The sequence below is a fragment of the Actinoplanes campanulatus genome, from assembly GCF_014647795.1.
Taxonomy (GTDB): Bacteria; Actinomycetota; Actinomycetes; order Mycobacteriales; family Micromonosporaceae; genus Actinoplanes; species Actinoplanes campanulatus.
This window is the reverse complement of record NZ_BMPW01000021.1, coordinates 1-53771: the sequence shown is the minus strand read 5'-3', so window position 1 is coordinate 53771 and position 53771 is coordinate 1. Positions and strand designations below refer to the sequence as shown.

The window sequence follows — 53771 nt, the reverse complement described above, 5'->3', positions numbered from 1 at the left end:
GCAGTGCAATCAGGCGATCAATACGCCAGAGACCGGGCACCCAGCGGCCGCCGCGCCGGTTTCGCGCACGGGACCGTTCCCATCCGCGGGACAATCGTCCCGGAAATGGGACTTACCGTGGCAGCGTGGCCATGCCCCTAGACCCCGCCGTCGCTCGCGTACGCTTCGCCGCGTTCGTCACCCGCGCCCTCGAGCAGGCGCGCGCCAACGGCATGACGGATACGAAGATCTCCGAGATCAGTGGGGTCGGGTCGTCTACCTTCCACCGGTGGCGCCGCGGTGAAGGCCGTGACCTCCCCCAGCTCGAGCGGGTCCGTCGCTTCTGCACGGCCGTCGGGGCCAGCATCGATGACGCGATGGCCGCGCTCGGCATGACGGACGCCGCCCCCACGCCCACGCCCGGACCGCCGCTCCCCCGCGACGTCCAGATCATCATGCGCCGGCTCGCAGACCCGACCACTCCCGAAGTCGAGAAGGACTTCATCCGCAAGTCCCTGCAAATGCTCGCCGGCCGTGTTGCCGCCGATGAGCGAGCAGAGCAGAGGACGCGCAACGCAGGCTAGGAGCAGCGATGCCCCGCAATCGGTACCCGACTATCAGGAAAGGCGCCGATGGGCTCTGGCACGCCTGGATCACCGTCGGCACCAAGCCCAACGGCCGCCCCGACCAGCGGCACATCAAGCGCGAGACCAAGACCTTGGTCGAGGACCGCATCGACGAGCTACTCGACCAGGTCCGCGGCGGCGCCGTCGTCAAGCCGGGCCGGCCGGACAGTGTCGCCCAGTGGCTCGACACCTACCTCACTACGGTCGCCCCGCGGCGGTGCGACCCGGGGACCGTCAAGGACTACCGGTCGAAGATCGACCATTGGGTGCTGCCGGTGATCGGCTCGACCCGGCTCGACCGGCTCCAGCCGCACCAGCTCGAGGAGGTCTACCTCGGCATGCAGCGGGCCGGCCGGGCCGACTCCACTCAGCTCAAGGTGCACCGCATCCTGTCGCGCGCCCTCGAGGTGGCCCTGCGACGGCGCCTGGTGACCCGTAACGTCGCGAAGCTCATCGACGCGCCCACGACGGAGCAGATCGAACAGGCCGCCCTGACGCGGGAGGACGCTGTCGCGGTGCTCGACGCCGCAGCCGGTCGGCGTAACGCCACCCGGTGGTCGCTGGCCCTGGCGTTGGGCCTGCGTCAGGGTGAGGCGCTCGGGTTGCGCTGGTCCCATGTCGACCTGGACCGCGGTGAGATCCGCGTGTTCTGGCAGTTGCGACGCAGAGCTTTCGACCACGGTTGCGACGGGGCGTGCGGCCGGCGGCGGGGCGGGAACTGCCCACAGCGGTCCATGACGCTGCGGTCCGCGGAGTCGACGGTGCTCGACCTGTCGAAGCCGCCGGACAGCGACCGCCGCACCGGGCTGGTGCTCAAGAGCCCGAAGGGCAAGAGCAAGCGGACCGTGCCGATCCCGGACCAGCTGATCGAGCAACTGCGGCGGCATCAGACGGAGCAGGGCATCGAGCGGATCCTGGCCGACGACGCGTGGCAGGACCACGGGTTCGTGTTCGCGCGTCTCGACGGACAGCCGATCGATCCCGGACCGGACCACCGGGAGTGGAAGGCGCTCCTGTCGGCGGCCGGCGTGCCGGAGAGCCGGCTTCACGACGCCCGGCACACGGCGGGAACGATGATGGCCGCGCTCGGTGTGCCCCTCCAGGTGGTGCAGGAGGTGCTCGGGCACTCCGACCTTCGGACGGCCCGGCGGTATGTGCACGTGGCCAGCGAGATGGCCCGCGCGGCTACGGAGCGCATCGGCGGGGCACTGTTCCGGGAGGTAGTACACCCTGACCTACACCCTTGATCTTGCCGGAACGAAAACGAGAGGGCCCGCTACCTGGGCAAACACCCTGGTAGCGGGCCCTCTCGGTACCCTGAGCCGCCTGTCGGAATCGAACCGACGACCTACGCATTACGAGTGCGTCGCTCTAGCCGACTGAGCTAAGGCGGCAACGGTTAGTCATCCTACTGCATAGACGGACACCCGCTCATCGGGGGAGGATCGTTCGGTGGCCATCGTTCCCCGACAGCATCCTGCCCGGCCCGAGACGAATGTGCCGAACCGGCCACGCAGCCTCGACCCACAGGAGCTCGGCTTCACCCGGAAAGGGCCGATCGGCTGGCTGGCGCCGTTGCTCCTGCTCAGCACCGGGTTGCGGGCGGTGCTGCACCTGTTCTTCGGGGCGTACCTGGACAAGCGTGAACTCCAGAACGCGCTGGACGGCGACGTCTTCGACCACTCCACCACGGCGACCGGCGAGCTGTGGCTGGACTACGTGGCCGACCTGGGGGACGGGTTCGACGCGACGTACTCGGTGGCGTACCTGTTGTCGCAGGAGGAGCTGGAGGTCGACGGCGAGCGGCTGCCCCGCGGCCGGCTGCTGCTGATGGGCGGCGACCAGGTGTACCCGCTGGCCAGCGGCGACGGCTACGAGAACCGGATGAAGGGCCCGTACCGTGCGGCTCTTCCGGAGGCGCCGGCCGGTGCGCCGCGGCCGACCCTGTTCGCGCTGCCCGGCAACCACGACTGGTACGACGGGCTCACCGCCTTCCTGCGCCTGTTCGCCCGGCGTAAGGACGGGCACATCGGCGGCTGGCGTACCGAGCAGCGCCGGTCGTACTTCGCGGTGAAGCTGCCCGCCGACTGGTGGCTGTTCGCGGTGGACGAGCAGTTCGGGGCGTACATCGACGACCCGCAGCTGCTGTACTTCGAGAAGGCCGCCGAGCAGGTCGGCCCGGACGACCGGGTCATCATCATGACGCCGTCGCCGACGTGGGTGAAGGCGAAGGACAACCCGCACGCGTACGACGCCGTCGACTACTTCATCCGGACCATCGTGGCGCCGACACAGGCCCAGGTGCGGGTGCTGGTGTCCGGGGACCTGCACCACTACGCGCGCTTCTCCGGGGAGGACCGGGAGCTGATCACCTGCGGGGGCGGTGGGGCGTACACGCTGGGCACCCAGAACCTGCCGGACCACATCATGGTGCCGCCGAAGGAGACGTTGACCCGCAGCCGGAGCCGCAGCCTCCGGTACGACCTGCGCGGCACCTTCCCGGACGCGCCGACCTCACGGCGGATGGGCTGGGGCGTCTTCCACCGGATCCCGTGGCGCAACGCCAATTTCGCCAACCTGCTCGGCGTCATCCACACGCTGACCATGCTGGCCATGGCGGGCGCGGCCAGTCAGGGCGGCAACATCCAGCGGCTGTTCAGCATCCCGCTGGTGCTCATGCTCGTACTGATCATGGCCGGAACCATCGCCTTCGCGAAACCGGACGGCCATGCCCGGCACTGGGTCCTCGGGGTGGCACACGGTCTGACCCAGATCGCCCTGGCGATCGGCGGCACGTGGGTGTGGTTGCAGCTCCCGTTCCGCGACTGGCCATGGCCGGGCCCACTGGCGGTGGCCGCCTTCGTCTACGGCCCGCTGATCGCGATCCTGTCCAGTCAGGTGGTGGCGCTCTACCTGCTGATCGCCGCCCGTTTCAACGTCAATCTCAACGAGCTCTTCGCCGGCCAGGGCATCGAGGACGCCAAAAGCTTCCTGCGCATGCACATCACGCTCGACGGCTCACTCACCATCCACCCGATCGGCGTCGACCGGATCTGTCACGAGTGGGTGGCCGACCCTGACGGCGATCCGCACGAGTCCTGGCTGCGCCCGGCCACACCGTTGACCGCGCACCGCATCGAGCCTCCGATCAGGATCAACTGAAAACCCATCAAGGGGTACGCGCGAACACCGCCCCCGCCGAATCCGGCCCGTCCCGCCGGTTCCACGCGAGCCTCTGCCCATCCACGCCCGGTGCCGCGCCCGCCGGGCGGAGCTGCCCACTCACCCTCGCCGGCAGGAACTTCTCCTACTCGGCGTTGTAGTGGGCGTCGTGGGCCTGGCGGGGAGCGCAGACCGAGGCGCGGCTGCAGGAGCAGCGGGAGCCGTCGGCGTCCATGCGGACCACGACCGCGTCCTTGGGGACGCTGTGGGCCACCACCCGGCCGTCGCCCTCGGGCGTGGTGACGCGGGATCCGACGGCCGGGGCCGAGGCCTGGAACTTCTGGTACAGAGGGTGTTCTTACTTGTTCGTAGCCCACTCTAAACGTAGACTCGACTCATGACAACTCCCCTCCTTATCGGTCAGCGATGACGCCGCCGCAGATTAAGTCCAAGGCTCGGCTTCGGGCGATGCGCATCGGCCAGCCGGGCATGCAGGCGGCCATCCCTCGCGTGATCATCTACCTGCGGATGAGCCTCGACAAGACCGGCGAGGGCGCTGGCCTCGAACGGCAGGAGCAAGCATGTCGGGCACTCTGCCTGGCTCGCGGCTGGGAGGTAGTCGCCGTCGTCGAGGACACGGTCTCGGCCACCGATTGGCGGCTCGCCGACCGGGCCGGCTGGTCGCAGGTGGTCACGGCGATCGAGGCCGGCGAAGCCGATCTGGTGGTTGCCTGGCACCTCGACCGAGTAACCCGCGACATGCGCGACCTCGAAGCACTGATCGAGCTTGCCATTGACAAGGGCATCGGTCTGGCCACCGCGACCGGCGACATCGACCTCACGACCGACGTGGGCCGCATGGTGGCCCGCATCCTGGCCGCCGTTGCGACCGCCGAGGGTGAACGGAAAGCCGAGCGACAGATTCTGGCCAGCGATCAGCGGGTCGCCCGGGGTAAGCCCAACTGGATTCGCCGCCCGTTCGGATTTAACAAGGATGGCACGCACGTTCCCGACGAGGCTGCCGCGATCAAGCAGGCGTACTACGACTTAGTCAAGGGCAAGGCGCTCACGGCCATCGCCGCGGACTGGAACGAGAAGGGATTCCGCACGAGCGCACCCAGCGAGGAGGAGGCCCGGCCACGGGCACCTCGTCAGCGCGCCTATAACCCTACCGGCCTGTGGGGCAACGTCGCAGTGAGGCTCCTACTACGCAACCCGCGCAACATGGGCATGATCACCCTCTACGGGGAGATCATGGGCAAGGGTTCGTGGAAGCCGATCATCGACGAGGCGACCTTCCTCAAGGTTGACAAGCTTCTCGCGGACCGGCAGCGGCCCGAGTCCCTCAAGGGCAAGCTGGCCAACCTGCTTTCGGGCATCGCGGAATGCGGCGTGTGCGGCGGCCCGGTACAGGCGACCAAGCGAAACGATGAGCCGCTCTACACCTGCAAGGGCAACAAGTGGAAACCGGAGGAAGGCCGGGGCCACACGTCCCTCCCGCTCGACTATGCGGAGGGCCTGGTTCTGCGCCGGCTAGTAGAGCAGATGAAGCGAACGAATCGGGTGTCGTTCCATCCGATGCCGACTGGGGTTGACGTGAGTCCGCTGGAGGCGCGCGAGCGAGCGATTGACAAGCGGCTCAACGAGCTAATCGTGGAAGAGGTGACTGGCAAGATCACTCGCCAGCAGTTGCATGCGGGTACCGCAGAGCTGCGTCACGAACTGGCTGGCATTCAGATGGAGATCGCCAGGGCGGGCAGCTTCGGGCCGGTGAAGACCATCGACATCGAGGCGGCTTACGAGGAGTTCGGCGCCCTGGACTTGGGCGAGCAGCGTGGCATCCTCAGCGATGCGTTCCAGTTCATTCGGCTCATTCAGCGCGGACGGGGGCGGCCACGGGCCGGCGAGCCGATCTGGAAACCCGAGCACCTTGAAACTGAGTTCACGCCCGAGTGGCAACGAGTGTTCGAGCCGAAAGCCTGATGGCGGGGCGGCGTACCCTGGCCAGGTGGATGACCTGTATGCGGTTGAGATCCCGCTCGATCCGGCAACCGCGCGATGGGTGGCCGAGAAGGCGCAAGCCCTGACTCAGGGCAATGAGGGCCGGTACATCGGCAAGCTCCTGCAACTCCTGCGTGAGCAGGAGGAGGAGCGCCGGGCCCTCGGGCTGCTCGACGGCGAGCCGTTGCCGCCGCATGCGTGGGGCGTCCTGCAGAGGGAGAACATCGAGCGGGCTAAGAGCGCCGCTTCACTGGATACTCGTCTATGGTGACGGGCTCCCGCTCGGGAGGGTCGCTGACGAGGGGCGGGTCCTCTACCTGCAGATCCAGCCAGATGAGCTGGAAGCCAGCAAGCTCGAAGACCCGCACCGCCTCGATCTCGATCAGGAGCACGCCCTCAGGCTAGGGCCCGTTCAGCCGACGCTCTCGATTTCCGCCAGGAACAGGGGCAGTGCAGTGATGTTCATGGGATTCACCCAGGCGGGCTTGGAGCGCTTGCTTCCGGACCACCCGCTGGCGCGCTCGGTGAGCACCTGAACGGTGATGACCTCGTACGGCTCCTCGTAGCGAACCATCGGCCGGGGCGGGGTCAGCCAGTCCGCGATGAAGTCGGCATCCTCGCCGGGCTCGGCCTCGCGGGCGCGACGTCCTATCCTCTGCTCGACCTTGATCTGCTTGACCTCGCCGACGGCCATCTGCTGTCCCCGGCCTGCCCCGATGCAGTAGATGACCCGCTCGCCGACCCGAAACCGGTTGCCGAGCCAGTCGACCGCGGAGACCGGTGCGCCGTTCTCGTCGTACTCAGGGCTGCTGGGTTTGCTCACAGGCTGGCCGCCTGAGTGATGCCGGCAGCCTCGGCCTGGTCGAGGATCTCTGCCTCCTGGCGGGCGAGTTCGTGTTCGGCGTAGGTGATCGTGTCGTACTGCTCGATGTGGTAGAACCGGCCGCCTCGCTGGCGAACGACCCGCTCCAGCTCCGCCCAGAACCGTTCGCTGTGCTTGGTGTCCGTGGTGAATGCGTTCGGGGTGACGTATACGTGGCGGAACCGCCGACCGAGCAGCCTCTCGGCCGCGTTCGTGCTGTAGACCTGGTTGTCGCGGAACTGCGGGAAGTCGGTGGCTTCCCTGATCCAGGCGACAACGAGGATGTCGTCGGGGTGGGCCGGCTCGACGTAGCCGACGAGGGCGGCTTCGGTCTTGCCGTTTACCGGCTGGTCGATGACGGCGATTTCGATATCGGTCACTGGTAGGTCTCCGTCACGTCGATGGGAGCGGCTGCGATGAGGTGGATGCGGAGGGAGTCGATGCGGCCGGGGTCGACGTTGTTGCGGAACCAGGCCAGCGCGAGCTTGAGGGCCCGCTCACCCTCGTAGTAGCGGGGCTTGAGGGCGCGGCCCTCGACCGTGATGTTGAGCCGGAATATCGGAACCAGCATGCGGCCAGGTGTCGAGTAAACACTCACGGCGCAACGCGCCCGTGCTTGTTGAACGCGCGCCACGTGACAGGCATGAGGTCGGCGAAGTATTCCTCGACCTGCTGGGCGGCCCGATCGATTTCCCACAGCGGGTGCGTCGGGAAGTATCGCTCGGCGGTCGCCGTGGATCGAAGGCTCAGGAAGTTGAGCAGCGACCGAGCGTTGATCGTCCAGAAAAACGACGTGAACACGTTGACTGGGAGAACCTGCCGAGCAACTTCGCGGGCAGCCCCGGAGGCCAGGAGTGCCTCGTACCGGCGATACGATTCCGTCGAATTTTGCATGATCGTGCTGGCGACGACCTCGTGCAGTTCGTCGCCGCCGTCAACCAGCTCGTAGCTCGTTGCCTTGCCGATCTGCATGGTGGGGCGCGCACGCGGCGGCACGTAGAACCGGGGTGCGAGCACCTTGTAGCGGGCGCTTTCCTCGTTGAACGAGGAGATCCGGTGTGTACGCCACTCGCGGATGACAAAGATCGGCGTCTCAATGAAGAACCGCAACGTGCAGTGCTCGAATGGCGTGCCGTGCCGATCGCGCATCAGGAAGCTGATGAAGCGGTCCGGGTCGGTTGCGGCGATACCCTGACGGCGCGCCTCGTCGATCAGGTTGACGCCTTGCGTGCTGACGCGGGCGGCCCTAATCACGTCGAGGTCGTCGGACATGTGGTTGTCCAGCTCCACGGTGGAGTGCGTACGGAACTCGATGGTCACTAGAAGGACTCCGGGTCGGTATCGACGGTGTCGGGGGTCATCGGGACAGGCTCGGGTTGGTGCTTCTTCTTCACCCACGGAAGCCGGACGGCGGTGTAGCCGCGGGCGATGCTGGCGTTGCGGTAGCCGGACTCGATCACGCCGCAATCGGCCAGGGCATCGAGCAGCCGCTGATACTTCTCCCAGGTCATCGGCTTGTCGATGATTAGGTGGTTGTGCCCCTCGGTGCTGGAGGGGATTACCTGGACCGGCAGGTCGATGTCGAGCACGGGCTTGTGCAGTGGGCCGACAGCGGCCTCGACCGCCGGGTCGAGCGCCACCTTGGAGGTCATCACGTTGGCGTCATCGAGGGTGACGCCTTCGGTGGTGGGGCGGCTGTACTCCTCGCCGGTGTTGTGGTTGAAGTCGACGCGGCCATAGAGCTGACCGGCAAGCGGGGCCTGGAACGAGACGTTCACGCGTACCGCCGGGGAGACAGGAGTTGCTCGCGCAGACGGCTAATGGCGGCGGCCGGGGTGATCCGGTCGATGCCGGAATCGATCGGGGCGAGCAGGTCGCGCAGGCCGCCGATGCCGGCCTCGTAGCGGTCGACGGCCTTCTTGTACTCGTTGCGCTGGTGCTTGGACTTCTCGACCGCGCTGAGGATGCCCTTGGCCTCGCCTGCGGTCATGGGCTGCTTCTCGTCAACCCGCTGGCCGAAGAGGCGGGCGATCTTGAGCAGGGCTTCGCGCTCGATGGGGGCCTTGGGCGGGACCGGCTGGTCCTCGATTTCGGCCAGCTCGGACTCCAGGTCGCGGACCTTGCGCTCCAGCTCGGCGATGCGGTTGCGCAGGGTAAGGCGTTCTGCGCGCTCGGCCGTATGCAGTGCGCTGATCGTGTCGCGGGACTTCTTTAGGGCGATCACGCCGTCGAGGGCGCGGCGCATGTTGCTCGGGGACCAGCGGTCGCCGCCGAGCGGGTTGGTGGACAGCTCGACGCCCAGCTCCCGCGCGACCGCGCCGACGATGACTCGGGCGGCGGCGCCGCGCTCGTTCTCCTGGTGGACGGCGTTCTCGGCCATGCCCTGGACTGCGCACAGGGCGGCCTTGGTGTTGTCGAGCTGCTTCATCAGCAGGTTCATCTCGGTAGTCATGCGCGGACGTTCCTCCTGCTCATCCCGGTCAGGTGCCAGAGGCCGGCCGGGCATTCGTAGTGACGGTTCTCGACTCGCATTCCGCGGCGGGTGCCGGCCTTGTCGGCGGCGCGGCTACGGTGGGTCCGGGCCCTTCCGAGGGCCTTGCTGGCGTCGTGTTCGCAGGTGAACCCGCGCTTCTCGCACGTGTCGCACCAGGTGTGACTGACGGTCTTCATGGCTGCTGATCACTCGCTACTTTCGGAACTTGTCGCAGGGGCAGACTTCGAGCCCGCATCGGCCGCGGGCAGAACCGTCCATGAGGTGGGCCCATCCGGCATGTCCACAGTCGGGGTGCTGGCAGAAATCCTTGGCCCCCTTGCGGGAGCTGACGTTGCCGAGCAGGCGGCCGGTGCTGTTGAGGGTGACGACGGAGAACTCCCCGCCGAGCCCGCCGAGCTTCTCGCCCGTGCTGGTGGCGTCGATGACGCTGGCGAATGGGCCCCAGTTGAGGCCGAGCTGCCCCTTGCTGAATCGGTGAGAGAGGGCAACCCAGTCGCGCATGGCCATCAGGTCGGCCATGTCTTTGAGCAGGGCTTTCGCCATCTGCTCGGGGGTGTCGTAGTCGCCGGATTCGAGGATGCCGACTACGCGCTTGACCTCTTCGGCCCGGGGGGTGAATCGCACTCACTGACTCCCAGGACTAGACTTCACACCTTGGCAACGCTGACGGGCTCCAGGTAGCGCGCGGCGACCGGCCAGCCGGTGGGGCGGGAGGACCAGGGGGACGCGTTGTCGAACACGACCATCCAGGTCGGTTCCAGGGCGCCAGGCTGCGGGCCGATGACCGTGCCGAAGCTGCCCGTCTTCACGCCGAAGATTTCACCGTTCACGATGAGGCGTACCCGCTGGTTGACGGTGATCTCGGGGCCGGCCTCCAGCGGGGCGACCTCGTCCGGCTTGAGCGGCATGACCAGGCCGTTGCCGTCTCGGACGTGCAGCATCTCGCCGTAGATCCGCTCGACCACGCAGACGGCTCCGGGGGTGATGGCGAGCGCGTAGTCGGCGGTGAGCACCTTGATCAGGTCGCCGAGCTTGTAGCCGTCCAGGTCGGCGAGGGACAGCTCGTCGTAGTTGGTGACGACGGCCGGCAAGTAGCAGGAGACGGCCGGGTCGAACATGCGGGCCTGGAGCACCTCGGACCACCATCCGCCGTTGCGCTCGCGGGTCCAGTGGTCGCCGTCCTTGTCGCGGATAACGGTTCCGACCGGTAGGGCGGCGAGTTGTTCGATGGCGGCGATCTCGCGGGTCAGCAGGTTGGTGCTCACTGGCTCTCCTCGGTGTGCGTCGTGCTTGCGAGGACAAGACTACACACCGATGCCGCCCGTGTTAAGTCTTAACTAGGTGCTGGGGGCCACATTCTTGCGAGGGTCCTGGCGGTCGTCGTACAGGGCCCGCATCTCCTCGCTCGCGCCCCACTCCAACATGGCGAACGCGTGCCAGGCCACGGCCACAAGGTGCGGCTGCCCGGTCTCCGCGTCCATGTCCTCGCCAGCCCAGAACGCCCAAGCGTGGCGCTGCATCGCGGCGAACGAGGAGGACCAGGGGTAGCCCTTGCGCCAGTTGTCGACCTCGCCGGCCCCGCTCGGGTACTTCTCGGGGCCGATGCCGTACCTCTCGGCCAGCAGGCGCAGCGGGCCAGATGGGATCAGGTCGTAGCGGGCTCGCTTAACGTCCTTGGCGCCGCCCGTCTCGCTGACGGGGCGCGTTACCTGCGGTTTGTCCGGGGTCACTCGGCGGCTCCTTGTCTCGTTTCCATCTGGCTTCCAACTCCGCCCGAATCTCGGCGGCCCGCTCGATAGGGAACACTCCCGGGCGCGGGCCGAACGCGCCGGGCCTACGTTCTGGCTGCTTCTCGCTGGTCATGTCCTCGACGCTACGCCGTGGCGGGGCCGGTCAGAATGGCCTCCCACATCACCGGGCTACGCAGCCGCTGGCCGGCGCCCACCTTTGCGCGCACCGCGTCGCGGGGCACGATGCGCCGGTTGAACCGGGAGGCGCGGTCGACCTGGCCGGGCTGGCGGCCGTGGTCCGCGGCGAGGAACTTGACGTACACCCACTCACCGGTGATCAGCTCGACCCGGCAGCGGCTGAGTGTGTCGTCATCGTTCACCCAGTAGGCCAGGTCGCCCGCCTCGACGATCCAGCGCCGTTGGTCGGTTATGAACGTCGCCATGCTGTCAGTCTCCGTCGTTAAGCGCCGCCTTGGGCGCGGAATTCCGTCTATGCCGCTGACTCGCGGTCGAGCACTGATACCCAGGTGGGGGACACGTCGAGCAACGCGGCGACATCGCGCACGGTCAGCTTCATGCTCCTCAGCCTGGCCACGGCTTGCCGGGTCTGCTGGTCGGCCTGTCGCTGAGCCTCGGCCGCAGCGTCCTTGGCCGCTTTCACGCCGGCCACCACGTTCGCGACCTGCCCGGACGGGGTGATGGTCACCGCGAAGCTGTCCGCCGGTACGTCGAGCAGGAGAGAGAGCATGTCCCGCACCATCGGCTCAACGTCGGCTAGCTTGCGCGCCTGCGTGTACGCCATGTCCACGCCGGGGACCTCGACGAACCACCAGTCCCCGGACCTTCTCACCCGCGCCTCGTAGGTCTTCACCGCTCGAAGCTCCCTCGTGCTCATTTGTCCACCCCTCGCAGGATCGCTCGCGCTGTCATCTCGTTGATCTCGGCGTGCCGGGGGATAACCACATTGCGCCCGTTGTACCGGTACACGCTGTGACTTCCTCCCTCTCGCACGAACTCGAACGCCGCACCCTGCTCCTTGGCCTTGCGCTCCAGGGAGGCTATCAGTTCTCGCCGCTTCACATGTTTAGTCTATTCTACTGGACGGATCTTGTAAAGTTGAGTGCACAGCCTCAGTGCACAACGTCGATCAGCGGGACGGTCTCAACCTTGCGGGTGCGCGGCTTGGGCTTCCTGAACGCATGCCGCACCTTCTCGCGGCACCACTGCCAGTGCTTGACGTGCATCTCGTGGTGGCGCTCGTTGGGCTCGCGGGCCTCCCAATCCTCGACGTCCCGCACAGTCCGCTTGAACGCCAGCTCGACGCCTTGGGTGCCGTGCCTGGCCAGAACCATCTTGACCGTCTCCCGGACCACGTAGATCCGGTTGTGGTCACGCGAGTGGTACGGCATCTGGTCGATACGGGACGCCCAATGCGTCGCCAGGTACAGCGCCTTCGCGTAGTCGTCGGGCTCCAGGCGGTGCTCGACCTTGCAGGGCATGAGCGACCGGGCCAGCTCGGACAGGTGGCGGATCATCGGGTCATGTCTCCTCTGTCGATGGTGCGGGGAAGTGGCGTGATCACTAGGCGGGTTGAGCAACCGCCTCCCCCAGAGCCTCGGCGACGACCTTGAGCACTGGCTCCCACGAGTCGACGGCGTGCCCGGCCGCCAGGACTACGTTCACGGTTCGGCTCCTCGATGGCGTGGTCACTTGGAAGGCGGCCCCCAGCGACTGGCGGGCGGTATTCAAGGCCACGCGCACCTCCGTGCCGAGCGCCCGCGTGGGGCTACCGATCCGCAGGTCGAACGTGAAGCCGTCGACCTCGCCCCGACCGGCCACGCTCACCGTGTTCAGTCGCGCCACCGGCTCCGGGGTCGACGCCTTGCGCTGGTCCGGCACCGTCGACTTCTTCGGGCCGGGCATCGCAGGCTTCGGCGGGACGGTCATCTTCCCCGCCTTCGGCTTGGGGGCCGCCTTCGGTTTCGCGGCCGGCTTGGACCTGGTCGAGACTTCGGCCTTGGACGCCTCGGCCAGGTGGCGTGTTGCGAACCACGTCACCTGGCTCAGGATCTGACTTTCGGCCAGCTCGCGATCGAAGTCCTTGCAGGAGCACTTCCAGTGGTACAGCGGGACGTAGGTCAGGGCTCCGGCGTCGTCGTAGCCGGATACGGCCAGGCTCTGAGTCATGACCAGCTTGTGACCCGGGATCGGCTCGAACTTCGGCAGAACCTCGCGGGCAGGCTTCGCGGGCGTCGGCTCGGTCCCGGCAGCCTGCTGCGTCTCCACGAGGTGGCCGTGGCTCATCAGGTGCCGGGCAGCCTGCCGGGCGGCCTGGCCTGCGTAGTACACGGTCTCGCGCTCCTGCGCCTTCGCGCCGCATTCGCACCGCCAGGTATGCCCGTCTGCCCAGTCGTTGAACTGGATCCCGCCGAAGACTTCGACCCGGTGCCCCGGCTCAATACGGAGCTTCCAAATCCTGTTCTCGCCAGCGGGCAGACCGCAACTGGCGTCGTCTGCGATTTCAGCGAAAGCCTCAGTCTCCGTGACATACACGGGCACGGGGTAGCACCCGGCGATCACCGCTTCGGGGTCGAGGTCATGGCGCAGCTTTGCCCACACCTCAGTCACGACGGTGACCGGCTCGGGTTCCGACTCGGCCGACATGACCTCCAGACCGGGCAGGGCCTCCGGCTCGACCGGCTCGACCGGCTCGACCGGCGCGGCTGGCGCGGCTGGGGCCCGCTGGCCCATTTGCCGGATGTACCGCGCGGTGTCGAATTCGATTCCGATACCGGCCGCCCACGCTCCAGCCTCAGTGGTCACGTACTGGCCGGATTCTTCGGCCTCGATCCACTCGGCGACAATGCACGCCGCGATGGTGGAGTCGCGCGGTCGGGTCAGCTTGGCGCTCTCGTGTCCGGCGTACCGCAGGATCGCGTTTCGCTGCGCCGGGGTCGGCTTCCTGGCGATCGTTCCCATGGCGGATCCCTTCATCATGACTAAACACCTACTCCTTGCGAGTGCGCTCTTCCGCGCACACCTCGCGCCACTGCTCGATAACCTGGCCACGCAGGATCGTCAGGCCGGAAACCATGTCGTCGAGCGTGTCGATCAAGTGGCTCAGCGCGTCTGATCGGTTCTCCGGGTACTCGCCCGCCTCCCTGGCGCGCAGTGTCGCGTTCTCGCCAGGCTTGCGGTCCGGCGGCGACACGTACACCGTGCCCGACACATCCCAGATGCCCTGGAGCGTCGCCGCGCCAGCACGGACCGCGCGCAGGACTTTCAGGATGTGGCGACGACTCGCGGCACGCGGGCTACCGGAACGGCTCACCGGGTCACGCCCACGGCGTCAGCGATCACGAGCAGGTCATCGGCCGTACGGTGGTCGAGCCAGACGACGCTGTACGCCAAACCCAGGTCATGCGTGCAGTCACCGTCAAGGCGCGACGGACCGTAGACGGTACCCTCACGGTCGCGCTCCACCATGAGATCAATCTCCAGCGCGGCCGGAGCGCATGACTGCGGACCTTCCGGGTCTTCCGGATTGTTCGGCATCCATGCCAGTTCGCCGCGCTCCAGCTCGGCACGCAAGTACTCCCACGCCTCACGGGCAGTGTCGAATACCGGCGGCTCGTCATCCATCGGCAGGTAGCCAGGGATGTTCACGTAGGCAGTAAATGACATTGCATTCCCTCTCTGCGGGCATTCTTACGTGCCCCGGGCAGGGATCGAACCTGCATTCGCACGCCTGTTGTGCGCCCGGGGCCAACATCAGTTGTCGAGCAGCAAATCGGTCATGTCATCGGGCTCCGGCAGGTAGTGCGCGCCAAGCGCATCGCGCGTGTCGGCACTAGACAGGCTCAGCGCGTCCGTAAGGATGGCCTTCCACCACTCATCCATCGGCGCTTCTTCCAGCCATTCCGAGAGCAGGTTCGCGACCGCGATTCCAACCACGCGCACGCAGTCGGAATAGTCGGCACCGTGCGCATAGGCCGCCCGGTATGCATCCTGGCTCGGCGGGACTGATCCCATGTCGTTAACGATTGCCTCCTGCGCGGCTTCCGTGATCGCGTAGTAGCGCGCGAAGTCATTGTTGTCAGCGATAAGTGTCACGGCGTCAATGAGACTCATTGGGGTTTCCTCTCAGCATTGCCCACGGAATGCAGGCAGGGGGGTGAAGGCGAATTCGGATCAGTACTGCGGAAGGTCTTTCCAGCCGTCCACATCTTTGCCGCCGTCCGTGACGAAACGGTGTTCCAGGTAAGCGAGCATCGCCGTGCGAATCGCAAGGTCCGATTCGGTAGGGTCGCCATGCGGAGAATCCATCCACCAGCCAAAGAGGGATTCGTCCATGTAATCCACTGGCGTTGCGAATTGATCCTCAGCGTGGTTGAAGTCGTATGGGAAGGCAAAGTTTCCTGTGCTGTCAAACCAGCAGGAAGCCCAGTTCCACGTGTAGGCGTGCGCGAACTGGCGCGCGGCGCGATCGGAAATGATGGCGTCATTCGCGTTAGCCTCGCGAGCCTCAGCCAGCGACCAGCTACTCACGTGCGCATTTCCCATTAGGCCGTTCCGTTCTCTCGGTATTGCGGAGTGCCGTACCGGGCCATGACACCCGTGCCCGCCTACGCGGGAGTACGGCCGTGAATCATTCGCGCGACATCTGAGCGGAGTAGTTCAGGAACGTTTGGCCAGACATGCCCGTGCCGTACCGGCTGGCGCAGTTCGGGCAGAGGTAGTAGCCATCGGCCGGAACGCTGTCGATGAACACGCGCGCCGGAATGGTGCGGAACCGTGCCGTGTCCATGTGGCAAATGAGGCACAGCTCGCCGCGCTCACCGCTCTTCGCATAGAACGCCAGCGTTTCCACCAGGGTCCATGCCGCACGATGAGCCTCTTCGCAGGTCCACAGGTACGCGTTCCGGTCCTGGGGCAGGCCCGTCTCGTCGGCCTTCCGCGCAGCTCTACTGATCTTGAGATCCCAGAGGTCCCGTAGGTCAACAATCAAACGCAATTCAGGGGTCATGGTAAGACTCCATTTCGTGAGGGAGGAATTGCAGGGGGAAGTGCCTCGGATCTCAGTCCGTGAGTGGCAGGCCATCATCGGGCACGGAATGCCAATCCGCGCGACGGTATGACCCGTTTCCGGGTCCACCGTTTCGGCCGTGAAATCAGACCAGCGCGGGTCGTCCGAGCGATTTCCGCTTGAGGTTGCGAAGCGAGATCAGTAGGAACTTCTCGGCCGAGTCACCCCAGATCACATCGTTACCGGAACACTCCGGGTAGAAGTCGTCCTCGCTCACCGCCTGCCAGAAACCCTGTTCGATTTCCTCGCGAGTGAATTCGTCCGCCACTTCCTGCCACCACTCCGGAAGGTCGGAGTACAGATCGGCGAACAGGTAGCCGCTGAATGACTCGTGAGCAGCCTCGTATTCAAGCTCACTCAAGTCGGACTCGTCGTAAACCGGGTACTGCTCTTTCAGGCCGATGACCGTGTTGATCAGGCGATCCGAAACCGAGTGCAGGAAGAACCCGAGTCCGTCGCACCCGGTGTATCCGACACGAAAGAACGCCATGCCGTAATCGCGCTCCAAGCTGCGGAAGTTGCTGATCTCCCAGAATGAGACCTGTCCCGCCCAATCCTCAGAGATCGCGCCGTCCACCTCGACAAACGGGCGCTCCGTCTCGTCGTAAGCGAACGGGTGAGCGTAAGCGGAGTGAATCCGGCCCTTCTCGTAAACGTCGGCCGGATCGGCGTAGCGCACGCTGAAACCAGCGCGCTTCAAATCGTCGATACGCTCTGCAAGCTTGACGTTCATGCCCTGCCTTTCGGGTGCTGAGTAAACACTAGGCTCGCTCGGTTCGCTGCGCTGCCGAACCGATGGGAAGAACGCTAGTCCAGGACAAGACTAAACACAAGTCCGGGGTGGAACTTTCTTGTTTTCCCTGCTCAGAACGCCTGTCAGGCGCTGGGACGCGAGGCCTGCGCGCCCATGGGCACGGCTACCAGGCAGAGGCGTTCGCCCCGCCCGTGAACGTCACGCTGCGGTCCGCTCGCGCCTCCGCACGTGTAGCCGTGACCCTCGCATGCGTGCGCGCGCCTGCGTGCCTCTCAGGTCCACGGGTGCCCATGCAGCGGCGAGGTGCCCTAGTCGCATGACACAGCCGGCATCTCACTGGCCTAGTCACTAGGACAGTAGTCATCTGACAGCTTGCCGTATCCCAGCGTGACTCACCCGTTACCGGGGGTATGACCCCCTGCGAGCTGGGACGCTCACCGGCCGTGGCTAGCACCTGAGATTCTGCCACGGTTCCAAAGTCGCCCAAGACGCGACGAAGCGCCGCCACCCGATGGGCAACGGCGCTGGTCAGACAGTGTTCCGGCGGCGAGCTAGTCCTCGTACATGGCTGCCCGGTTCGCCTCCTGAAATTCCTCCTGGCTGAGGTCGCCGGCAAGGTGCATGCCCAGGGTTGTGTAGGTGACGTGAGCGACTTCCAGGCGCTGCATCACCGATCAGCCCGTGATGGTCTCTCATGTTCTTACCTGGCTGCCCGACCTACGCGGCCACGGTACCAAGGCCGATCCGTCCTGTAAGTGAACGAGGCCAGGACGATTGCGGTGTATGGCCGGTTGGTCTCATCGAAGGAAGCGGCTCCCATAGGACATGACTATACACGACCGGGGCCTTCGGCCCCACGAGCGGGTTAGCCGGCTAGCAAGGGATTCCGCTGCCTTCTCTTCGCCGATGCATGGGGCCTCCGGCCCCTGTGGGTTTCCTTCGCCGCTGGGCGATCACATGGCTGGTTCTCTTGGAAGGGTTCAAGAGCATGGTTTGGGTGCACTCCACTGCACCCCGGTTACGAACTAGAGTTCACCCCGGTCAGGAACTACAGTGCACCCCGGTTGCCGGACCGGGGTGAATCCCACTGCACCCCTGTGGATAAACCGGGGTGAACTGCGCTGCACCCCGCCTGAGCTGCGAAAACAAGCCGGGGTGAACTGGAGTGCACCTCGGTCTGCCGCCGACGCAATCCCGGGGTCGTGACCTGAACCACAGCCAACCTCCGTTAGCCCGAGCTGAACCCGTACTACTAGTGAAGGGGTTAACCAGTAAGCCTGCTGACCAGCTAGCCAACTACCGAGCTAGCCCAGTAGAGAGCTAGGAAGTTAGAGAGCTTGGATCTGACGAGCCAACCCGCTGACCCGGTTGGAAGTTGGAGAGATGAAGAGCTTGGATCTAACCCGCTAGCCGGTTAACCCCAGCAGACCAGGTCTCGGGTCTACGCCTACGGGCAAACGTAGCCGAGACCTACAGCAAGACAGTACTGGTGGTGACTCGTGGGCAACGGCAGATGGCAAGGTAGTGATCGCCGGCAGCGACTCCCCCAGAACTGGCCATCCATTCAGCGACGCATTCTCAAGAACGCTGAATTCCGGTGCACCGTGAGAACCGAGGGGAAACGGTGCACCGAGCAGGCGACGGAAGTCGACCACATTCGTGCTGGTGACGATCATCGAGATTCCAACCTGAGAGCTATCTGCGGATGGCATCACCAGCAGAAATCATCCCGTGAAGGCGGGGAGGCGTACGCCGCGAACCGGCGACGCCAGGCCGCCAAGTTCAAGCGCACAGAGGCACACCCCGGCCTGCTGTAGCGCTGCGGCGAGGGTCGAGGGCTCTCCCCTTGCTGCTTGTGCCCCAGCTCGCCCCTCTCCGAGCTGGGGCCTTCAACGTTTCCGGAGGTGCCGTGAGCCTGCATACGGTTCCGCTTACACGCACTCAGGCCAACGACCTGATTGCCCGCCGGCACCGGCACCACAAGCCTGTTCACGGGCTCCGGTTCGCGATCGGCCTGGTCGACGAGGTCGGCCAGCTCCGCGGCGCAGCGGTTGTTGGCCGACCGGTGGCACGCATGACCGACCCGTACCGGGTTGCGGAGGTGACCCGCCTCGTCACTGATGGGGTGCCGAACGGCTGCTCAATGCTCTACCAGGCGGCAGCCAGGGCCGCGAAGGCTATGGGCTACGAGCGCATTCAGACCTTCATCCTCTTGAGCGAGCCAGGCACCTCACTTCGGGCTTCCGGTTGGGAGATGGATCGAACCACGAAGCCTGAGGGGTGGTCGAGGCCGAGCCGCATTCGAGAAGACGAGCACCCCACCGAGGCCAAGATGCGCTGGTATCGGCAGCTCAACACGCCACGCCTGTAGGAGGTGATCGCCTTGCCAGGTCCCGTACCGAACCGCGAGGCGGACCTCGCCCGGCCCCGTGAGCGCAAGGGTGCCGACCAGCAGTCGGTGACCCGCGGAACCGCTCGGCCGGCGAAAGCCCCGAACGCTGATCGGTCCTGGCACCCGATCGCCCAGCGACTCTGGGATGCCGCGAAGGAGTCCGGCCAGTCGGACTTCTATCAGGCGTCCGACTGGGCACTGCTGTACTCGCTGTGCGAAGACCTCAGTGTTTACAAGAAGTCCACGAAACGGTCCGGCCAGATGCTCCAGACCATTTACTCCGCATTCGAGCGCCTACTGATCGCCGAAGGCGACCGGCGCCGAGTGCGCATCGAACTGCACGAACCCGAGGACGAGACCGCCACGCCAGCCAGCGTGACCGTCATGAACGAGTACAGGGCGGCCCTCGGCATCGCGAACTAACCGAGGGGGTGAGGCATGGCTGCGGCCACCCTGACCCCCGAGGAGATTGAAGCACTGGAGCCCGACTTCTACGGGCCGACCTGGCAGCGCAACGACGACGGCTCCTGGCACCTGCCTCGCTGGACGCTCGGATGGCAGATCGCCGCCTGGTGCGCCGAGTACCTGCGTGCCGAGGACGGCGGGCCCTGGCGGTTCACGCCGGAGCAACTGCGCTTCATCTTGTGGTGGTACGCGGTCGACGAGAGCGGCCGGTTCGTCTACCGCAAGGGAGTTCTGCAGCGGCTCAAGGGCTGGGGTAAGGACCCGATCGTTGCGGTCATGTGCCTGGTCGAGCTGGCCGGGCCGAGCCGGTTCTCGCACTTTGAGCTGGATCAGGCGTTCGGCGTGCCGCACCCGCAAGCCTGGGTTCAGGTCGCCGCGGTTTCGCGTGACCAGACCCGCAACACCATGACGCTGTTCCCCTCGCTGATGAGCGACAGGTTCATCGAGACCTACGGCATCAAGGCGGGCGCCGAGCTGATCCGTGCGAACGGTGGCCGGCAGCGCCTCGAAGCGGTGACCAGCTCCTATCGGGCGCTGGAAGGTGGCCGCTCGACGTTCGTCGTCCTGAACGAGACGCACCACTGGATCGCCGGGAACAACGGCCACCAGATGTACGACACGATCGACGGCAACACGACCAAAAAGGACTCCCGGTATTTGGCGATCACCAACGCCTTCTTGCCTGGTGAGGACTCGGTTGCCGAGAAGATGCGCCTGGCCTGGGAGAAGATTCGCGAGGGTAAGGCAATCGATGTCGGCTTCCTCTACGACTCGATCGAGGCGCACCCGAAGACCCCGTTGACGCCTGAGGCGTTGCGGATCGTCCTGCCGAAGATTCGCGGCGACGCGGTCTGGCTCCGGGTCGAGACGATCATCCAGTCGGTTCTCGACCTGACGATCGCGGCCAGCCGGTCGCGTCGGATGTGGCTCAACCAGATCGTCGCCGAAGAGGACGCGCTCTTCTCGTCGGCCCAGTGGGTTCCGCTGGAGATCGAAGGCGCGATCCTCAAGCCTGGCGACGAGATCACGCTCGGGTTCGACGGCGGTAAAACCGATGATGCCACCGCCCTTGTGGCTCTCCGGCGGTCGGACAACTGCGCGTTCGTGCTTGGCCTGTTCGAGAAGCCGGACGGTCCGGCCGGCGAAGGCTGGCGGGTCAGTCAGGCGGCGGTCGACTCGGTAGTGCATGACGCGTTCCGCCTGTTCAAGGTGCTCGGGTTCTACGCCGACGTGGCGTTGTGGGAGTCCTACATCACTGCGTGGACGGAGACGTACGGCGAGGGCCTGAGCGTCAAGGCGGGTGCCGGAGGCGCGATTGCCTGGGACATGCGGACCAGCTTGAAGCGCTCAACCATGGCGCATGAGCGCCTGATGCAATCCGTGTTCGACGGCAAGATCCACCATGACGGTGACCTGGCGCTGCGGCGCCACGTGCTCAACGCACATCGCCGTGTCAACAACTACGGCATCAGCTTCGGCAAGGCCGGCGGGCGCGAGTCGCCCCGCAAGGTCGACGCCTACGCGGCCCTGATGCTCGCCCACGAGGCGATGCACGACTTCCGTACCCGCGGCAAGCGCGTCAAGGAGCGCTCAGGTCGCGGCTATTTCCTCTGAGCGAGGTGTTTACTCTTGTCCGTTACGACGGCTGACTCTGCCCTCGCCCAGGCTAAGGAGCTGCTCCGGATCATCCACAAGGATCGTCCCCGGTTGCAGCGAATCGACCGGTACGAGCGTGGCGATCACGATGACCCGTACATGCCGCCCCATGCGAGCGACGAGTACCGGCTGCTCGCGAAGCGGTCGGTGTCGAACTGGATGGGCGTACTCATCTCGACGCCGGTCCAGGCGATGTACGTCGACAACTTCCGGCGCGGCCAGGCTGCCGTGCGTGGCAGCGACGGGGCGGCGCTTCCGGAGTGGACGCACTGGCAGAACAGCCGGCTCGACGCCCGGCAGACCTCGGTGCACCGGGGCGCGGTGAAGTTTGGGCACTCCTTCACGATCACCGAGAAGACCGACAAGGGCACCCGCACCAAGGGTCTGAGCGCCCTGAACACCTCGGCCCTCTGGGAAGATCCGGCCAACGATGACGCCCCGGTGGTCGCGCTGACGATCACCCAGGAGGCGGCCGAAGGCAGCCGCGGCAAGGCCCGCATGTGGGACGGCGCTCTCGAGTACGAGGTGACGTTCGGCGCGCTGCTCGACGACGACAGCCTGACGGTCACGGAAGTCGGGAAGCACGGCAACAGCGAATGCCCGGTGACCCGGTTCGCCGCGCACATCGATCTCGAAGGCCGCACGGTCGGCGTGGTCGAGCCGCTGATCCCACTGCAAGACCGCATCAATCAAACCATTATGGACTTGCTGGTCGCACAGTCCTATACCGCCCATGTGGTGCGTTATACGACCGGTATGGCGCCGCCGCTCAAGATGGTGCCAGTCAAGGACGAGTCCGGCGAGGTCGTCGACTGGCAGCCCGAGCGCGGCCCGGACGGACGGCCGATCCCAGCGAACATCAACGTCAACTCGTCGCGGTTCCTGTTCGCCGAGGACCCGGACGTGCGGTTCGGCAGCCTCGAAGGCGGCCCGTTGTCGGGGTTCATCGAGTCGATCGACATGAGCATTCGCCACCTGGCCGCGATCGGCCAGATGCCCCCGCACCACCTGCTGGGGCAGATCGCGAACCTGTCAGCGGAGGCCCTCCTGGCTGCAGAGACGGCGTTGAGCCGCAAGGTCGAAGAGTTCCGCAAGCTCATGGGCGAAGCCTGGGAACGCGTGTTCCGCCTGGCCGCCGAGCTTGAGGGTGTCGAGGCTTCCGCCCTGGACTACTCCGGCGAGGTCATCTGGCGCGACATGGAGATGCGTTCACTCGCTCAGTCCGCCGATGGTCTCGGCAAGCTTCGCGAGCAGCTCGCCATCCCGGTCAAGGGCCTCTGGGCCCGGGTGCCCGGCGTGACCAAGAACGAGCTGGACCAATGGTCAGCGCTGGCCGAACAGGAGAATGCCGACCTGCAGCTCGTCGACGCGCTGCTCCGGTCGACCGGTGAGGACCCGGCCGATGGCCGCGAGTCGCGCTGACGAGGCCGAGCGCGCGGCGGTCGCCTACAACATCGCCCTGAACAAGATCGGCGCGACGACGGTCCAGGAAGCGATCAAGCTGTGGGGCCGCATGCCGACCGCGCAGACGCGGGCGGTGTCCGCGGCCTGGTTGAACCAGGCGCTCAAGCTGATCAGCACACAACGCGGGCGCTCCCGCGAGCTGGCGCTCGCCTACTACCGGCTGGTCCGCGCGCTGCGGACCGGTAAGACGGTGGCCGACCCGTACCACCCCATTCCTTCCCACGTCACGCTGGCCGACCTGCGGCGTGAGTTCGCCACCCTGGCCGGCCAGGAAGACGACGACCAGGGTGGCGGGGACACGCGGGTTGAGGTGGAGAAGCTTCCGGGCCTGGGTAGCGCGATGGACCGCATTGAGCGGGCATCCGTGGCCGAGGCCCGGGACTCTTTGATCAACCTCGGGCCTCGCAACTACGTCGACAAGATTAAGGCCGTCGACACGAGCAAGCCGGCCGTCGGGGTCGACGCTGCCCGCGAGACCGCACACAAGGAAGCCGGTAATCGGCAGGCCGCATCCGCGGCTCGACTCGCCATGAACGGTGCCAGGAGCACCGTGTGGGTGGCGCACGAGCAGGACGGCCGAGCCATCGGCTACGTGCGGCTGAGCAGGACCGGAACCCCGTGCGGGTTCTGCGCGATGTTGATCAGCCGGGGCGCCGCGTACAAGAGCGAACGCGCGGCCACGTATGCGGACGGCGACCTGTTTCACGACAACTGCATGTGCTACGCCGAGCCCGTCTTCTCCAAGGACCAGTTCGGCAGTGGCGACCTGTACGCCCTCAACCGGCAGTACAGCGAGCAGTGGCCCGAGGTCACCAAGGGCCTGAGCGGCAGAGCCGCACTCAGCGCATGGCGGCGCTTCATCCGCCAAGAACAGAAAGCCTCTGCCCAGGCGGCGAGGTCAGCCAGCGTCCAGGAGGCGTAACCCCGTGCCACCCGAAGAGACCCCCACCCCCACCACTGAGACCGAGTCGACCGAGACTGCCGAGACGCCCGTCGAGTCCCCGGAGGACACCGCCGGAGAGACCGCAGGCGAGACGAAGTCCCAGGAAGACGAGCTTCCCGAGTGGGCGCGCAAGGCGCTGACCAAGGCCAACGCGGAGGCAGCGAACTACCGCACCCGCGCGAAGGAGGCCGAGGCCAAGCTCGCCGGCGCGAAGACTCCGGAAGAGCTGGAAGCCGTGGTGAAGGAGATCACCGCCCGCGCCGAGAAGGCCGAGCGGTTCCTGCTGGTCTCCGATGTGGCGCGCAAGCACGACCTGCCGGACGAGCTGGCAGAGGTTCTCAAGGGCGAGACCCGCGAGGACCTGGAGGCGCACGCCAAGAAGCTCGCCAAGTTCGCGACCCCCGTAAAGCCGCGGGTGCTGCGCGGCGGCCTGGACCCGGTCGACGACGACGGTTCGCCGAACGACCCGCGCGAGCTGGCCCGCAAGTACGGCGGACGCCGCTAACCGAACCCCCTCGAATCCCTGAGCCCCGCGCCTGATGGCCGGGGCTTTCTTCATGCCCGGAGGCATAAGTGGCTGAGCATCTCCTCGTCAAGCCGGAAAAGCTGATCGCTACGGCGGTCGGCATGCTGGAGCAGGAGCTGGTCGTTCCTTCCCTGTTCACCAAGCACAGCATCGACCAGTACAAGGGCGCCGACAACGACACCGTGTCCGTGCCGGTCGAGGGCGTGCTGCCGTTCCACGAGTACGCGTGGCGCAACGACCGGTCGGCTCCGATCGTGTTCGACGAGTACAAGGAGACCAAGGTCGCCACGACCTTCGGTGGCAACGTGTACTCGGCCGTGCAGCTCACGGACGAGCAGTACGACATGGACCTGAACGGCTGGGCGAAGCTGCTCAAGCCGCAGGTGAAGGCCGTGGCCCGGGGCCTGTCGCGGCGCGCTGTGGCCCGGCTGACCGGTGCGGCGTACAACGTCGTCATCGGTAATGCCGAGCGGAACCTGCGCGGTGCGATCACCGAGGCGCGGCGCGTGCTGAACAAGTTCAACGTGCCGGATGGCTCCCGCTACCTGCTCGTCGGTACCGACTTCGAGAGCGCGCTGCTCAATGACGAGAAGCTGAACCTGGCGAGCAACGTTGGCGACAGTGACGCGCAGTCCGCGCTGCGGTCGGCGAGCCTGGCCCCGCGCATGGGCTTCAACATCGTGGTCTCCCAGGAGATCCCGAGCGACGCCGCGTTCGCGTTCGCGTCGAGCGCGTTCATCTTCCTCAACGCGGCCCCGGCCGTTCCGCAGTCCGTGCCGTTCGGTGCCACCCAGGGCTTCGAGGGCGTGTCCCTGCGCTGGGTGCGCGACTACGACCCGCTCTACATGCGGGACCGGTCGGTCGTGAACACCTACGCCGGCTTCCAGGATGTCAAGGACACCCTGGTCGGCTGGGATGCGGTGCTGGAGAAGGAGGTCGTGTCGACCTCGCAGCACTTCGTGCGCGGCATCAAGCTCACCCTCGACGGCGCGAGCAACTACCCGCCGGCCGCGAGCGAGCTGGCCACCATCACCGGCATCTCCGACGCCTCGGTGTGGACCCCGACCGGCCGCTTCGCTGAGGGCAACGCGGCGAACGCCTGATCCATCTGAACGGGCAGGGTGTTTAGTCATAACCGCCCTGCCCGTTTCGAGGCAGTGAGGAGAACCCCATGGATCCCTACGCCACCATGGAAGAACTGGTGGCCCGCCTCGACTGGGAGATGGACGAGGACGAGGAGCGCATCGCCGCCTCTGCACTCGAAGATGCTTCCGACGAAGCCCGCCACCACGGCCGGGACTGGGACGCGGAGACCGCTCCTCGCCTGGTGAAGACGCTCGTCCTCAAGGCGGTCATCCGCTATCTGCGCAACCCTGACGGCTACGTCAGTTCGCGGGCTGGCGACGAGACGCTGACCTGGTCGGACCGCGGCGCGACCTCGGGCACCCTGCAGTTCACCCGCGACGAGATCGCCCTGCTCAAGGATCTGGCCGGGCGCCGGTCCGGCATCATCTCCGCCCAGGTGTCGGCTTGGGGTACGAGCCTGCACCGCAATCGCAGGCTCGGCAACTGCGAGCCCCCCGGCTACGTGCCCAGCTCCGAGGGCGCGCATTTCCCGCTGTTCCCGTCCGAGGCGGACAACTGGTGAGCTTCCAGCGACGACGGCACGGGCAGCCCGCGACCGTCTATCAGTCCAGGACGGTCACCGACAGCCGCGGCAACGACGTCAAGATCGTCGACCTGGACGCGCCGATCGAGGTGCGCGCGGTGTTCATCCCGCAGCGATCCAGCAAGGCGGAGGTGCCCGGCCAGGCGCAGATCAACGTGTATCGGATGATCGTGCGCCCCGATCTGCCGGGCGTGGACCTGTGGTCCCGCGTCACCTGGAACGGCCGGGACTGGGATGTGGTCACCCCGCCGTCACACCGGCACGGCACCCGCCGAACCCGGCACTGGTCGATCGACATTCGGGAGCGGCCCTGATGGCGCACCTGTTCAAGAGGATCAAGGGGATGAAGTGGGAGCGAGCCATCGCCGCCCACGTCGACGTGCAGGACGATCTCGGCCGCCGGGCCTTCGCGATGAAGGCGACCGGTGACCGGATTCTGCAGGAGACCCCGTCCGCCAAGCAGCGGGCCGCGGGCCTGACCACCGAAGGCCACTCGGAAATCCGGGTGGAGATGGGTGACGAGACCGACTGGTATGTAGTGCTGTCCGACGACCGCGGCGACAAGGCCGCGGCTGCGATCGAGTACGGCCGGGCCGGCTACATCGACCCGGACACGGGTGAACGATACGGCGGCACCGAGGGCCTGAACGTGCTGCACCGGGCGACCGGCGGCAAGCTCGCGAAGCGCGGCAAGGTCAAGCTTCCGGTCACGCGCAAGCGCCGTAAGCGGCGCGGATGGTTCGTGACCTGATGGCTGGACTTCCCCCCGCTGTGCGGGCCCTCGTGGAGATGAGCCCGGTTGAGGATTTCGTTCAGGCTGTACTCGCCGAGGCGCTTCCGGGTGTCAACGTGCAGACCCTGATTCAGCCGGCCCAGGCGTTCCCGCTGGTTTTGATTCGCCGCTACCCGCAGGTCGGTGACTGGTCCGGCGACACCCGCTTTGTCGATGTCGCGGACATGATCATCCACACGTTCGCCGAGGATCCGGACGGCGACGAGGATGCCGCCCTGCTGGCCGAGGCCGTGCGGGTGGTGCTGCGTGACGCCTGGCTGCTCAACCGCATCGTTCCCGGTCGCGGCCACCTGGTCCGGTACGAGATGACCTCCGCCCCGCGACGGGCCACCGACTGGGCTACGGCCACCGGGCCGGTGCAATACGCGGACCTGCCGTCCGGCGTCTGGCGCTACGAGACCCTCTTCCGGCTCGCGGTTCGCAAGCCGAAGACCAAGCCCTTCTCCTGACCCCTTCCACGTCACCCCGCCCTATGCCGGCGGGGCTTTCGGCGTGCCCTCGAAAGGACCCCCTCAGTGCTGAACGACGCCGCGACCCTCGTCATCGGCTCCGGCAACTACTTCACCGCGCCGACCGGAACCACCCTGCCGGCCATGCTCACGGCGGTCACCACGCCGTGGGAGAACGTCGGCCACACCAGCCTGGAGGACATCTTCTCGGTGACCTCCGAGGGCGGCGAGGCCACCACGGTCGGCACGCTGCAGGCCAAGGCCCTGCGGACCACGTACTCCACGCGGACCGAGACCATCGCGATCACCCTGCAGCAGTTCGACAAGCCCGCGCTCAAGCTCTACTACGGCTCCAACTCGGTCGAGCTGCCCAACGGCCTGATCGGTGTGCCGGAATCCCCGGTGCCGACCACCTGCGCCTTCCTGGCCGTCTTCATCGACGGCGAGAACGTCTTCGCGATCTACGCACCGAAGGCCGAGATCTACCGCAACGACGACCTGGCGGCCTCGGACACCGAGAGCCTCGCCGGTTTGCCGCTGGGGGTCAAGCCTCTGGCGCACTCCACCAACGAGTGGACGTACGCGGTCACTCCGCTGGATGCCGTCGAGCCCTGATCCCTCGAACCCCCGAGCGCGTGAGCTGCGGACCCTCACGCGCTCGGGTTTCCACCTGGTCCGCGCCCCGTCTTCATCCCTTTCACCCGGAGGTCCGCACCCCGTGTCCACGTTCACGCTCGACTCCATCCGCGAAGCCGCCGAAGCCAAGTACGGCTCGACCGATATCGAACTCCCGAACGGCTCGGAGGTTCGGCTGGTCAACGTCCTCAAGCTCAAGAAGGACAAGCGCGCTGCCCTGATCGCCCTGCAGGACGGCATGCGTGAGGACGGCGCCGACCAGGAGGAGATGATCAACGAAGCGTTCCGGCTCGTCGCCGCCACGCCGGCCCAGGCCGAGGCGCTCATCGAGGCGATCGAGGGCGATCTGACCGTGGCCGCCGAGCTGTTCCAGCGCTACGTCAAGGGCACTCAGGTGGGGGAAGCCTCGGGCTCGCAGGGCTGATCGACCAATACGGCGAGGGGGTCTACCGGGACCTGCGTCTCTTCTACGGGATCGACCTGATCTCCGTAATCAACGGAGACGGTCCCGCCCCCTCGCTCGTGGTCGCGCTCGTGACGGGCCTACCCGACACCTCCTATACCGCGGCCCTCGCGTCGGGCGGTCGCGAGTTCCTCGGCTGGGGAATGGACCGCCAGTTGCTCGCCGGGTTGTACGACGCACTCAACGTGAACACCCGGGCGACCGGCCAATGGCGCAAGAGGCCGCCGGAGTTGCCGGCGTGGCCGCGCCCGAAGTCGGCCACCAAGCCCGAGCGCAAGAAGCCGGTCACGGTGGCCTCCCTCTACTCCCAAATGCAGCGGAGGTAGCCCATGCCCAGCGGCGAACTGATTGGCCGCCTCAAGGTCAAGATCCTGCCCGATACCTCGGAGTTCAAGGCCAGGGCGCAACGCCAGCTCAACAACATCGAGGACGACCTCGATGACATGGAAGTCACGATCCATGCCCGTGTCGATGACGAAGGCGTGGAGAAGGACGCCGAGGCGGCGGAGCGCAAGGCCCAGAACGCGGTCGACGGCATCACGATCAAGGTCGACCTCGACAGCGAAGACTCGATTCGTCAGGCCATGAAGCGCCTCGACAATGAGATGAAGAAGGTCACCGCGGACTTCGAGCTGCCGGTCACGCTCGACGAGCAGGGCATCAAGGACGCGCAGAAAGTCCTGCAAGAGAAGCTGCAGGTGCATATCGAGGCGGACAACGCCGAGTACGCGCAGCTCAAGGAGCGCATCCAGGACTACCTGTCGGGGATCAAGATCCGCCCGGACCTGGACGAGGGCGCCAAGGACCGGGCGTTTCGCGAGATCGAAACGCTGATGCTGCGCGTCGACAAGATCCGCGCCACGATCACCCCGAGCGTGGACGACCGGGCGCGCGACCAGGCGGAGCGTGAGATCAAGGACCTTGAGGACAAGGTCAAGAAGATCAGGGCCACGATCGAGCCGGAACTGCAGGACAGCGCCCCGGCCATTGCCAGGCTCGCCGCTCTCACCCGGGACCGGTTCGTCAAGATCATCCCCGAGGTCAGTGAGGCCGCGGCCGCAAAGGTCAGCGCCACCCTGGCCGCACTGTCCGGGGCCCGCGCCGTGACCGACATGTTCAACGAGCTGTGGACCTCGATCAGCAACCTTGACAAGGCGGCCCCGAAGATCGCCGCCCTGTCGCTGGCCGTCGCTGGCCTGGGCGCTTCCGGCATCGCCTCGGTGTCGAACATGGCCGCCCTGGCGGCGAGCCTGGCGCAGATCGGTGCGGTCGCGCTGACACTGCCCGGCACGATCGGTGCGTTCGCGATCGGCCTCGGAACCACGTACGCCGCGCTCAAGGACTTCAACAAGGTCGTCCCCGACGCGAAGGCCCACCTGTCCGAGCTGCAGGACGTGATCAGCGGCAATTTCTGGGAGAAGGCGAAGGCCCCCTTCCAGGAGCTGGTCGACGGCCTGCTTCCACAGTTCTCGGCCGGGGTCTCCGAGACGGCAACCGCCCTCGGCGGATTCTTCGGCAGCCTCGCGACCAGCCTGAACGGCACGTTCGACGGCGCTCTGACCGGCATGTTCACCGACTTGAACGAGTCGATTGCCACCGCGAGCACGTCGACTGACGCCATCGCCCAGACGATGCTGGTGCTCGGGGAGATCGGCGCGTCCTACCTGCCTCAGCTCGCCGGTTGGTTCGTCAACCTGGCCAACGCAGCCGCGGTCTGGCTGACCGTCGCCCAGCAGGACGGCAGCCTCAAGGGCTGGGTCGACAACGGCATTCAGGCGCTCGCGGACCTTTGGTCGTCGCTGGTGTCGGTCGTGTCGATCCTCAACTCGATCGCCACGGCAGCGCAGAATGCCGGCGGCTCCGGTCTCTCCCAGCTCGCGGACGGGCTGTCCAGCATTGCCGATGCCGCGGCAAGCCCTGCATTCCAGGGCGGCCTGACCGAGGTGTTCGCGTCGGCGCACCAGGCCATGGACCTGATTGCCACCCGCTCCGGGCCGGCGGTCAAGGGTCTGTTCGCCTCACTCGGCGACACGGTCTCCACGGTCCTGCCGATCGTGGGCGCATCCATCGGCACCCTGCTCAACGGGTTGGCCAACGGCCTTTCCTCAGGTGCCGCGCAGACCGGGACCGTTCAGTTCTTCAACGGCATCGCGAATGCGGTCACTGCCCTGGAGCCAGCCCTCACCCCGCTGGGCACGGCGTTCGGCATGCTGATGGGCACCCTCGGGACGTTCATCGGTGCGGTCGGCGACCCGCTGTCCATCCTGCTGGGCACGATGGCGTCGGCGTTCATGGCGCTGGCCCCGGCGATAAACCCGCTGATCGCGGTTCTCGGCGCCGGGCTGAGCGCGGCCATGTCCGCGTTGGCGCCGGTCATCATGCAGGTCGTCACCGCGTTCAGCCAGATGGTCTCGGGTGGGCTGATCACCACCCTGCAGACGGTGTTCACGTCATTGACGCCCGTCATCGGCACTGTCGGGCAGGTGTTCGGCACCATCCTGGTAGCCGCGCTGCAGGCCATCGCCCCGCTACTGCCGATCATCGCCAACCTGTTCGCCACGATGGCACCGATCATCGCGAACCTGATGACCAGTCTCGCCCCGCTGGTGACGCAGATCCTGGCCGCCCTCGGCCCGGCGCTGGTGACCGTCATGACGGCGCTCACCCCCGTGGTGGCGCTGGTCTTGCAGATCGCCACCGCCGTTCTCGGGCCGATCCTGCAGGCTGTGGGTCAGGTCGCCGCCGAGGCACTGCCTCACCTGGCGTCCGCCCTTTCCGGACTGTTCGCCGCCATCCAGCCGGTCCTGCAGGCACTGCTTGTCGTGGTCGACGTGCTCATGGTGGTGCTCGCGCCCGCGATCGGCTTCGTCGCATCAGTGCTGATCAACTCCCTGATCGGCGCGATCAACGGCGTCAAGGACGTGTTCGAGGGCGCGGTCATGTTCCTGACCGGCATGTGGGACATGTTCGCCGGGTTCTTCACCGGCGACTGGGATCGCATGTGGTCCGGCATTAAGGCCCAATTCGAGGGCATCTGGAACCTGATCGTCGGCGCGTTCGGGATCTTCATGAACATCGGAATCCTGGGCGTGGCCGGCAAGGTCCTCAACTCGATCAAGGCGGCCTTCAAGGTCGGCTTTGAGGCGGTCGAGGGTGCGGTCAAGGCGATCTTGAACTCGCTGCGCACCGGCTTCGACGACACCATGAACGGGTTGCTCAACGGCGGCAGGTCGCGGCTCACCTCGATCAGGACCGCATTCAGTGACGCCTGGACTGCGATCAAGACCGCCTGCACGGAGGCATTCGACAAGCTCAGGACCGCCTTCACCGAAGGGGTCGACAGCGCTCGTGACGAGGTCGGCAAGCTTCCGAACAAGATCACGTCGGCGCTGTCCGGACTCGCCACTCTGCTGGTCGGTGCAGGTCGTGACGTGATCTCCGGGTTCCTCCAGGGCTTGAAGGACACGTGGGGCAGCGTCGAGAGCTGGTTCGCCGCCAAGACCGCCCAGATCAAGGACCTCAAGGGCCCCGAGTCTGTCGACAAGGTGCTGCTCTACGACGCCGGCCAGCTCGTCATGGGCGGCTTCCTCAAGGGCCTGGAGTCCGGATACGACGACGTTCGCAAGAGCCTCAAGGGGTTCACCGCGGAGGTCGGCGGCACCCAGTTCCTGCCCCCCACGGTCGGCGACATGTCGGCCAGCTCCTCCATGGCGCTGATGCGGGCGGCCAGCGCATCGGGCGGCGATGCGTCCGTGGCGACCCAGCGGATTCTCAACTACTACGCAGCGCCCGGCAGCTCGATCTCCGCGGAGGACGACCTGTTCGCTGCGGCTAACCGAGCAAGGATGGCTAGCTGGTAATGCGACTGCAGTTGGTGTCTTCCAACGACATCATCTGGCTCGACGAGGTCAGTCGCTTCGGTGTTGGCGTAGAAGCCACTGTCGGAGTGACTGGCCTCGGTATGCCAGAGGTGTCTCTCAACTGGGTCGAGTCGGCGGGCGACGGTGCCGTTTTCCGTAACGAGCGCAAGCGCCCGCGTGACATCGACATCCCTCTACACATCGTCGGTTCGAGCCGCAACGACCTCAAATGGTGGATGGATCGGCTCGCCCTGATGGTGTCCGGACCGTTCGCACTGCAGTGGGTCGAGGACAACGGCACGTACTGGACTCTCAACGCGTACCGCACGGGCGGCATGGGCTACACCTATGGCGTCGACACCCGGGGCAGCCGTGACCTGAACACCGTGCTCACGGTGCGGGCCGGCGACCCGTACTGGACCTATTCGCAGTCGTCGCGCGAGGTAGTGACGGCCGCGACGCCGCGCGGCAACTTCGTCACCAAGTTCCACAAAATCCGCGTCGCCTCGTCGCAGGCGATGGGTGGGATGATCCTACGCAACCCGGGCACCGCGAAGGCGTACCCGCAGTGGGATGTCACCGGCCCCGCACAGAACATCCGCCTGATCTCCAGCACGGGCGAGCGCCTGCAGTGGACCGGGTCGCTGACCGCCGGGCAGACCCTGCGTATCAACACGCAGACCGGCGCGGTGACCGACCATACCGGCGCCAACCGTTACGCCGATCTCGCAAGCGCTCCCCGCATGTGGACCATCCCGCCCGGCGTCATCACGGCGGTCGCAGCCATGGACGGCGCGGCGTCGACCAGTTCGATCGCCTGCACCTGGCGTCCCCGATCCCTCCTGGTGGTGTGAATGCGACTCGAAGACATCACCGTCGAGGTGAGGGACAAGACCCTGGCACGGGTCGGCCTGATCCGGCCCGAGGATCTACAGCTCGAACTGACCGACCTGCACAACGGGGTCGGTAGCTGGACACTTCGCCTGCCGGCCGGGCACCGCCTCGTCTCCGCGTTGCGCGCACCGGGATCCGGCATCATCGTCACCGGCCCGGACGGGCAGACCTTGCTGTCCGGGCCGATGGTGTCGCCCATGTCGTCGGCCACCGCAGACGACCCCCGCGGCACGATGACGTTCGAGGGCGTCGACGACACAGTTCTACTGGTCGACGCCCTCGCCTACCCGGATCCGACCGGAGGGCCGCTCTCCAAGGAGGCCGCGTACGACACGCGAACCGGTGTAGCCGAAACCCTGATGCACGGCTTCGTCCGCGACAACATCGGACCCGGCGCACTGGCCGGCCGACGCGTCGGCCTCAACGCCTACGTCACCATGGGCGCGAATCTCAGTCGCGGGCCGACGATCACCAAGAGCGCACGGTTCACGTCCCTCGCGACGGTCCTGTCCGAGATCGCGGGCCCCGCGCGACTCGGGTTCCGAATCGTGCAGCGCGGGTCGAGCCTGGTGTTCGAGACCTACCAGATCACCGACCGCACATCGACGATCCGCCTCGACATCCTCAACAACACGCTGTCCGGGCACAAGGTGGCCGTCGCCGCCCCGGGCGTCACTCGCGTGCTCGTTGGCGGCCAGGACGAAGGCGTCTACCGCAAGTTCGTGTACGAGACGAACACCGACGCAACCACCGCCGAGTCGATGTGGGGCCGGCAGATCCAGCAGTTCATCAGCCAGAACACCGGCGACACCAGCGAACTCAGCGACGCCGCGGAAGAGGCGCTGGCTGAGGACGGCTTCACCGGCGTCGCGGTTCAGGCGGTGCCGATGGAGGACTCCCTGATGAGGTTTGGCAAGGAGTTCAACCTTGGCGATGCGGTGTCGGTGGTGGTCGACGACCAGGAGCTGATCAGTACCGTCACCGGCTACGTGGTCAAGGCCGACCAGGACGGCTTCCGCCTAGGCATGATGCTCGGCGACACCACCGGCTTCGATGTCGCCGCCGCGTACGGCAAGGCGATCGGATCGCAGGCTGCCCGCATCGCCAAGCTGGAAACCACCGCAGAGGCAACCACGTCCGGCACCCGGGCGTTGGCCGCGTCGGCGGTTTCGCTCGCCGTGACACGCGACGCGTTCCCCAGCGGGGACTCCGAGGTCTACCTGACACCCGCAGCGGTCACCGCCGGAAGCTGGCCATGGACCGGCCAGTGGGGGAGCCTGCATACCTACCGCCACGGTAGCGGCTCCGAAGTCTGGCAGACGTATCGACGGATCGCCGACAACTGGACCGAACCGCAACAGTGGATCCGCCACGCGAACAGCGCCGGCTACTCCCGATGGCGGCAGCTCGGCCTGGACCTGCACGCCTCGATCGGCGGGCACTCCGCGGCGGGCCTGCAGAGCGGCGGCACCCGAACCGCAACCATCGTCGGCGCCGCAGTCAGCATCGCCTGGTCAGACCGGTTCGTGATGACCGGCCTCGGCCAGGGCGCGGACACGTTCACGGCCGGCTACTTCAACATTGCGATGCCCGTCAACGGTGCAGTGATCAAGAGCGTCACCACGGGCGTTGCTGACGTGACGGTTTCCAGCGGCGCAATCCCGCTGCCCGCATGGGCGACACTCTGGTACATCCCTCCGGTCGGGGCTGCGGAGACCTCGCTCGATGCCAACTTCCGGATCTCCGTGCACGGTGGCGCGACGGAGGCGATCCCTTCCCACTGGGTGTTGGTCGCCGCATGCCGCGGTGAACCGACCACCGGATCCGCGGTGCGCTGGGGCGACGGGCAGACCACCGACGCGTGGCGCGCGTTCACGTTCGAGAGTGGCTGGAAGGCGTTCGGGGACACGAGCCCTGTGGCGTGGACCGTACGCAACGGCGTGCTGTATTGCCGTGGCCTGATCGGGCGCACCCTGAGCGACCTGTCTGCGGCGGCGGGGACCGGCTACCCGCTGACGGCGGCCCTGCCTACCTGGGCCCGACCTGCACAGTTCGCCGGCAACTGGGCCGTCCCATGCAACAACCAGTTCGGCGAGATCTACATCGGCTCGGACGCCAAGCTTTACCTGCGGCTCAAGGCTGCCGCCACATTGACATCCAACACCTGGTGGGCATCGCTGTCCAACGTCACCTGGCCTCTCGGCTGACCCTTCAACGTCAACCCCTCGCGCTGGTCGCGGGGGGTTTTCTCATGCCCCAAGGAGGCGGCCCTCTCGTGGCAATCACCTACTTCCCGTTCGATGACGTCGACACCAACGAAGACCAGTACTCCCAGCTCTTCCGCGAACTGCAGGACTCGGGTGTCGCCGCGTCGCACGGCTCGAACTCCTTCCAGGTCGGCGCGAACGCTTCCGGCATGACGGTCACCGTCCAGGCCGGCTTCGCGATCCTGCGTGGCCACGCCATCCTCTCCACGGCGGTCGAGTCGCTCACCGTCGCCGCCGCGAGCACGTCGGCCCGCATCGACCGGATCGTCCTGCGCCTGGATCCTGGTGCCAACAAGATCAGCCTGGCGATCCTGCAGGGCACCGCCGGTTCAGGCGTGGCGCCCACGCTGACCCAGACCGACACCGGCCTTTTCGAGATCTCGCTGGCGACCGTGACGGTCGGCGCTTCGGTCGGCTCGATCGCCGCGTCGGCGGTCACCGACACTCGCCAGTTCGTCGGTTCCCGTGTCGGCACGTGGACTTCGTCGACCCGGCCGGCCGGCCCCCGCAAGGGCAAGCTCGGCTTCAACGATGAGACCGGTCTGTGGGAGTTTTTCAACGGAACCACGTGGGCGAACCTGACCACGTCCTGGTCCTCGATCACCGGAGCCCCGGCCACCTTCACACCCACAGCGCACACGCACGCCTGGACGGACCTGTCCGGCGTTGCGCCGGCCGCGAAGTTGCCGGTCGGCACCGCCTCGGGCACGGTCGCGGCTGGCGACCACCACCACGACCAACTCACCCGCCTACCGAACCGGGTCAAGTTCGGCCGAACGCTGATCACCCCGACCGCTGCGAACGTCACCACCTCCGAGATGGTCACCTGGAGCAACAGCCCGCCGGTCATCACGGAGGCTCCGGTCGTCCTCCTCACCGCGGACTCGTCTGCCCCTAGCGTGATCACCGGCCTCACGGTCAGCGGCCCGAGCACCACCGGCTTCCAGATCAACCTGATCCGCACCAACACCGTCGCCACCTATGTCAACTGGGTGGCGGTGTGGCCGTGATCGCCGCCCTGGAAGCGCCTGTTCAGGCGGCCATCGTCACTGCGGCCGGCACCGTCATCGTCGCCCTGCTCGGCCTCGGCCTGGAGTTCATGCGTCGCAGCCACAAGCGGATCGGCGAGGTCCGGGAGCAGGTCGCCAACTCGCACAAGACCAACCTGCGCGACGACATCGACCGCGTCCTCGACGGCATTGACGGGCTCCGCCAGGAGATCCGCCACGAGCGGGCCGAGCGGCTGGCGCTGGAGAACCGCGTCGACCGGCTGGCCGAGAAGTGACCCGCCCGAGCTGGGACGTGTACTACCTCGGCATCGCTGCGGCCGTGGCCGCCCGCGCCGACTGCACTCGCCGCCAAGTTGGCGCGATCGTCGTGCAAGGCGACCGGATCGCTGGCACCGGGTACAACGGTGCACCTGCAGGAGTCCCCGGCTGCTTGTCAGCCGGGGCCTGCCCGCGTGGGCGACTCACCGCCGAACAGCTCGCGCCTGGTTCGAGCTACGACACCGGGGCCGGGAGCTGCCATGCGCTTCACGCCGAGCAGAACGCGGTGCTGCGCGCCGGCTACGACGGCTGCCGCGGCTCCACCCTCTACCTGACGCATCCCCCGTGCGACGGTTGCGCCCGCCTGATCGCGGGAGCCGGGATCGCCCGCGTCGTCGTCCCTCAGGAGTAGCCCGTGGCATTTCCGCCTTCCCTGATCACCCGCGCCGTGTACGGCCGATTCCTGGCCTACCCGGAAGGAGTTCCCGCCAAGGGCAGCGTCGCGTTCAAGAGCACCGAACTCCTGCAAGGCCCGGCGGATGGCGCGTTCGTGGCGCCCATCGACGCCAAGGTGCCGCTCGATGAGGGCGAGTTCGTTGTCCTGCTCCCCGCCACCGATGACCCGGACTGGACCCCCGCCGGGTGGACGTACACGGTTACCGTCACGGTCAACGGCAAGACGTTCAAGGCCCCCCTTGAGCTTCCAGTCTCCGGACCCGCTGAGGTCGACCTGGCTGCCGTGCTCAATCTGGGCGCGGCTCCTGGGCCGGCCACCTTCTACATCCCTGCAGCGGCCAAGGGTGCGCCTGGCGGTGTTGCCGAGCTGGGCGAGGACGGCACCCTGCTGCGCTCACAGCTTCCGGACATCACTGCCGGGTCGGTGGATTGGGACAGCGTCGCAGGCAAGCCGACGAGCTTCCCGCCGATCGAGCACACCCACCTCTGGGGTGAGGTCGCAGGACTCGGTGCCGAGCTGTCCGCGAAGGCGGACGCCGGCTCGGTGTCCACCTCGCTGGCGGCCAAGGCGGACCTGGTCGGTGGGGTTATTCCGACATCGCAGATTCCGGCTATCGCGACCACCGAATTCCTCGGCACTGTCGCAAGCCAGTCAGCAATGCTGGCCCTGTCCGGCCAGGCTGGCGACTTCGCAATACGGTCGGACCGTGGCTCGACCTGGGTCATCGCGGGTGCAACACCGAGCCAGCTCTCCTCGTGGGTGGAGCTGCCGAGCCCGACCGCACCGGTCACCTCGGTCAACTCGCAGACCGGTGTCATCGTGCTCGGCAAGGGCGACGTTGGGCTGGGCAACGCGGACAACACCCCGGACATCAGCAAGCCGATTTCGGCCGCAACCCAGTCAGCCCTGAACGCCAAGGCTGACGCCGCCACCCTGGCGAACTACGCGACGAGCAGCTCGGTAACGAGCGGCCTGTCGGGCAAGGCCGATTCCAACCACACCCACGCAGCCGCACAGGTGACCGGCCTGTCCGCCGTGGCGACCAGTGGCTCGTACAACGACCTGTCGGACAAGCCCTCCGGCCTGTCCTCCCCGTCTGTTTTCACGCCGGCCGATCACGGCCTGCTGGCGTGGAACTTCGATCCGATCATGACCACGGGCGGGGTCGTCGCTGTAGGCGGCACCCTGTACGTGATGCGGATCCAGCTCGCGTCACCCGCGACGATCTCCAACATTCTCATGTACGTCACCGCTGCGGGCGCGACACTCACGGCCAACCAGTGCTGGGCGGGCCTCTATGACAGCGCCGGGAACCTGCTCTCGGCTACAGCCCAGCAGGCCACGAACTGGCAGACGACCGGGCTGAAAACGATGGCCCTGGCCGCGCCCCAGTCCGTCCCCGCCGGAACCTGCTACGTCGGCGTCTACGGCACCGGCACGACGCTCCCGCAGTTCACCCGGGGTAGCAACGTGGTGGCCGCAGCGCTCAACGCCAACCTGACCAGCCCCGCGTATCGATGGGCGACCGCGAACACGGGCCTGACAACCGCGCTGCCCTCGACTCTCGGGTCTCGCGCCCAGACCTCCAACTCGTACTGGGTCGCTCTCTCCTAATCCTCACCAAACGAGCCCCGCCTGCGATGCGCAGGCGGGGCTTTCTGCATGCCCAAGGAGGCATCCCCCGTGCCCACTTCCCAGAACGGCTGGTCCGCCGGATCCAAGACTGCGATCGGCGGACTGGACAACCGATACGTTCCCGGCACCAAGGTCAGGGTCGCCCCTGGCGTCCGCAAGGGCGACGCGGCCACGGTCCTCTTCTACGTCGCCGAGCAGTTCAACCTGCACGTCGAGAAGCTCAAGCCCGGCTGGTGCTGGGGCTACAACTACCGGGGCATCCGGGGCGCGACCAGCCTCAGCAACCACGCGTCGGGCACCGCCATCGACCTGAACGCGCCCACCCACGGACTCGGCGCGACGGGAACCTTCACCGAGAAGCAGCTCGCGGCGATCCGGAAGATCCTCGCGTTCTGCGAGGGCGTCGTTCGGGCTGGCGTCTTCTACAAGGGCAGGCCGGATCCGATGCACTTCGAGCTGGTCGGGACTCCGGCGCAGGTCGCCCGCATCGCCCGCAAGATCCGCGCCCTGAACGAGCCGAAGGCGTCGATCCCGAAGCCGGTCGCCCCCGCCAAGCCGATCACCGCTCCCGCGAAGCCGGCTGCCCTGGCGGTCGACGGTGACCTCGGTCCGACCACGGTCCAGCGCTGGCATCAGGTAATGGGCCTCGCGGTCTCCGGCAAGGTCGACGCCGTGCTGGTCAAGGCCGTGCAGGGCCGACTCGGCGTGAAGGTCGACGGCGACCTGGGGCCGATCACCATCAAGGCGCTCCAGCGACGCCTGGATGTCAAGGCGGATGGCGACCTGGGCCCGACCACCGTGAAGGCGCTCCAGCGGCGCCTCAACACCGGCAAGTTCTGATCAAGGAGGATTTCCCCGTGAACGACTCGACCCGGCGGACCATCCGGACCGCCTTCCAGGTCACCCTGTCCGTCGCCTCAATCCTGCTCGTCGCCGTTCCGGCCGCTCTCTCGGCCGCCGAGCAGACTCTCTCCCCCGAGCAGTACGCCGCCGTAGCGGGCGTCGCCGCGTCGATCGTGGCCGTTGCGACCGCCGTCACCCGAGCCATGCACAGTGACGTGGTGGTGGGCCTGATCCAGACCTACGCGCCGTGGCTGTCGGCGGCCTCCGCCCCGGAGGCCCACGTCGAGGAGTCGGCCGGGGAAGACTTCCCGCTCGACGCCTGACATGAGTAAACGCCCCGCTGGCCTTGATGGCTGGCGGGGCGCTTTCATTGTTTCTACAGGGTCCCGTCCTGCTTGCCCTGTTCGATCTCCTCCATCGTCATGGCGCGCGATGTCCGCTTGCGGGGTGAGGCTGGCCGGGATGCCGCCTTGCTCGCCTTGGCCGGGGCACGCTTCACGATCGGCTGTTCAGGCTCGGGGGACGAGAATGCCGGGGCGGCGGGCTTGCTGGCCGGGGCTCGCTTGCCCCCGGTTTCCAGTGCCTTCCGGAACGGCTCGGCGTGCTCATCACAGAGAACGATGGGAACAGTCCGCGTCCCGTCGCTGATCTCGAAGTCCGTCACGGATTTGCCGGCAGAGAAGCAGACATCGCAGACAATGATGGTGGCCACGGCGTTCCTTGCTGATGCGATGTGACGGGACGATAGGGATGTTACCGCCCGGCCGTGTTGACACGGAGTCGGCAGCCATGCAACTGTTTAGTCGTGGCTTCACCGCCGCGCGTCGGACTTCTTTAAACACCGGAAGCAGGAGAGGACCATGCCCGCAAGCAAGATCCAGAACGTGGATGAGGCCAGGCGCTGGATCCTGGAAGGGCAGACCTACGCGTGGATCATCGAGCAGTACCGGAACAAGTACAACATCGAGACCACCGAAGGCATGTGGACCAACTTCCGGCGTCGGCAGGGGCTGCCCGGTCGGCGCGTCCGCAACGCGGACCTCGTCCCTTGGCGCGTGAAGGTGGAGCACTCGGCTCACTACTACCTGCAGATGCTCCGGTTCAGGGCTCGCGAGCTGGCTGGGACTTCGCTCAACGAGCGGGAAGAGCACCGAGTCAGGACCTTCGAGCGGTCTTTGACCGCGGACGGTCAAGATCTGGTTGTGCACTACGACCGCGAAACTAAGGCTGGATTCTTCCTGGTCCCGCGTCGACCGGGCGTCGACAAGAGCTGGATTCGCGAGCCCGATTCCACGGTCGAACGCGGCAAGTCGTACGACTGATCCGAGATGCAGTTGAGCCCCGGCTGAATGGCCGGGGCTTTGTTGTGTTCAGCGTCAGAGGACGTAGGCGAGGCTGGCGCAGCAAAGGGCGAAGGTCCCGGCGATGGCCCCGATGAACTCCAGGATGCCACGGTTTGCTTGCCTCGGCAGCGCCGAGTGACGCTCGGTGTCGAGGTCACTGATGGCCGGCTGGAAGTAGGGCCCACGCTGCAGGATGATCGGGGCCTGCGGCGGAAGGGCTTCATGTACCCAGTGGGCAACCAGGTCGTTGTGGGCCGCGGGCAGGACAGCATGGATAGCGCTCCGCGCTCCCCGGGGATTGAGGGCCGGGTTGAGAATGAGGACCCGCTCGTCGGGGATGCAGAAACAGTCGACGCCTACCTCAGCGCGCATGACCTTCACGGTGACACTCCCTGCCTGCTGGGTGATCCGCATTTCGGGACACCGCGTGCATAAGGTACCAGCGCCTTGAGGACTCGTGATCAGCCGAACGGTCTGTGAGCTGGCCGTTTAGGACGTATCTCGTACACCCGTTCTAAGAAGTTTTGCGCATCGACTGCACGAGGGCCGCGATTTGGGCGCGCTGCTCCGGCGTCAACTCCTGGACGCTGGCCATCAGATAGGCGGAGTCGGTGTCGGGCATCGCACCCCCGTAGACGTAATACCCGGTGGCTGCCTCGGCTGCCCGCAGCACGGTCTGGTACCCCTCGGGGGTGGTTAGCCCGAGCCCCGTCGCCAGCCGGCGCAGCGTGTCGGGTGCGGGCATGGCCTTGAGTTCTCGGGTGGCCAGGGCCTGAACCGTCGCCCGGCCCAGGCCCGCCTTGCGGCCGATGCTGGAGTATCCGTCGCCGGTGGCGTCCATGTGCTGCCGGATGAGCTGCGCCAGCGGGTTAGAGGGAGTGGTCGCCTCCGGCATTGAGCCCTGTTCCCCCAGCTTGCGCGCCCGTGTTGCTTCGTTCACAGGATAGGGCAGTAGGGCCCGACTCCGCTCCCGGCCGTTCGGTCCGCAACTGCGAGTCGCATCGTGTCAACTGCCAGTAGACAAAATTGCTTCGCGTCCTTTACTGTTACGCCCTCGTCACAGCTAGGCAGGGGACGCCGCAAGCTGACGGGTTGGTGGCGCGGAACACGTTGGGGAACGGTTCAGTACGCGCTACAACTTTGCGGGTATAGAGTAAACATGGGAGCATCGCTGTGCGTATTCACGAAACAACGGACGGCCTCGCCACGCTCAGGATCGACCATGAGACGTGGGAGCTGTGGCTTGACGTGAGGTACGAGGACGCAACGCCGGACACCTGGGGAGAGGTTTTCCGAGTCTGCGACGAAGAGGGCCTCTACATCGTGGACACCGACGAGTGCCCGCTGAAAGCGGTCGACGACGAGACCGACCGCCTGACCCTGAGCTACAAGGAGCCAAGGGATTGCTGAACCTCTACAGCCCGAGCGACATCAGTCAGGGCCTCGACGACGGGCCATCCATCCCGCGAGACCAGTGGGGCCGCCCCCTGGTAGTGCCGAAGCAGGGCGGCTCTCCTGTCCCGCTGGTTCGCACGACCACGCTAGTCGACGTGATCGACGACAAGAGCAAGATCATCGACTACAACAAGCGTATGGTCCTGCTCGGCGGCGCGTTCATGGCCAACGAGGCAGGCTACGTGCGCAGCCTCGACCCGGAGGACCCGGCCGACAAGCGGATCCTCAACGACCTGGCGAAGCGGGCCGAGAGCCTTGCGGGCGCCAACGTCAAGCGGGACAAAGGCTCCCACCTTCACGCGCTGAGCGAGTACGTGGACCGCGGCGAGGAGCTGCCTACCTGTTCGGACCAGGACCGGATCGACATGGCTGCGTACAAGGCGGCGACGGCGATGCTCAAGGTCCGACACATCGAGCGGTTCGTGGTCATGCCCGAGCTGCAGGCCGGCGGCACGCCGGACAGGGTCTCGACCTACGACGGGCTTGCCCCGGACGGCGAGCTGGCGGGCGACCTGATCACCGATCTCAAGACCGGCAACATTGAATACGGCAAGCTCAAGATGGCGGCCCAGCTCGCCGGGTATGCGAACGGCGAGTTCTACGACTGGTCGCTGTTCCCGGTGGACGCCGCGGACAAGAAGGCGTTCGCCGCCTGGAAGAAGCAGGGCTGGCTGCCCGAGGAGTCCGCCCAGGCGTACTCGCCGATCGGTGTGGTCAACCCTCGCTGGGGCCTGATCATGAACCTGCGGCCAGGTACCGGCCTGTGCACGCTGCACTGGATCGACCTGGCCAAGGGGTGGCGGGCGGCCCAGGCGGCACGGCACCTGTACGACCTGAGGCGCGACCAGCGGGTCTTCGTACCCTTTGTCAAGCCTTAGTGTTTAGTCATGACTGGCATCACACCGGAATCGGTGGGCGACCGCTGATTCTGGTGTGTAGTCTAGTCCTAGCAAGAGCGCGAGAGAGGAAACGGCGCGAGTGAGCATCGACGACGAAGCCCCCGGCGGGGGAATCAGCGTCACCATCAAGTACGGCAAGGGGTTCGAGTCGACGTGGTCCGGGTTCAAGGGCTCGCTCCAGCAGGTCCGGGAGAACGTCGCCGAGTTCTTCGGCCTGGACCACGACATGGTCCAGGGCATGACGCTGGCCGAGGTGGTGCTGAACGCGACGAGCGTGGCCCACGGCCTGGGCAACGTGAGCGCGAGCATGGGTGGCCACGTCATCTCGACGTCCCCGTCATCCCCGGCTACGAGTCCAGCCCCGGCTGGCGACGTATGGGCCCAGGCCGGAGCCGCGAGCAAGCCGGCCGAGTCGAGCGTGTCGACCTGGCTCAAGGGCGAGATCGACAAGATCAAGGACGTCACCGCGCTCAAGCGGCTGTACGCGGAGAACAAGGCCGCGTTCGAGGCCGACACCGCGCTCACCGATCATTGGAAGGCCCAGGGCGCCGCCCTGAAAGCGGCCCAGGGTTGAAGCCCGTCGGCGCTGTCCTCTGCATCTTCGTCCTGATGTACGTCCCGTTCGTGGCCACGCTGGAGCTGGTTTACGGGTGAGGGGCGACTGGTCGATCTTGCTCGGACTGCTCGCAATCGTGGCCATCATCGGCTTCGCGATTTGGGCCAACTACGCCGCACCATGCGGCCTGTTCACCTTCGCCAGCACGGCCGACATCCCGGCCCGCTGCCTGTCTCACTTCTCCTGAGAGGAGCCACCCAACCAGTGGCGATCACCGACATCTTCAAGACCACCTCCACCCCGGCCGAGCTGCCGTCCCTGACCGAGCGGGCCGCGAGTGCGGCGGGCCTCGCCGAGTACGCCGTACAGGCGTTCGCCACGGCGGCCGACGACCTGGACCAGGCTGCCCTGCAGCAGGACGACATCGCCACCACGGCGCAGGAGGACATCGACGTGCTGACCGACCTGCGCGAGCACGCCACCAGCGAGGCCAGCCGGAACCGAAACCTCGCCGCGCAGATCCGGGGCGCGTTCGGCCTGGTCCGCCCCGGCCAGGAAGCCTGACCTGTACTACCAGGGAGGCAAGACCCGGCACGCCAAGCAGATAGCCGCAGTCATCGCCGAGCATCGCGGCACGAGAGCCCGCTACGTCGAGCCGTTCATCGGCGGCGGGAGCGTGTTCACGGCGGTAGCACCCTCGTTCGATGAGGCTGTGGCCGGGGACTCCGCGCTGGACCTCGCCCTCATGTGGCAGGCCGTAGCCGATGGCTGGCTTCCGCCGGACACGGTCACCGAGGACGAGTACCGGGCGATGCGGCACGCCGACCCGAGCCCACTCCGGGCGTTCGTGGGCTTCGGCTGCTCCTTCGGTGGCCGCTGGTTCCAGGGGTACGCCCGATCGAGCGGACGGAACTATCCCGCCGAATGCCACCGGCGAATTCGTCACATGGCCCCGGCCTTCCGCGGCCGGTCGGTGCACTGTCGCGACTACCGGTATTGGCGGGTGGACGCGAACACCGTCGTCTACTGCGATCCGCCCTACGCCGACACCACGCCCTACGCCGGTTCGCCCCGGTTCAATAGCGACGAGTTCTGGTGGGTCGCCGAACGATGGGCGCGAAGTGGCGCCCTCGTGCTGGTGTCCGAGTACACCGCCCCGACGGGCTGGCGATCCGTGTGGTCGAAAGCCCGTCGCGTGACGATGCGAGTCGATGACAACTCGTCCATCGCCACTGAACATCTGTGGATGCTGGGTGATCCCGACGATCGCCTTGTCCGCGCTGAGCCGGCCATGAGTCGGCCTTCTTTTCCAGCAAGTGTTTAGTCTAGTCCTCTAAGAGGGAGTTCTCACCCAGTGGGTATCAACATCGTCAACCCGTCCGAGTTCACCGGCGGCGCGTTCCTCAAGCCGGCCGAGCACATGAACGACCTCGCCCTGCTGGTCAAGCCGAAGCGCATCGACAAGAACGTTGAGTCGACCTACCAGGGGCAGACCCGCGTCCGGGACGAGGTGATCGCCGACGTGACTGTGTTCTCCACCAGCGAGTCCCTGGAAAAGGGCATCCCGTCCCGGGTGATCAAGGGCTGCAAGATCGCCTACGGCATGCTCACCGGCACGCTGGAGCGCATCCTCAACGAGGGTCCGGACGGCGCGATCGTCTCCGTCATCCGCAAGGTGCCGACCAGCAAAGGCAGCGGCTACGCCTTCCGCGACGTGGAGGCCAGCGTCCTCGCTCAGGTCGTGAAGTACGCCGAGGCCCTTGAGGCCGAGGTGGAGAAGGCCCTCTCGGACGTGCCGGATTTCTGATTCACGCATCGGTGCCGGGCTGCCTGCGGGTGGCCCGGCACCGCCGGTCACATCAATCATCCCGGGAGGTGAAGTCTTCGAGTGCTGACCCCATCACGGTCGCTCGCGCTCAACGCGGAGAGCGGTAAGCCGCTCCCCCTGGTGCCCGCCTTCAAGGCCATCTACGAACGCGGCACCACCCCTCGCCACGGCGAGGTCATCATGATCGCCGGCCGGTCCGGCACCCAGAAATCAGGGTTCGCCCTGTTCTGGGTGGCGCAGATGAATCTGCCGACGCTGTATTTCAGCGCGGACATGAGCGCCTTCACGGCGTCATCCCGGCTCGCCAGCATGGCCACCGGCCGCACGACCGAAGATGTCGAGCACGGCATGGCCAAGGGTGGAACCGAGCGACAGTTCTACCTGGACGCCCTGGCCGGCTCCCGGATCCAGTTCTCCTTCGGCTCGCCCATTTCCTGGCGGGCGGTCGACGAGGAACTGGAAGCCTATGTGGAGTTGCACGACCAGTATCCCCAGGTGCTGGTGTTCGACAACCTGATGGACTTCGAGAACGCCGAGTCCGACTACACCGAGCAGATGGCCGTGATGTCGCAGGTCACGGAGATCGCCCGAAAGACCGGTGCCACGGTCATCATCCTGCATCACGCCTCGGATAAGTCCTGGTCGGCAGCCAACGACCCGTGGGCCCCACCGTCCCGCGACCAGGTCAAGGGTGGCCTGAGCGAGAAGCCCGAGCTGAGCTTGAGCGTCGCGCTCGACCCCAACGACATGACCTACAGGGTCGCCACGATCAAACAGCGCATGGGCAAGAGCGATCCGACCGCCCGCACCTACGCGATCTTGTGGTGCGAGCCCGAATACACCCGTTTCCACGCCACGTCGCCGCTCGCCCGGCAGATGCAGGAGGCCCGCCAGTGACCCGTTACCGCGTGCCGTTCACCTCGGCCCTCTGGACCTGGATCGAGGTTGAAGCGGAGGACGAGTACGAGGCCGTTGAGAAGGCGTGCGACATGACCCCTCCCAAGGTCTGCGCTCAGTGCATGGGCTGGGGCCAGGGCTACAGCGTCGATCAGGACGACTGGGAGGCCGACGAGGACGTCAAGGTCGAGAAGGTGGCCAGTGCCTAGCCCGGCCGCGAACAAGCGCAAGGGCGCCCAGTTCGAGATCGACCTGATGAAGACTCTGCGGGAGATGGGCCTCGACGCCGAACGGCTGCGACTGGCCGGCAAGGACGACGAGGGCGACCTCGTCCTCCGGTCGTTCGGGCCCAGCTCCGGCAAGCACTACGTCGTGATCGAAGCCAAGTCCGGCGCGATGCACCCTGCCGTGTTCGTGCGTGAGGCGGAGGCGGAACGGCGCAACTTCGCCCGGCACCGCGGCCTGCCGCTCGACATGGTCTCGGGCGTCGCCGTGGTGAAGCGACCGCGGCTGAACGTCCTCGACTCGTACGTCCTCACCACCCTTCGCGAATACCTGAACCTAGGCGAGGTCGGTGTTTAGTCTTGCCCGATGAGCGTCCCTCGCTGGCCGCAGTCCTTGAGCACTACGAGGTGTTCTTTCACGACAGCCGCACGACCCAGATGGTCAAGTGCCCGCTGCACGAGGACAAGACGCCATCCTGCTCGATCGACACCGGCGACAGCCTCTGGAAATGCCACTCGTGCGGCAAGGGCGGTGACGCCTACACGCTGATCATGGAAATGGAGAAGTGCGACTTTGTCCGAGCACGAGCCTTTGCGGCCTCTCTCGGTCTCCCAACGGGAGGCGCTGGAAGAGGCGGTGTCGAGCTATCAGGCTCAGCTTACGGCGGACGCCGCCGGCTACCTGCTCGCAAGGGGAATCAGCCGCGAGGCAGCGGTTACACACCGTCTTGGCGTCGTCGGTAACCCGCTGCCCGGACACAACCGGTACGCGGGATGGCTGGTCATCCCGTACCTGGACAGCGAGGGCCAGGCCCTGCAGCTCCGGTTCCGATGCATGCAGGACCACGATCATCGGGCCGGCTTCCACGGGAAGTACGCCACGATCAAGAACGATCCGGTCCGCATGTTCAACGTGGGCGCGATCTTCCAGGCCGAGAGCGAGATCCACGTCTGTGAAGGCGAGCTGGACGCGATCATCCTGAACATGCTCGGACTGCACGCGGTTGCCATCCCCGGCGCTGAGCTGTGGCGCCCGCATCACCGCCGCATGCTGGCCGGCTTCAACAGAATTTGGGTATGGGGCGACCCGGACGACGCGGGCGCCGACTTCACCAACAAGGTCACGCGGTCGCTACGCCAGGCCAAGGGGGTCCGCCTCTCCCTGGGCGACGTGACTGATACCTACCTGCAAGCCGGGGTCGATGACCTGTTCGCCCTGGTCGGTAAGGAGGCTCCGGCCCCGTGGAACTGACACACGAATGCCTAGCCCTGGTCGTCCCGCCCGGCTCTCGGGGGCCGAGGCTGGCCCAGTTCGCCGACTACTCCGACGGTGACCCCGAGTACGCGGACACCCTGCGCTACTGGTGCTACTTCGGCACCGAGTTCACCGACCGCGAGGCCGACGTCGAGGTCGTCCAGCTCGTCAAGGCGGTGGCCGCGTGAAGGTCGTCATGGCCCCGCTGCCCTGCCCCGCCAGCCACCCCCGGGATGAAGAGCTGTGCGAGCGGGAGATCGCCCATGAAGGCGACCACTGGTACACGGTCTGGACCGATGCCGTCGAGCACATCGACGAGGTGCACATCTCGTACATCCGCGTCCCCGACTATCCCGTTTTCTGGAAGGACACCCCAAACCCGTGAGCTGGCGCGACGCCATCCTTCCCGGTAAGCCGGGCAAGAAGCTGCAAGAAGCCTGGGACGCCATGAGCGGCGACACCCGGGCCGCCTTCCTCCCCCACCTGCTGGGCGACACTTCGGCCGAGTACCTGTCCGACTGGCTGGAGCGTTCCGGTACGCCGGTCTCCGCCTCCACGATCCGCACGTACCGCCGGTCCCTGCCGGCCGAAGGGAGTGTTTAGTCGTGCCCTCGGAGGAGTTGCTGAGCGAGCTGCTCGCCAAGCCGGTAGGACCGGAGATCAAGGCGCGCAAGACCGACCCGGCCAAGGACTTCACCAAGCAGGTGGAAGTCACCGGAGACACGGCGGAGGTGACCGTCAACGCCGAGACCAAGACCGAGGCGGACGCCGCTCGCGGCGTGCTGATCGAGCAGGACCTCAACCCCGACGAGTGGGACGTCGCCGGCTTCCGGGTGTCCGAGTGGACCCGGCCGAACGGCGATCCCGGCATCAGCACGCGGTACACCTTCAAGCGCAAGGCGAAGGCCGCGGCTGGTGGCCGGCTCCCGATCGACGAACTGCTCGCCGCCATCCGGGTGCAGATCCCGAGCATCGGCGACCGGCCGACCGGCGCGTGGGGTCTGGTCGTTCTGATCGGCGACACCCAGTTCGGCAAGTCGGATGGCGACGGGATCGAGGGCACGGTCAAGCGGGCCATCGAGTGCATCGACAAGGCGGCCCAGCAGATCCGCACACTGGGCAACCTGTTCCGGATCGGCCACATCCACGTCGTGTTCTTGGGCGATCACGTCGAGGGCTTCGTGAGTCAGTCCGGGGCGAACACCTGGAGGACCCAGCTCACGCTCACCGAGCAGATCCGGCTGACCCGCCGCATGATGCTGCACGCCGTGCTCGCCTTCGCTCCGCTGTCCGACACAGTCACGTTCGCGGCAGTGCCGGGCAACCACGACCAGGCGGTCAGGGTCGCGGGCAAGGGCGTGACCAAGTACGACGACAGCCATGACTGCGAGTCTTTGATCGCCGTCGCCGACGCGGTCAAGCTCGCCGAGTCGCGCGGCCTGGACCACGTCCAGTTCTTCGTGCCCGAGAGCGACGAGCTGACGGTCACCCTCGACGTGGCGGGCACCGTGGTCACCGCGGCCCACGGCCACATGTGGCGGCCGGGGCAGCACATGAAGTGGTGGCAGGGCCAAGCCTTCAACCGCGACTCCGCCATGCACCAGACCGACCTGCTGGTTGCTGGCCACCTGCATCACCTGGTCGTCGACACCGATGGACACCGGACCTTCATTCAGGCGCCAGCTTTGGAGAGCGAGTCGACGTGGTTCCGCCACGCGACTGGCACCGGGGGTGCGCCGGGCATCGTCCTCGCCCTCACCCAGGGCGGCAAGACCGACCTCATTCAGACGATCCGATAGGAGGCGACCGCCCGTGACCACCATCTACACGGCAAACGTCGTGATCGAGGAGCCCGTCAAGCCGCGGGCCGACTGGTCCGTGATCGGCCTGCCGGGTGTCAGTCAGCGAATCACGTGGGCGGCGAACCATGTCGGCAACGCGTACAGCTCGATCACGTCGGTCGACGACCAGCGCCAGGAGGCGTACCTCCTGCTTGCCACGAACGCCGACCGGGTCCGCTCGTACGTCGGCCTCGGCGAGCTGGAGCACCTGTTTGTCTGGCTTCGATCCCGGCTGATCGACAAGGTCCGCGTCGAGGCGAATCGCATCAACCAGCACGTCAGCATGGAACGCCTGCGGGAGTCCTGCGAGTGAGCTACGAACGGGAGCTGGTCGAGCGCCTGCTTCCGGCGGTCTGGGATCCGGGGATGGTCGTGGTGGAGAACCCGACCGCCCCGGATCCGGACATGCCGCGGACCAAGAGCAACCCGAAGACCGCCAACACCATCTACGCCATGCTCGCCGACATCCGCCGGGCATGGCGTCACGCACCGGCCACGCTCGCTGAGCGACAGGCCATGCTCCTGCGCTACGGCATGGGCATGAGCAAGACCGAGACGGGCCACATCCTCGGCATCGGCCGCAAGGCCGCATCCCAACGGCTCGATCTCGGTGTCGGCCGGCTCGCCGACTACCTCAACGGCTACGCCGACACCAGTGTTTAGTCATCACCAAGGAGCACCTCACCTCGTGACCACCCCCAGCTTCGTCGCCCTCGACGAGACCGCCACCTTCACCGAGCCCGAGTGGAAGTTCGGCCCGTCAGGGGCCGTCGTGTTCAGCCGGACGTACGCCCGCGACCTGCCGAACGGCGAAAAGGAAACCTGGCCCCAGGTGGTTCAGCGGGTCGCCGAGGGCAACCTCGCCCTCGTGCACGGGCCCCGGCCGACCTGGTCCGCCAAGGTCGAGAAGGAGTTCGAGCGGCTCCACCACTTCATGCTGCGGATGGCGATCATTCCCGGCGGCCGGCACCTGTACGCGACCGGCGTGAAGGGGCGAGAGTTCTTGTTCAACTGTCACGTCGCGCCCTGGCCGGCGAAGATCAGCGGTCACTTCGACTTCGTGCTGAACAGACTCGCTGAGGGCGGCGGGGTCGGGGCGAACTACTCGACCCGCTTCCTGGCCCAGTACGGTGCCCCGCGTCGCCAGCTCCAGGTGCACGTTGTCTGCGACCCGTCGCATCCCGACTACCAGGAGATGCTCGACGCCGGCCTGCTCTCCACCGAGTACAGCTCGGGCTGGATGGGCTCGTTCGATGTCGATGACTCCCGGCAGGGCTGGGCCGACGCGGTCACAGACCTGGTGGATACGTTCTTCACCGACGACGCGGTGCTGCATCAGAACCGCGTGTTCGATGTGAGCCGGGTTCGTTGGAAGGGCGCCCGATTGAAAACCTTTGGCGGCGTGGCCAGCGGCCCGGCCCCGCTCGCTCAGATGCTGATCAGCATCACGAGGATTCTGAACGCGTCCTATTTCAGCGCGGCCCGTGACCTTTCGTTCTGCATCCAACCCCTCGATGCGATGGAGATCGACCACGCCCTGGCGGAGTGCGTGATCGCCGGCGGCAAGAGGCGAAGCGCGAGGATGTCCGGGCTGCACTGGAAGGACCCGCAGGCCCGCCGGTTCGTGACCATCAAGCAGGACAGCAGCCTCCACTGGACGAGCAACCTGAGCGTGATCATCGACGACGAGTTCGAGCAGGCGCTGCGGGCCGGCGACCCGTACGCGACCGAGCTGCACAACCTGGTCGTCGCGAACATGGCCGCGAACGGTGAGCCTGGCTACTGGCACGCCGACCTGAACAACTTCGGCGAGATCAACGAGGTGGTGATCAGCAACCCCTGCGGGGAGATTGGCCTGCCCGAGCGGGGCGCGTGCGTGCTGGGCAGCGTGAACCTCGACTACTTCGCGCCGAAGCGGCGGGGCGGCCCAGTCGACTGGCTCGGCCTCGAAGAGGCACACCGCCTCATGGCTCGCTTCCTGGTCAGGGCCACGTTCGGCACCATGAATGACGCCGGCCAGGCTGCGGTGATGAACTCGGAGCGCCGAATCGGCGTGGGTCACATGGGCGCGCAGGCGTTCTTCACCAAGCGGGGCTACCGGTACAGCCAGGTCTGGAGGCTTCCAGCCAAGCGAAAGGAGCTGCGCGGTCTCTATGACGTGGTTCGTCAGGCTGCGCGTGACGTGTCGTTCGAGCTGCGGATCCCGGAACCCGTGAAGGTCACAACTGAGGCCCCGACCGGCTCGACCTCGATGCTGGTCGGAACGACGCCGTCCGTGCAAGAGTTGTTCGCCGTTCACTACTGGCGCCGGATCCGCTTCAACAAGAACGTGCCGTCCGAGGCCGCCGAGGTCGAGGCCGCCAGGATGAAGGGCCTACCGGTCGAGGTGTGCGTAGCCGACAAGAGCGGCAACACGATGGTCGTCGCCTACCCGACGCGGGCGGCCCTGCTTGACGAGGTGATCGCGCTCGGCTACTCGGAGGCCGAGGCCCTGGAGCTGGTCGAGTCGCAGGACCAGATCAGCATCGACGACAAGCTGGCCACGCAGGCGATGTTCCAGCAGGAGTACGTCGACAACGCGATCTCCTACACGTGCAACATCGACCCCGGCACCGACCCGGCTGAGCTGGATGCGGCGCTGCGTAAGCACATGTCGCGGATCAAGGGCACAACGGTGATGCCTGACGACGCGACGGCCCGACCTCAGCCACCCCTGGAGCGGATGAGCCGCGAGGAATACGAACGCTGGTCCGCCTTGGCCGAGGCCGGCGAGGGCTACAACGAGGAGTGCGCGACCGGCGCATGCCCTGTGCGTTAGTTCGAGAACCGATCAAGCAGGGATCGCCATCGGGCGCCTTAGCCATGCCGGAAGCCTGCCACAAAGCGAAGCGCCCCACCTGCATCACTGCGGGCTGGGGCGCTTTCGTCGCACCTCCACATGCGTGGAGAAAGGTCGCTAGTGCGCTCGCGCGCCTCAGCTTCCAGCGGTTCACCTCCCCATACGGGGAGAGCCGGGCGGAAAGTGAATCGTGAAGGCCAGTCCTGCGCCAACACGGTCCCTGCTTTGATGAGGTCCGCCCGGGTGGTGCGGTTCCCAGACTAGGGCAGCGGGCCACCACCCGCAACCCGCGTCAGTCGGTCGAGTAGGCCCTCATCGATCACGCCCTCGCGGCAGGCACGTCCGGCTAGATGATCAACGAGAAGCCCGGCCCTGCGGTTACGCTGGGTCGGGGCTTTCGGCCTCACTTGCAAGGGCTTTCGGCCCCTAGTTGCAAGACTGCACCCGAATTCCCTCAAGCAAACTCCTCAGGTGCCGATGCTCGGCCCGTGAGGAACGCCATGAGTAACGATCACGAGCCGCTACAGCGCGCGATAGTCGACACCTACCGGGGTCGACTGCCCGAGCTGGGCGCGGTTTGGGATCGGCTCATGGCCCTACACGGCCAACTGATTGAGCAGTGGGCTCGATACGACCTGGAGCGCGCCGACCACCGGGCGAGGTGCGGCGACGAGTGCGGATCTGACTGTGCGCTCATGATCGCTGAATATGACGAGGTGTGCCGAGAGTACGTTTCTCGGGCAATGACTGTTCGCGCCAAGCAGGAGGAGATCATCGCCGAGATGCGCGAGCGGGCAAGCTACGGCAGGCGATGACGAGCCCCGACTTGGCTTCGGCCTAGCCGGGGCTCGCTGTGCACAGGGTCAGAGGTCGAACTCGCCGTCCTTGACGCCGCCTACGAACGCGTCCCATTCCTTGAAGTTGAACTTGTGCGGGGGCAGGGTGCGGTCCTTGGTGTCGCGAACGTAAATGCCGTCCGCAGTGATGGCTACCTCGACGCATGCGCCGTTCCCGGACGACCGCGTCGACTTCTTCCATGGCAGATTGCTCAGGTCGGTCATGACCCGGCTCTCCTCTCGATCTATGCGGCCTTTACCGCTTCCTGGATGAACTTCTTGCTTGCGGGCTGACTCAGCGCATGGGCTGCGATGTTGTCGAAGGTTGCCTGGAACCGCGCAACGTCGTCCTCCCCTTCCAGGAAGGTGTCAAGCCCCGGGTTTGATGGAGAGTTGGTTAGCTGGTTTTCAGGGGTGCGGTGAC

Annotated in this window: 74 protein-coding genes, 1 tRNA gene and 1 pseudogene; 49 read left to right on the top strand and 27 right to left on the bottom strand. The window is 66.5% G+C overall.

Annotated elements, in window-relative coordinates; translation table 11 throughout:
* Nucleotides 1-131 precede the first annotated feature (131 nt).
* Together IEZ13_RS34230 and IEZ13_RS34225 are read left to right on the top strand one after the other, a co-directional pair.
* Nucleotides 132-563: an XRE family transcriptional regulator gene (locus tag IEZ13_RS34230; RefSeq protein WP_183225497.1), complete on the top strand. Its 432-nt coding sequence runs from the start codon at nucleotides 132-134 to the stop codon at nucleotides 561-563.
* A gap of 8 nt (nucleotides 564-571) precedes the next feature.
* Nucleotides 572-1852: a tyrosine-type recombinase/integrase gene (locus IEZ13_RS34225; protein ID WP_183225419.1), complete on the top strand. Its 1281-nt coding sequence runs from the start codon at nucleotides 572-574 to the stop codon at nucleotides 1850-1852.
* Between the two features lie 73 nt (nucleotides 1853-1925).
* On the opposite strand, the gene IEZ13_RS34220 is transcribed toward IEZ13_RS34225, so the two are convergent.
* Nucleotides 1926-1999 (bottom strand) — tRNA-Thr (locus tag IEZ13_RS34220).
* 58 nt (nucleotides 2000-2057) lie between these two features.
* On the opposite strand from IEZ13_RS34220, the gene IEZ13_RS34215 reads away from it, so the two are divergent.
* Nucleotides 2058-3767, top strand: coding sequence for a metallophosphoesterase (locus tag IEZ13_RS34215; protein WP_183225420.1), 1710 nt, complete (start codon nucleotides 2058-2060; stop codon nucleotides 3765-3767).
* Nucleotides 3768-3912: 145 nt separating this feature from the next.
* Here the strand turns inward: IEZ13_RS34215 and IEZ13_RS34210 are convergent.
* Nucleotides 3913-4125: pseudogene (locus tag IEZ13_RS34210) on the bottom strand (regulatory iron-sulfur-containing complex subunit RicT); the annotation flags it as partial.
* A 110-nt stretch (nucleotides 4126-4235) separates the two neighbouring features.
* Here IEZ13_RS34210 and IEZ13_RS34205 point away from each other — a divergent pair.
* Nucleotides 4236-5750, top strand: coding sequence for a recombinase family protein (locus IEZ13_RS34205; protein ID WP_189285766.1), 1515 nt, complete (start codon nucleotides 4236-4238; stop codon nucleotides 5748-5750).
* A 25-nt stretch (nucleotides 5751-5775) separates the two neighbouring features.
* Complete coding sequence (locus IEZ13_RS34200) at nucleotides 5776-6039, top strand: hypothetical protein (protein WP_183225422.1); 264 nt, start codon at nucleotides 5776-5778, stop codon at nucleotides 6037-6039.
* Here IEZ13_RS34200 and IEZ13_RS34195 read toward each other — a convergent pair.
* The 21 genes from IEZ13_RS34195 to IEZ13_RS34095 form a co-directional block, all read right to left on the bottom strand.
* Entirely contained in the window at nucleotides 6002-6160 is a 159-nt protein-coding gene (locus IEZ13_RS34195) for a hypothetical protein (RefSeq protein ID WP_183225423.1), read from the bottom strand. The two genes, IEZ13_RS34200 and IEZ13_RS34195, sit on opposite strands and share 38 nt — an antisense overlap.
* A 20-nt stretch (nucleotides 6161-6180) precedes the next feature.
* Nucleotides 6181-6591: a hypothetical protein gene (locus tag IEZ13_RS34190; protein ID WP_183225424.1), complete on the bottom strand. Its 411-nt coding sequence runs from the start codon at nucleotides 6589-6591 to the stop codon at nucleotides 6181-6183.
* Nucleotides 6588-7010, bottom strand: coding sequence for a hypothetical protein (locus IEZ13_RS34185; protein WP_183225425.1), 423 nt, complete (start codon nucleotides 7008-7010; stop codon nucleotides 6588-6590). Before IEZ13_RS34185 ends, IEZ13_RS34190 begins: the two co-directional genes overlap by 4 nt.
* Nucleotides 7007-7201: a hypothetical protein gene (locus IEZ13_RS34180; protein ID WP_183225426.1), complete on the bottom strand. Its 195-nt coding sequence runs from the start codon at nucleotides 7199-7201 to the stop codon at nucleotides 7007-7009. Before IEZ13_RS34180 ends, IEZ13_RS34185 begins: the two co-directional genes overlap by 4 nt.
* 23 nt (nucleotides 7202-7224) lie before the next feature.
* On the bottom strand, nucleotides 7225-7950 hold the full coding sequence (gene thyX, locus IEZ13_RS34175; RefSeq protein ID WP_203834179.1) for an FAD-dependent thymidylate synthase: 726 nt from the start codon (nucleotides 7948-7950) through the stop codon (nucleotides 7225-7227).
* Nucleotides 7950-8408 carry a hypothetical protein gene (locus IEZ13_RS34170; protein WP_183225427.1) on the bottom strand — a complete coding sequence of 153 codons (459 nt, stop codon included), beginning with the start codon at nucleotides 8406-8408 and terminating at the stop codon, nucleotides 7950-7952. The genes thyX and IEZ13_RS34170 overlap by 1 nt, the downstream gene beginning before the upstream one ends.
* Nucleotides 8405-9082, bottom strand: a complete 678-nt coding sequence (locus tag IEZ13_RS34165; RefSeq protein ID WP_183225428.1) for a hypothetical protein — start codon at nucleotides 9080-9082, stop codon at nucleotides 8405-8407. The genes IEZ13_RS34170 and IEZ13_RS34165 overlap by 4 nt, the downstream gene beginning before the upstream one ends.
* Nucleotides 9083-9316: 234 nt before the next feature.
* Nucleotides 9317-9748 (bottom strand): hypothetical protein, encoded by a 432-nt coding sequence (locus IEZ13_RS34160; RefSeq protein ID WP_183225429.1) that lies wholly within the window; start codon nucleotides 9746-9748, stop codon nucleotides 9317-9319.
* Between the two features lie 23 nt (nucleotides 9749-9771).
* Nucleotides 9772-10389, bottom strand: coding sequence for a hypothetical protein (locus IEZ13_RS34155; protein ID WP_183225430.1), 618 nt, complete (start codon nucleotides 10387-10389; stop codon nucleotides 9772-9774).
* Between the two features lie 72 nt (nucleotides 10390-10461).
* Entirely contained in the window at nucleotides 10462-10854 is a 393-nt protein-coding gene (locus IEZ13_RS34150; RefSeq protein WP_183225431.1) for a dATP/dGTP diphosphohydrolase domain-containing protein, read from the bottom strand.
* A 143-nt stretch (nucleotides 10855-10997) separates the two neighbouring features.
* Nucleotides 10998-11297 carry a hypothetical protein gene (locus IEZ13_RS34145; RefSeq protein WP_183225432.1) on the bottom strand — a complete coding sequence of 100 codons (300 nt, stop codon included), beginning with the start codon at nucleotides 11295-11297 and terminating at the stop codon, nucleotides 10998-11000.
* A gap of 47 nt (nucleotides 11298-11344) precedes the next feature.
* Nucleotides 11345-11749, bottom strand: coding sequence for a hypothetical protein (locus IEZ13_RS34140; protein WP_183225433.1), 405 nt, complete (start codon nucleotides 11747-11749; stop codon nucleotides 11345-11347).
* Complete coding sequence (locus IEZ13_RS34135; protein ID WP_183225434.1) at nucleotides 11746-11934, bottom strand: type II toxin-antitoxin system HicA family toxin; 189 nt, start codon at nucleotides 11932-11934, stop codon at nucleotides 11746-11748. Before IEZ13_RS34135 ends, IEZ13_RS34140 begins: the two co-directional genes overlap by 4 nt.
* Nucleotides 11935-11984: 50 nt before the next feature.
* Nucleotides 11985-12389, bottom strand: coding sequence for a hypothetical protein (locus IEZ13_RS34130; protein ID WP_183225435.1), 405 nt, complete (start codon nucleotides 12387-12389; stop codon nucleotides 11985-11987).
* Nucleotides 12390-12435: 46 nt separating this feature from the next.
* Nucleotides 12436-13851: a hypothetical protein gene (locus IEZ13_RS34125; protein ID WP_183225436.1), complete on the bottom strand. Its 1416-nt coding sequence runs from the start codon at nucleotides 13849-13851 to the stop codon at nucleotides 12436-12438.
* A 10-nt stretch (nucleotides 13852-13861) separates the two neighbouring features.
* Nucleotides 13862-14185 (bottom strand): hypothetical protein, encoded by a 324-nt coding sequence (locus IEZ13_RS34120; RefSeq protein ID WP_183225437.1) that lies wholly within the window; start codon nucleotides 14183-14185, stop codon nucleotides 13862-13864.
* On the bottom strand, nucleotides 14182-14520 hold the full coding sequence (locus tag IEZ13_RS34115; protein WP_183225438.1) for a hypothetical protein: 339 nt from the start codon (nucleotides 14518-14520) through the stop codon (nucleotides 14182-14184). Before IEZ13_RS34115 ends, IEZ13_RS34120 begins: the two co-directional genes overlap by 4 nt.
* A 105-nt stretch (nucleotides 14521-14625) precedes the next feature.
* On the bottom strand, nucleotides 14626-14985 hold the full coding sequence (locus IEZ13_RS34110; protein WP_183225439.1) for a hypothetical protein: 360 nt from the start codon (nucleotides 14983-14985) through the stop codon (nucleotides 14626-14628).
* 60 nt (nucleotides 14986-15045) lie between these two features.
* The gene (locus IEZ13_RS34105) at nucleotides 15046-15402 is read right to left on the bottom strand and encodes a hypothetical protein (protein WP_183225440.1); all 357 of its coding nucleotides are present in this window, start codon (nucleotides 15400-15402) and stop codon (nucleotides 15046-15048) included.
* Nucleotides 15403-15502: 100 nt separating this feature from the next.
* A complete protein-coding gene (locus IEZ13_RS34100; RefSeq protein ID WP_183225441.1) occupies nucleotides 15503-15880 on the bottom strand; it encodes a hypothetical protein in 378 nt (125 codons plus the stop codon).
* A gap of 145 nt (nucleotides 15881-16025) precedes the next feature.
* The gene (locus tag IEZ13_RS34095; RefSeq protein WP_183225442.1) at nucleotides 16026-16673 is read right to left on the bottom strand and encodes a hypothetical protein; all 648 of its coding nucleotides are present in this window, start codon (nucleotides 16671-16673) and stop codon (nucleotides 16026-16028) included.
* Between the two features lie 1930 nt (nucleotides 16674-18603).
* On the opposite strand from IEZ13_RS34095, the gene IEZ13_RS34090 reads away from it, so the two are divergent.
* The 23 genes from IEZ13_RS34090 (at nucleotide 18604) to IEZ13_RS33980 (ending at nucleotide 39697) form a co-directional block, all read left to right on the top strand.
* On the top strand, nucleotides 18604-19065 hold the full coding sequence (locus IEZ13_RS34090) for an XF1762 family protein (RefSeq protein WP_203834178.1): 462 nt from the start codon (nucleotides 18604-18606) through the stop codon (nucleotides 19063-19065).
* A gap of 3 nt (nucleotides 19066-19068) precedes the next feature.
* Nucleotides 19069-19509 (top strand): phage terminase small subunit, encoded by a 441-nt coding sequence (locus tag IEZ13_RS34085; RefSeq protein ID WP_229795396.1) that lies wholly within the window; start codon nucleotides 19069-19071, stop codon nucleotides 19507-19509.
* A gap of 15 nt (nucleotides 19510-19524) precedes the next feature.
* A complete protein-coding gene (locus IEZ13_RS34080; RefSeq protein ID WP_183225444.1) occupies nucleotides 19525-21165 on the top strand; it encodes a terminase in 1641 nt (546 codons plus the stop codon).
* A 15-nt stretch (nucleotides 21166-21180) separates the two neighbouring features.
* A complete protein-coding gene (locus IEZ13_RS34075; RefSeq protein WP_183225445.1) occupies nucleotides 21181-22629 on the top strand; it encodes a phage portal protein in 1449 nt (482 codons plus the stop codon).
* Entirely contained in the window at nucleotides 22610-23593 is a 984-nt protein-coding gene (locus tag IEZ13_RS34070; protein WP_183225446.1) for a VG15 protein, read from the top strand. The genes IEZ13_RS34075 and IEZ13_RS34070 overlap by 20 nt, the downstream gene beginning before the upstream one ends.
* A gap of 4 nt (nucleotides 23594-23597) precedes the next feature.
* Nucleotides 23598-24119 (top strand): hypothetical protein, encoded by a 522-nt coding sequence (locus IEZ13_RS34065; protein WP_183225447.1) that lies wholly within the window; start codon nucleotides 23598-23600, stop codon nucleotides 24117-24119.
* Between the two features lie 68 nt (nucleotides 24120-24187).
* The gene (locus tag IEZ13_RS34060; protein ID WP_203834177.1) at nucleotides 24188-25243 is read left to right on the top strand and encodes a hypothetical protein; all 1056 of its coding nucleotides are present in this window, start codon (nucleotides 24188-24190) and stop codon (nucleotides 25241-25243) included.
* A gap of 68 nt (nucleotides 25244-25311) precedes the next feature.
* Nucleotides 25312-25788, top strand: coding sequence for a hypothetical protein (locus tag IEZ13_RS34055; protein WP_183225448.1), 477 nt, complete (start codon nucleotides 25312-25314; stop codon nucleotides 25786-25788).
* Nucleotides 25785-26123, top strand: coding sequence for a phage head-tail adapter protein (locus IEZ13_RS34050; RefSeq protein WP_183225449.1), 339 nt, complete (start codon nucleotides 25785-25787; stop codon nucleotides 26121-26123). Before IEZ13_RS34055 ends, IEZ13_RS34050 begins: the two co-directional genes overlap by 4 nt.
* Before the next feature lie 29 nt (nucleotides 26124-26152).
* A complete protein-coding gene (locus tag IEZ13_RS34045; RefSeq protein WP_189285765.1) occupies nucleotides 26153-26560 on the top strand; it encodes a hypothetical protein in 408 nt (135 codons plus the stop codon).
* The gene (locus tag IEZ13_RS34040; protein WP_183225451.1) at nucleotides 26560-27051 is read left to right on the top strand and encodes a hypothetical protein; all 492 of its coding nucleotides are present in this window, start codon (nucleotides 26560-26562) and stop codon (nucleotides 27049-27051) included. Before IEZ13_RS34045 ends, IEZ13_RS34040 begins: the two co-directional genes overlap by 1 nt.
* A gap of 66 nt (nucleotides 27052-27117) precedes the next feature.
* Nucleotides 27118-27666: a phage tail tube protein gene (locus IEZ13_RS34035; RefSeq protein WP_229795392.1), complete on the top strand. Its 549-nt coding sequence runs from the start codon at nucleotides 27118-27120 to the stop codon at nucleotides 27664-27666.
* A 103-nt stretch (nucleotides 27667-27769) separates the two neighbouring features.
* The gene (locus IEZ13_RS34030) at nucleotides 27770-28111 is read left to right on the top strand and encodes a phage tail assembly protein (protein ID WP_183225452.1); all 342 of its coding nucleotides are present in this window, start codon (nucleotides 27770-27772) and stop codon (nucleotides 28109-28111) included.
* Nucleotides 28112-28221: 110 nt separating this feature from the next.
* A complete protein-coding gene (locus tag IEZ13_RS34025) occupies nucleotides 28222-28476 on the top strand; it encodes a hypothetical protein (RefSeq protein ID WP_229795390.1) in 255 nt (84 codons plus the stop codon).
* Between the two features lie 3 nt (nucleotides 28477-28479).
* Nucleotides 28480-32010, top strand: a complete 3531-nt coding sequence (locus IEZ13_RS34020) for a hypothetical protein (protein ID WP_183225454.1) — start codon at nucleotides 28480-28482, stop codon at nucleotides 32008-32010.
* Entirely contained in the window at nucleotides 32010-32864 is an 855-nt protein-coding gene (locus tag IEZ13_RS34015) for a phage tail family protein (RefSeq protein WP_221246022.1), read from the top strand. Before IEZ13_RS34020 ends, IEZ13_RS34015 begins: the two co-directional genes overlap by 1 nt.
* On the top strand, nucleotides 32865-35111 hold the full coding sequence (locus tag IEZ13_RS34010; RefSeq protein WP_183225455.1) for a siphovirus ReqiPepy6 Gp37-like family protein: 2247 nt from the start codon (nucleotides 32865-32867) through the stop codon (nucleotides 35109-35111).
* 68 nt (nucleotides 35112-35179) lie between these two features.
* On the top strand, nucleotides 35180-36181 hold the full coding sequence (locus IEZ13_RS34005; protein WP_183225456.1) for a tail fiber domain-containing protein: 1002 nt from the start codon (nucleotides 35180-35182) through the stop codon (nucleotides 36179-36181).
* Nucleotides 36178-36456 carry a DUF2746 domain-containing protein gene (locus tag IEZ13_RS34000; protein ID WP_183225457.1) on the top strand — a complete coding sequence of 93 codons (279 nt, stop codon included), beginning with the start codon at nucleotides 36178-36180 and terminating at the stop codon, nucleotides 36454-36456. Before IEZ13_RS34005 ends, IEZ13_RS34000 begins: the two co-directional genes overlap by 4 nt.
* Nucleotides 36453-36851 (top strand): deoxycytidylate deaminase, encoded by a 399-nt coding sequence (locus tag IEZ13_RS33995; protein ID WP_183225458.1) that lies wholly within the window; start codon nucleotides 36453-36455, stop codon nucleotides 36849-36851. The genes IEZ13_RS34000 and IEZ13_RS33995 overlap by 4 nt, the downstream gene beginning before the upstream one ends.
* Before the next feature lie 3 nt (nucleotides 36852-36854).
* A complete protein-coding gene (locus tag IEZ13_RS33990) occupies nucleotides 36855-38510 on the top strand; it encodes a hypothetical protein (RefSeq protein WP_183225459.1) in 1656 nt (551 codons plus the stop codon).
* A gap of 69 nt (nucleotides 38511-38579) precedes the next feature.
* Nucleotides 38580-39371, top strand: a complete 792-nt coding sequence (locus IEZ13_RS33985; RefSeq protein ID WP_183225460.1) for a M15 family metallopeptidase — start codon at nucleotides 38580-38582, stop codon at nucleotides 39369-39371.
* Nucleotides 39372-39388: 17 nt separating this feature from the next.
* Nucleotides 39389-39697, top strand: a complete 309-nt coding sequence (locus tag IEZ13_RS33980) for a hypothetical protein (RefSeq protein ID WP_183225461.1) — start codon at nucleotides 39389-39391, stop codon at nucleotides 39695-39697.
* Between the two features lie 53 nt (nucleotides 39698-39750).
* On the opposite strand, the gene IEZ13_RS33975 is transcribed toward IEZ13_RS33980, so the two are convergent.
* Entirely contained in the window at nucleotides 39751-40086 is a 336-nt protein-coding gene (locus IEZ13_RS33975) for a hypothetical protein (protein WP_183225462.1), read from the bottom strand.
* Nucleotides 40087-40234: 148 nt separating this feature from the next.
* Between IEZ13_RS33975 and IEZ13_RS33970 the strand changes: the two genes are divergently transcribed.
* A complete protein-coding gene (locus tag IEZ13_RS33970) occupies nucleotides 40235-40696 on the top strand; it encodes a hypothetical protein (protein ID WP_183225463.1) in 462 nt (153 codons plus the stop codon).
* A 54-nt stretch (nucleotides 40697-40750) separates the two neighbouring features.
* Here the strand turns inward: IEZ13_RS33970 and IEZ13_RS33965 are convergent, their stop codons facing one another.
* Both IEZ13_RS33965 and IEZ13_RS33960 read right to left on the bottom strand, forming a co-directional pair.
* The gene (locus tag IEZ13_RS33965; protein ID WP_183225464.1) at nucleotides 40751-41131 is read right to left on the bottom strand and encodes a hypothetical protein; all 381 of its coding nucleotides are present in this window, start codon (nucleotides 41129-41131) and stop codon (nucleotides 40751-40753) included.
* A 100-nt stretch (nucleotides 41132-41231) separates the two neighbouring features.
* A complete protein-coding gene (locus IEZ13_RS33960) occupies nucleotides 41232-41612 on the bottom strand; it encodes a transcriptional regulator (protein ID WP_183225465.1) in 381 nt (126 codons plus the stop codon).
* Between the two features lie 278 nt (nucleotides 41613-41890).
* On the opposite strand from IEZ13_RS33960, the gene IEZ13_RS33955 reads away from it, so the two are divergent.
* From IEZ13_RS33955 to IEZ13_RS33860, 20 genes are all read left to right on the top strand, one after another.
* Entirely contained in the window at nucleotides 41891-42127 is a 237-nt protein-coding gene (locus tag IEZ13_RS33955) for a hypothetical protein (protein WP_183225466.1), read from the top strand.
* Entirely contained in the window at nucleotides 42121-43050 is a 930-nt protein-coding gene (locus IEZ13_RS33950; RefSeq protein ID WP_229795389.1) for a hypothetical protein, read from the top strand. Before IEZ13_RS33955 ends, IEZ13_RS33950 begins: the two co-directional genes overlap by 7 nt.
* A 100-nt stretch (nucleotides 43051-43150) precedes the next feature.
* Nucleotides 43151-43645: a hypothetical protein gene (locus tag IEZ13_RS33945; protein ID WP_183225467.1), complete on the top strand. Its 495-nt coding sequence runs from the start codon at nucleotides 43151-43153 to the stop codon at nucleotides 43643-43645.
* Nucleotides 43646-43721: 76 nt separating this feature from the next.
* Nucleotides 43722-43874 carry a hypothetical protein gene (locus tag IEZ13_RS33940; protein WP_183225468.1) on the top strand — a complete coding sequence of 51 codons (153 nt, stop codon included), beginning with the start codon at nucleotides 43722-43724 and terminating at the stop codon, nucleotides 43872-43874.
* A gap of 17 nt (nucleotides 43875-43891) precedes the next feature.
* On the top strand, nucleotides 43892-44191 hold the full coding sequence (locus tag IEZ13_RS33935) for a hypothetical protein (RefSeq protein ID WP_183225469.1): 300 nt from the start codon (nucleotides 43892-43894) through the stop codon (nucleotides 44189-44191).
* A gap of 1 nt (nucleotide 44192) precedes the next feature.
* On the top strand, nucleotides 44193-44951 hold the full coding sequence (locus IEZ13_RS33930; protein ID WP_183225503.1) for a DNA adenine methylase: 759 nt from the start codon (nucleotides 44193-44195) through the stop codon (nucleotides 44949-44951).
* A gap of 30 nt (nucleotides 44952-44981) precedes the next feature.
* On the top strand, nucleotides 44982-45434 hold the full coding sequence (locus IEZ13_RS33925; protein WP_183225470.1) for a hypothetical protein: 453 nt from the start codon (nucleotides 44982-44984) through the stop codon (nucleotides 45432-45434).
* Nucleotides 45435-45575: 141 nt separating this feature from the next.
* A complete protein-coding gene (locus tag IEZ13_RS33920; RefSeq protein ID WP_229795385.1) occupies nucleotides 45576-46352 on the top strand; it encodes an AAA family ATPase in 777 nt (258 codons plus the stop codon).
* A complete protein-coding gene (locus tag IEZ13_RS33915; RefSeq protein ID WP_183225472.1) occupies nucleotides 46349-46561 on the top strand; it encodes a hypothetical protein in 213 nt (70 codons plus the stop codon). The genes IEZ13_RS33920 and IEZ13_RS33915 overlap by 4 nt, the downstream gene beginning before the upstream one ends.
* Nucleotides 46554-46934 carry a hypothetical protein gene (locus IEZ13_RS33910; RefSeq protein WP_183225473.1) on the top strand — a complete coding sequence of 127 codons (381 nt, stop codon included), beginning with the start codon at nucleotides 46554-46556 and terminating at the stop codon, nucleotides 46932-46934. The genes IEZ13_RS33915 and IEZ13_RS33910 overlap by 8 nt, the downstream gene beginning before the upstream one ends.
* Before the next feature lie 80 nt (nucleotides 46935-47014).
* Complete coding sequence (locus IEZ13_RS48020) at nucleotides 47015-47320, top strand: CHC2 zinc finger domain-containing protein (RefSeq protein WP_372441960.1); 306 nt, start codon at nucleotides 47015-47017, stop codon at nucleotides 47318-47320.
* Nucleotides 47214-47828, top strand: a complete 615-nt coding sequence (locus IEZ13_RS33900) for a toprim domain-containing protein (protein WP_239171142.1) — start codon at nucleotides 47214-47216, stop codon at nucleotides 47826-47828. The genes IEZ13_RS48020 and IEZ13_RS33900 overlap by 107 nt, the downstream gene beginning before the upstream one ends.
* Nucleotides 47819-48019 carry a hypothetical protein gene (locus tag IEZ13_RS33895; protein ID WP_183225474.1) on the top strand — a complete coding sequence of 67 codons (201 nt, stop codon included), beginning with the start codon at nucleotides 47819-47821 and terminating at the stop codon, nucleotides 48017-48019. The genes IEZ13_RS33900 and IEZ13_RS33895 overlap by 10 nt, the downstream gene beginning before the upstream one ends.
* On the top strand, nucleotides 48016-48216 hold the full coding sequence (locus tag IEZ13_RS33890) for a hypothetical protein (protein ID WP_183225475.1): 201 nt from the start codon (nucleotides 48016-48018) through the stop codon (nucleotides 48214-48216). Before IEZ13_RS33895 ends, IEZ13_RS33890 begins: the two co-directional genes overlap by 4 nt.
* The gene (locus IEZ13_RS33885) at nucleotides 48213-48434 is read left to right on the top strand and encodes a hypothetical protein (protein WP_183225476.1); all 222 of its coding nucleotides are present in this window, start codon (nucleotides 48213-48215) and stop codon (nucleotides 48432-48434) included. Before IEZ13_RS33890 ends, IEZ13_RS33885 begins: the two co-directional genes overlap by 4 nt.
* A 2-nt stretch (nucleotides 48435-48436) precedes the next feature.
* Nucleotides 48437-49630: a metallophosphoesterase gene (locus tag IEZ13_RS33880; RefSeq protein WP_183225477.1), complete on the top strand. Its 1194-nt coding sequence runs from the start codon at nucleotides 48437-48439 to the stop codon at nucleotides 49628-49630.
* A 13-nt stretch (nucleotides 49631-49643) separates the two neighbouring features.
* Nucleotides 49644-49985: a hypothetical protein gene (locus IEZ13_RS33875; protein ID WP_183225478.1), complete on the top strand. Its 342-nt coding sequence runs from the start codon at nucleotides 49644-49646 to the stop codon at nucleotides 49983-49985.
* Nucleotides 49982-50335 (top strand): hypothetical protein, encoded by a 354-nt coding sequence (locus tag IEZ13_RS33870; protein ID WP_183225479.1) that lies wholly within the window; start codon nucleotides 49982-49984, stop codon nucleotides 50333-50335. The genes IEZ13_RS33875 and IEZ13_RS33870 overlap by 4 nt, the downstream gene beginning before the upstream one ends.
* Nucleotides 50283-52490, top strand: coding sequence for a ribonucleoside-triphosphate reductase, adenosylcobalamin-dependent (gene nrdJ, locus IEZ13_RS33865; protein WP_229795383.1), 2208 nt, complete (start codon nucleotides 50283-50285; stop codon nucleotides 52488-52490). Before IEZ13_RS33870 ends, nrdJ begins: the two co-directional genes overlap by 53 nt.
* A gap of 521 nt (nucleotides 52491-53011) precedes the next feature.
* Entirely contained in the window at nucleotides 53012-53326 is a 315-nt protein-coding gene (locus tag IEZ13_RS33860; protein ID WP_189285764.1) for a hypothetical protein, read from the top strand.
* Nucleotides 53327-53374: 48 nt separating this feature from the next.
* On the opposite strand, the gene IEZ13_RS33855 is transcribed toward IEZ13_RS33860, so the two are convergent.
* Complete coding sequence (locus tag IEZ13_RS33855) at nucleotides 53375-53572, bottom strand: DUF397 domain-containing protein (protein WP_183225481.1); 198 nt, start codon at nucleotides 53570-53572, stop codon at nucleotides 53375-53377.
* Nucleotides 53573-53771 lie beyond the last annotated feature (199 nt).

Excerpts from the sequence above, each read along its gene's own strand:
- IEZ13_RS34070 (WP_183225446.1), top strand. The coding sequence starts at position 22,610 with ATGGCCGCGAGTCGCGCTGACGAGGCCGAGCGCGCGGCGGTCGCCTAC.
- IEZ13_RS34145 (WP_183225432.1), bottom strand. The coding sequence starts at position 11,297 with ATGGCGACGTTCATAACCGACCAACGGCGCTGGATCGTCGAGGCGGGC.
- IEZ13_RS34110 (WP_183225439.1), bottom strand. The coding sequence starts at position 14,985 with ATGAGTCTCATTGACGCCGTGACACTTATCGCTGACAACAATGACTTC.
- IEZ13_RS33970 (WP_183225463.1), top strand. The coding sequence starts at position 40,235 with ATGCCCGCAAGCAAGATCCAGAACGTGGATGAGGCCAGGCGCTGGATC.
- IEZ13_RS34020 (WP_183225454.1), top strand. The coding sequence starts at position 28,480 with ATGCCCAGCGGCGAACTGATTGGCCGCCTCAAGGTCAAGATCCTGCCC.
- IEZ13_RS34130 (WP_183225435.1), bottom strand. The coding sequence starts at position 12,389 with ATGATCCGCCACCTGTCCGAGCTGGCCCGGTCGCTCATGCCCTGCAAG.
- IEZ13_RS34045 (WP_189285765.1), top strand. The coding sequence starts at position 26,153 with ATGAAGTGGGAGCGAGCCATCGCCGCCCACGTCGACGTGCAGGACGAT.
- IEZ13_RS34180 (WP_183225426.1), bottom strand. The coding sequence starts at position 7,201 with ATGCTGGTTCCGATATTCCGGCTCAACATCACGGTCGAGGGCCGCGCC.
- IEZ13_RS48020 (WP_372441960.1), top strand. The coding sequence starts at position 47,015 with ATGGTCAAGTGCCCGCTGCACGAGGACAAGACGCCATCCTGCTCGATC.
- IEZ13_RS34010 (WP_183225455.1), top strand. The coding sequence starts at position 32,865 with ATGCGACTCGAAGACATCACCGTCGAGGTGAGGGACAAGACCCTGGCA.
- IEZ13_RS34100 (WP_183225441.1), bottom strand. The coding sequence starts at position 15,880 with ATGACCCCTGAATTGCGTTTGATTGTTGACCTACGGGACCTCTGGGAT.
- IEZ13_RS34080 (WP_183225444.1), top strand. The coding sequence starts at position 19,525 with ATGGCTGCGGCCACCCTGACCCCCGAGGAGATTGAAGCACTGGAGCCC.
- IEZ13_RS34095 (WP_183225442.1), bottom strand. The coding sequence starts at position 16,673 with ATGAACGTCAAGCTTGCAGAGCGTATCGACGATTTGAAGCGCGCTGGT.
- IEZ13_RS33860 (WP_189285764.1), top strand. The coding sequence starts at position 53,012 with ATGAGTAACGATCACGAGCCGCTACAGCGCGCGATAGTCGACACCTAC.
- IEZ13_RS34230 (WP_183225497.1), top strand. The coding sequence starts at position 132 with ATGCCCCTAGACCCCGCCGTCGCTCGCGTACGCTTCGCCGCGTTCGTC.
- IEZ13_RS33960 (WP_183225465.1), bottom strand. The coding sequence starts at position 41,612 with ATGCCGGAGGCGACCACTCCCTCTAACCCGCTGGCGCAGCTCATCCGG.
- IEZ13_RS34055 (WP_183225448.1), top strand. The coding sequence starts at position 25,312 with ATGGATCCCTACGCCACCATGGAAGAACTGGTGGCCCGCCTCGACTGG.
- IEZ13_RS34140 (WP_183225433.1), bottom strand. The coding sequence starts at position 11,749 with ATGAGCACGAGGGAGCTTCGAGCGGTGAAGACCTACGAGGCGCGGGTG.
- IEZ13_RS34040 (WP_183225451.1), top strand. The coding sequence starts at position 26,560 with ATGGCTGGACTTCCCCCCGCTGTGCGGGCCCTCGTGGAGATGAGCCCG.
- IEZ13_RS34225 (WP_183225419.1), top strand. The coding sequence starts at position 572 with ATGCCCCGCAATCGGTACCCGACTATCAGGAAAGGCGCCGATGGGCTC.
- IEZ13_RS34015 (WP_221246022.1), top strand. The coding sequence starts at position 32,010 with ATGCGACTGCAGTTGGTGTCTTCCAACGACATCATCTGGCTCGACGAG.
- IEZ13_RS34125 (WP_183225436.1), bottom strand. The coding sequence starts at position 13,851 with ATGATGAAGGGATCCGCCATGGGAACGATCGCCAGGAAGCCGACCCCG.
- IEZ13_RS33855 (WP_183225481.1), bottom strand. The coding sequence starts at position 53,572 with ATGACCGACCTGAGCAATCTGCCATGGAAGAAGTCGACGCGGTCGTCC.
- IEZ13_RS34165 (WP_183225428.1), bottom strand. The coding sequence starts at position 9,082 with ATGACTACCGAGATGAACCTGCTGATGAAGCAGCTCGACAACACCAAG.
- IEZ13_RS34205 (WP_189285766.1), top strand. The coding sequence starts at position 4,236 with ATGCGCATCGGCCAGCCGGGCATGCAGGCGGCCATCCCTCGCGTGATC.
- IEZ13_RS33965 (WP_183225464.1), bottom strand. The coding sequence starts at position 41,131 with ATGCGGATCACCCAGCAGGCAGGGAGTGTCACCGTGAAGGTCATGCGC.